The 57,671-nt window shown below is 40.9% G+C and carries 54 protein-coding genes and 1 pseudogene (1 of these 55 running past the window's edge); 20 read left to right on the top strand and 35 right to left on the bottom strand.

Annotated elements, in window-relative coordinates:
- Both clpB and KBF71_00270 read left to right on the top strand, forming a co-directional pair.
- Positions 1 to 1,540: the 3' portion of an ATP-dependent chaperone ClpB gene (gene clpB, locus KBF71_00275; GenBank protein ID MBP9876755.1), read on the top strand. It extends 1,037 nt beyond the left edge of the window; 1,540 of the gene's 2,577 nt are visible here — the last part of the coding sequence; its start codon lies beyond the left edge, outside the window; its stop codon occupies positions 1,538 to 1,540.
- Between the two features lie 361 nt (positions 1,541 to 1,901).
- On the top strand, positions 1,902 to 3,089 hold the full coding sequence (locus KBF71_00270) for a sel1 repeat family protein (GenBank protein MBP9876754.1): 1,188 nt from the start codon (positions 1,902 to 1,904) through the stop codon (positions 3,087 to 3,089).
- A 9-nt stretch (positions 3,090 to 3,098) separates the two neighbouring features.
- Here KBF71_00270 and secB read toward each other — a convergent pair whose 3' ends face one another.
- Entirely contained in the window at positions 3,099 to 3,650 is a 552-nt protein-coding gene (secB, locus tag KBF71_00265) for a protein-export chaperone SecB (GenBank protein ID MBP9876753.1), read from the bottom strand.
- Positions 3,651 to 3,863: 213 nt separating this feature from the next.
- Between secB and KBF71_00260 the strand changes: the two genes are divergently transcribed.
- From KBF71_00260 to KBF71_00250, 3 genes are all read left to right on the top strand, one after another.
- On the top strand, positions 3,864 to 4,334 hold the full coding sequence (locus KBF71_00260; protein ID MBP9876752.1) for an MGMT family protein: 471 nt from the start codon (positions 3,864 to 3,866) through the stop codon (positions 4,332 to 4,334).
- 42 nt (positions 4,335 to 4,376) lie between these two features.
- Entirely contained in the window at positions 4,377 to 5,672 is a 1,296-nt protein-coding gene (mtaB, locus tag KBF71_00255) for a tRNA (N(6)-L-threonylcarbamoyladenosine(37)-C(2))-methylthiotransferase MtaB (protein MBP9876751.1), read from the top strand.
- Positions 5,673 to 5,852: 180 nt separating this feature from the next.
- Positions 5,853 to 6,098, top strand: a complete 246-nt coding sequence (locus tag KBF71_00250; protein MBP9876750.1) for a hypothetical protein — start codon at positions 5,853 to 5,855, stop codon at positions 6,096 to 6,098.
- On the opposite strand, the gene nrdR is transcribed toward KBF71_00250, so the two are convergent.
- Genes nrdR through rpiB form a run of 3 tightly spaced genes read right to left on the bottom strand, consistent with a single transcriptional unit; the run spans position 6,082 to position 8,360 of the window.
- Positions 6,082 to 6,552: a transcriptional repressor NrdR gene (gene nrdR, locus KBF71_00245; protein MBP9876749.1), complete on the bottom strand. Its 471-nt coding sequence runs from the start codon at positions 6,550 to 6,552 to the stop codon at positions 6,082 to 6,084. The two genes, KBF71_00250 and nrdR, sit on opposite strands and share 17 nt — an antisense overlap.
- Positions 6,553 to 6,554: 2 nt before the next feature.
- Positions 6,555 to 7,850 (bottom strand): serine hydroxymethyltransferase, encoded by a 1,296-nt coding sequence (locus tag KBF71_00240; GenBank protein MBP9876748.1) that lies wholly within the window; start codon positions 7,848 to 7,850, stop codon positions 6,555 to 6,557.
- Between the two features lie 48 nt (positions 7,851 to 7,898).
- The gene (gene rpiB, locus KBF71_00235) at positions 7,899 to 8,360 is read right to left on the bottom strand and encodes a ribose 5-phosphate isomerase B (GenBank protein MBP9876747.1); all 462 of its coding nucleotides are present in this window, start codon (positions 8,358 to 8,360) and stop codon (positions 7,899 to 7,901) included.
- Positions 8,361 to 8,587: 227 nt separating this feature from the next.
- Here rpiB and KBF71_00230 point away from each other — a divergent pair, with 227 nt between their 5' ends.
- Positions 8,588 to 9,022: a MucR family transcriptional regulator gene (locus KBF71_00230; GenBank protein MBP9876746.1), complete on the top strand. Its 435-nt coding sequence runs from the start codon at positions 8,588 to 8,590 to the stop codon at positions 9,020 to 9,022.
- A gap of 289 nt (positions 9,023 to 9,311) precedes the next feature.
- Here KBF71_00230 and recO read toward each other — a convergent pair whose 3' ends face one another.
- The 5 genes from recO to KBF71_00205 all read right to left on the bottom strand — a co-directional run bounded on the left by recO (position 9,312) and on the right by KBF71_00205 (position 15,262).
- On the bottom strand, positions 9,312 to 10,037 hold the full coding sequence (gene recO / locus KBF71_00225; protein ID MBP9876745.1) for a DNA repair protein RecO: 726 nt from the start codon (positions 10,035 to 10,037) through the stop codon (positions 9,312 to 9,314).
- Positions 10,030 to 10,782: a TlyA family RNA methyltransferase gene (locus KBF71_00220; protein ID MBP9876744.1), complete on the bottom strand. Its 753-nt coding sequence runs from the start codon at positions 10,780 to 10,782 to the stop codon at positions 10,030 to 10,032. Before KBF71_00220 ends, recO begins: the two co-directional genes overlap by 8 nt.
- A 104-nt stretch (positions 10,783 to 10,886) precedes the next feature.
- Positions 10,887 to 12,239, bottom strand: a complete 1,353-nt coding sequence (locus KBF71_00215; GenBank protein ID MBP9876743.1) for a globin-coupled sensor protein — start codon at positions 12,237 to 12,239, stop codon at positions 10,887 to 10,889.
- A 138-nt stretch (positions 12,240 to 12,377) separates the two neighbouring features.
- Positions 12,378 to 13,397, bottom strand: coding sequence for a ribonucleotide-diphosphate reductase subunit beta (locus tag KBF71_00210; GenBank protein ID MBP9876742.1), 1,020 nt, complete (start codon positions 13,395 to 13,397; stop codon positions 12,378 to 12,380).
- A gap of 50 nt (positions 13,398 to 13,447) precedes the next feature.
- Complete coding sequence (locus KBF71_00205; GenBank protein MBP9876741.1) at positions 13,448 to 15,262, bottom strand: ribonucleoside-diphosphate reductase subunit alpha; 1,815 nt, start codon at positions 15,260 to 15,262, stop codon at positions 13,448 to 13,450.
- Positions 15,263 to 15,567: 305 nt separating this feature from the next.
- Here KBF71_00205 and KBF71_00200 point away from each other — a divergent pair, with 305 nt between their 5' ends.
- The 5 genes from KBF71_00200 to KBF71_00180 all read left to right on the top strand — a co-directional run bounded on the left by KBF71_00200 (position 15,568) and on the right by KBF71_00180 (position 21,217).
- Positions 15,568 to 16,302 (top strand): TerC family protein, encoded by a 735-nt coding sequence (locus KBF71_00200; GenBank protein ID MBP9876740.1) that lies wholly within the window; start codon positions 15,568 to 15,570, stop codon positions 16,300 to 16,302.
- A gap of 74 nt (positions 16,303 to 16,376) precedes the next feature.
- The gene (locus tag KBF71_00195; GenBank protein MBP9876739.1) at positions 16,377 to 17,102 is read left to right on the top strand and encodes a hypothetical protein; all 726 of its coding nucleotides are present in this window, start codon (positions 16,377 to 16,379) and stop codon (positions 17,100 to 17,102) included.
- A 41-nt stretch (positions 17,103 to 17,143) separates the two neighbouring features.
- The gene (locus KBF71_00190; protein ID MBP9876738.1) at positions 17,144 to 19,057 is read left to right on the top strand and encodes an SGNH/GDSL hydrolase family protein; all 1,914 of its coding nucleotides are present in this window, start codon (positions 17,144 to 17,146) and stop codon (positions 19,055 to 19,057) included.
- A 32-nt stretch (positions 19,058 to 19,089) separates the two neighbouring features.
- Positions 19,090 to 19,776 carry a prolyl oligopeptidase family serine peptidase gene (locus KBF71_00185; protein MBP9876737.1) on the top strand — a complete coding sequence of 229 codons (687 nt, stop codon included), beginning with the start codon at positions 19,090 to 19,092 and terminating at the stop codon, positions 19,774 to 19,776.
- Between the two features lie 142 nt (positions 19,777 to 19,918).
- Complete coding sequence (locus KBF71_00180) at positions 19,919 to 21,217, top strand: hypothetical protein (GenBank protein ID MBP9876736.1); 1,299 nt, start codon at positions 19,919 to 19,921, stop codon at positions 21,215 to 21,217.
- Positions 21,218 to 21,468: 251 nt separating this feature from the next.
- On the opposite strand, the gene KBF71_00175 is transcribed toward KBF71_00180, so the two are convergent.
- From KBF71_00175 to KBF71_00085, 19 genes are all read right to left on the bottom strand, one after another.
- Complete coding sequence (locus KBF71_00175) at positions 21,469 to 23,604, bottom strand: AMP-binding protein (GenBank protein ID MBP9876735.1); 2,136 nt, start codon at positions 23,602 to 23,604, stop codon at positions 21,469 to 21,471.
- Complete coding sequence (locus KBF71_00170) at positions 23,597 to 24,907, bottom strand: MFS transporter (GenBank protein MBP9876734.1); 1,311 nt, start codon at positions 24,905 to 24,907, stop codon at positions 23,597 to 23,599. The genes KBF71_00175 and KBF71_00170 overlap by 8 nt, the downstream gene beginning before the upstream one ends.
- A 120-nt stretch (positions 24,908 to 25,027) precedes the next feature.
- Complete coding sequence (locus KBF71_00165; protein ID MBP9876733.1) at positions 25,028 to 25,807, bottom strand: cytochrome c1; 780 nt, start codon at positions 25,805 to 25,807, stop codon at positions 25,028 to 25,030.
- 15 nt (positions 25,808 to 25,822) lie between these two features.
- Positions 25,823 to 27,103: a cytochrome b/b6 gene (locus KBF71_00160; GenBank protein ID MBP9876732.1), complete on the bottom strand. Its 1,281-nt coding sequence runs from the start codon at positions 27,101 to 27,103 to the stop codon at positions 25,823 to 25,825.
- A 58-nt stretch (positions 27,104 to 27,161) separates the two neighbouring features.
- Positions 27,162 to 27,734, bottom strand: a complete 573-nt coding sequence (petA, locus tag KBF71_00155; GenBank protein ID MBP9876731.1) for a ubiquinol-cytochrome c reductase iron-sulfur subunit — start codon at positions 27,732 to 27,734, stop codon at positions 27,162 to 27,164.
- A 140-nt stretch (positions 27,735 to 27,874) separates the two neighbouring features.
- A complete protein-coding gene (locus KBF71_00150) occupies positions 27,875 to 28,600 on the bottom strand; it encodes an amino acid ABC transporter ATP-binding protein (GenBank protein ID MBP9876730.1) in 726 nt (241 codons plus the stop codon).
- The gene (locus KBF71_00145) at positions 28,593 to 29,252 is read right to left on the bottom strand and encodes an amino acid ABC transporter permease (GenBank protein MBP9876729.1); all 660 of its coding nucleotides are present in this window, start codon (positions 29,250 to 29,252) and stop codon (positions 28,593 to 28,595) included. Before KBF71_00145 ends, KBF71_00150 begins: the two co-directional genes overlap by 8 nt.
- Before the next feature lie 152 nt (positions 29,253 to 29,404).
- Positions 29,405 to 30,196, bottom strand: coding sequence for a transporter substrate-binding domain-containing protein (locus tag KBF71_00140; protein ID MBP9876728.1), 792 nt, complete (start codon positions 30,194 to 30,196; stop codon positions 29,405 to 29,407).
- Between the two features lie 64 nt (positions 30,197 to 30,260).
- A complete protein-coding gene (gene tolB, locus KBF71_00135) occupies positions 30,261 to 31,634 on the bottom strand; it encodes a Tol-Pal system protein TolB (protein ID MBP9876727.1) in 1,374 nt (457 codons plus the stop codon).
- A gap of 117 nt (positions 31,635 to 31,751) precedes the next feature.
- Positions 31,752 to 32,723, bottom strand: coding sequence for a cell envelope integrity protein TolA (locus tag KBF71_00130; protein MBP9876726.1), 972 nt, complete (start codon positions 32,721 to 32,723; stop codon positions 31,752 to 31,754).
- Between the two features lie 18 nt (positions 32,724 to 32,741).
- A complete protein-coding gene (tolR, locus tag KBF71_00125; protein ID MBP9876725.1) occupies positions 32,742 to 33,188 on the bottom strand; it encodes a protein TolR in 447 nt (148 codons plus the stop codon).
- A complete protein-coding gene (gene tolQ, locus KBF71_00120; GenBank protein MBP9876724.1) occupies positions 33,188 to 33,934 on the bottom strand; it encodes a protein TolQ in 747 nt (248 codons plus the stop codon). Before tolQ ends, tolR begins: the two co-directional genes overlap by 1 nt.
- Before the next feature lie 40 nt (positions 33,935 to 33,974).
- Positions 33,975 to 34,385, bottom strand: coding sequence for a YbgC/FadM family acyl-CoA thioesterase (locus tag KBF71_00115; GenBank protein ID MBP9876723.1), 411 nt, complete (start codon positions 34,383 to 34,385; stop codon positions 33,975 to 33,977).
- On the bottom strand, positions 34,363 to 35,454 hold the full coding sequence (gene ruvB / locus KBF71_00110; GenBank protein ID MBP9876722.1) for a Holliday junction branch migration DNA helicase RuvB: 1,092 nt from the start codon (positions 35,452 to 35,454) through the stop codon (positions 34,363 to 34,365). Before ruvB ends, KBF71_00115 begins: the two co-directional genes overlap by 23 nt.
- Positions 35,454 to 36,113, bottom strand: a complete 660-nt coding sequence (gene ruvA / locus KBF71_00105; protein ID MBP9876721.1) for a Holliday junction branch migration protein RuvA — start codon at positions 36,111 to 36,113, stop codon at positions 35,454 to 35,456. Before ruvA ends, ruvB begins: the two co-directional genes overlap by 1 nt.
- Before the next feature lie 166 nt (positions 36,114 to 36,279).
- Positions 36,280 to 37,428: a leucine-rich repeat domain-containing protein gene (locus tag KBF71_00100; GenBank protein ID MBP9876720.1), complete on the bottom strand. Its 1,149-nt coding sequence runs from the start codon at positions 37,426 to 37,428 to the stop codon at positions 36,280 to 36,282.
- A 93-nt stretch (positions 37,429 to 37,521) separates the two neighbouring features.
- A complete protein-coding gene (locus KBF71_00095; GenBank protein ID MBP9876719.1) occupies positions 37,522 to 37,968 on the bottom strand; it encodes a GNAT family N-acetyltransferase in 447 nt (148 codons plus the stop codon).
- Between the two features lie 52 nt (positions 37,969 to 38,020).
- A complete protein-coding gene (locus KBF71_00090) occupies positions 38,021 to 39,118 on the bottom strand; it encodes a hypothetical protein (protein MBP9876718.1) in 1,098 nt (365 codons plus the stop codon).
- Positions 39,119 to 39,393: 275 nt separating this feature from the next.
- On the bottom strand, positions 39,394 to 41,079 hold the full coding sequence (locus KBF71_00085) for a hypothetical protein (protein MBP9876717.1): 1,686 nt from the start codon (positions 41,077 to 41,079) through the stop codon (positions 39,394 to 39,396).
- Positions 41,080 to 41,267: 188 nt separating this feature from the next.
- Here KBF71_00085 and KBF71_00080 point away from each other — a divergent pair, with 188 nt between their 5' ends.
- On the top strand, positions 41,268 to 41,780 hold the full coding sequence (locus KBF71_00080) for a hypothetical protein (GenBank protein MBP9876716.1): 513 nt from the start codon (positions 41,268 to 41,270) through the stop codon (positions 41,778 to 41,780).
- Here KBF71_00080 and KBF71_00075 read toward each other — a convergent pair whose 3' ends face one another.
- From KBF71_00075 to mutY, 3 genes are all read right to left on the bottom strand, one after another.
- Complete coding sequence (locus KBF71_00075) at positions 41,781 to 43,100, bottom strand: MFS transporter (GenBank protein MBP9876715.1); 1,320 nt, start codon at positions 43,098 to 43,100, stop codon at positions 41,781 to 41,783.
- A gap of 324 nt (positions 43,101 to 43,424) precedes the next feature.
- On the bottom strand, positions 43,425 to 44,249 hold the full coding sequence (locus KBF71_00070) for a hypothetical protein (GenBank protein ID MBP9876714.1): 825 nt from the start codon (positions 44,247 to 44,249) through the stop codon (positions 43,425 to 43,427).
- Positions 44,250 to 44,369: 120 nt separating this feature from the next.
- Positions 44,370 to 45,449: an A/G-specific adenine glycosylase gene (mutY, locus tag KBF71_00065; GenBank protein MBP9876713.1), complete on the bottom strand. Its 1,080-nt coding sequence runs from the start codon at positions 45,447 to 45,449 to the stop codon at positions 44,370 to 44,372.
- A 30-nt stretch (positions 45,450 to 45,479) separates the two neighbouring features.
- On the opposite strand from mutY, the gene KBF71_00060 reads away from it, so the two are divergent.
- Positions 45,480 to 45,950 carry a DUF721 domain-containing protein gene (locus tag KBF71_00060; protein MBP9876712.1) on the top strand — a complete coding sequence of 157 codons (471 nt, stop codon included), beginning with the start codon at positions 45,480 to 45,482 and terminating at the stop codon, positions 45,948 to 45,950.
- 294 nt (positions 45,951 to 46,244) lie between these two features.
- Complete coding sequence (locus KBF71_00055) at positions 46,245 to 46,667, top strand: hypothetical protein (GenBank protein ID MBP9876711.1); 423 nt, start codon at positions 46,245 to 46,247, stop codon at positions 46,665 to 46,667.
- A 439-nt stretch (positions 46,668 to 47,106) separates the two neighbouring features.
- Here KBF71_00055 and KBF71_00050 read toward each other — a convergent pair whose 3' ends face one another.
- Positions 47,107 to 48,099 carry a hypothetical protein gene (locus KBF71_00050; protein ID MBP9876710.1) on the bottom strand — a complete coding sequence of 331 codons (993 nt, stop codon included), beginning with the start codon at positions 48,097 to 48,099 and terminating at the stop codon, positions 47,107 to 47,109.
- 103 nt (positions 48,100 to 48,202) lie between these two features.
- Here KBF71_00050 and KBF71_00045 point away from each other — a divergent pair, with 103 nt between their 5' ends.
- The 4 genes and pseudogenes from KBF71_00045 to KBF71_00030 all read left to right on the top strand — a co-directional run bounded on the left by KBF71_00045 (position 48,203) and on the right by KBF71_00030 (position 51,819).
- Positions 48,203 to 49,066, top strand: coding sequence for a DUF1460 domain-containing protein (locus KBF71_00045; GenBank protein MBP9876709.1), 864 nt, complete (start codon positions 48,203 to 48,205; stop codon positions 49,064 to 49,066).
- Positions 49,063 to 49,368: pseudogene (locus tag KBF71_00040) on the top strand (nucleotidyltransferase domain-containing protein). The gene KBF71_00045 and the pseudogene KBF71_00040 overlap by 4 nt, the downstream one beginning before the upstream one ends.
- A gap of 401 nt (positions 49,369 to 49,769) precedes the next feature.
- A complete protein-coding gene (locus tag KBF71_00035; GenBank protein MBP9876708.1) occupies positions 49,770 to 50,465 on the top strand; it encodes a response regulator transcription factor in 696 nt (231 codons plus the stop codon).
- Positions 50,449 to 51,819, top strand: coding sequence for a HAMP domain-containing protein (locus KBF71_00030; GenBank protein ID MBP9876707.1), 1,371 nt, complete (start codon positions 50,449 to 50,451; stop codon positions 51,817 to 51,819). Before KBF71_00035 ends, KBF71_00030 begins: the two co-directional genes overlap by 17 nt.
- A 345-nt stretch (positions 51,820 to 52,164) precedes the next feature.
- Here the strand turns inward: KBF71_00030 and KBF71_00025 are convergent, their stop codons facing one another.
- From KBF71_00025 to KBF71_00015, 3 genes are all read right to left on the bottom strand, one after another.
- Positions 52,165 to 52,587 (bottom strand): L,D-transpeptidase family protein, encoded by a 423-nt coding sequence (locus KBF71_00025; protein MBP9876706.1) that lies wholly within the window; start codon positions 52,585 to 52,587, stop codon positions 52,165 to 52,167.
- Between the two features lie 240 nt (positions 52,588 to 52,827).
- A complete protein-coding gene (locus tag KBF71_00020; protein ID MBP9876705.1) occupies positions 52,828 to 53,835 on the bottom strand; it encodes a nitronate monooxygenase in 1,008 nt (335 codons plus the stop codon).
- Positions 53,816 to 55,105 (bottom strand): aspartate kinase, encoded by a 1,290-nt coding sequence (locus tag KBF71_00015; GenBank protein ID MBP9876704.1) that lies wholly within the window; start codon positions 55,103 to 55,105, stop codon positions 53,816 to 53,818. Before KBF71_00015 ends, KBF71_00020 begins: the two co-directional genes overlap by 20 nt.
- Positions 55,106 to 55,176: 71 nt before the next feature.
- On the opposite strand from KBF71_00015, the gene ubiG reads away from it, so the two are divergent.
- Positions 55,177 to 55,938 (top strand): bifunctional 2-polyprenyl-6-hydroxyphenol methylase/3-demethylubiquinol 3-O-methyltransferase UbiG, encoded by a 762-nt coding sequence (ubiG, locus tag KBF71_00010; GenBank protein MBP9876703.1) that lies wholly within the window; start codon positions 55,177 to 55,179, stop codon positions 55,936 to 55,938.
- Positions 55,935 to 57,449, top strand: coding sequence for a hypothetical protein (locus KBF71_00005; protein ID MBP9876702.1), 1,515 nt, complete (start codon positions 55,935 to 55,937; stop codon positions 57,447 to 57,449). The genes ubiG and KBF71_00005 overlap by 4 nt, the downstream gene beginning before the upstream one ends.
- Positions 57,450 to 57,671 lie beyond the last annotated feature (222 nt).

Genomic DNA, 57,671 nt, shown 5'->3' with positions numbered 1-57,671 from the left:
AATTTCAATCCTGCGCGGTCTGAAGGAAAAATATGAACTGCATCACGGTATCCGGATTACAGATGGCGCAATTGTCGCAGCAGCACAGCTTTCAAACCGCTATATTACAGATCGATTTTTACCTGATAAAGCGATCGATCTCATTGATGAGGCCGCTGCAAAAATCAGGATGGAAGCTGAAAGCAAGCCTGTTGAGCTTGATGAGCTTGATCGTCGGATCATGCAGCTCACCATGGAAAGTGAGGCGCTGAAAAAGGAAAAAGATGAAGGCGCAAAAAAACGCCTTGCTCACCTTGAAACAGAGCTTCAAGAGCTTCATACCAAATCAAAAGAGCTCACTCAAAAATGGCGCGCTGAAAAAGATCAGATGAGTTCTGCTCAAAAAATCAAAGAAGAGCTTGATATGCGCCGCTCTGAACTGGAGATTGCACAAAGACAAGGCAATCTCTCAAAAGCAGGTGAAATTGCCTATGGCCTCATCCCTGAACTTGAACGTAAATTAAAAGCTGCACAAGATCACTCCTCCCTTGAATTGCTCAAAGAAGAAGTCTCAGAAAATGACATTGCAACTGTTGTGAGCCGTTGGACAGGCATTCCTGTCCAGCGCATGCTCACGGGCGAGCGTGAAAAACTGCTCACCATGGAAGACCATCTCCGCCGACGTGTTGTCGGCCAAGATGAAGCCGTAACAGCCGTCTCAAATGCGATCCGCAGAGCAAGAGCCGGCCTTCAAGATCCAAACAGACCTATGGGATCATTCATGTTTTTAGGCCCCACAGGTGTTGGGAAAACAGAACTCACCAAAGCTTTGGCTGAATTTATGTTTGATGACGAAACAGCCATGGTACGTGTTGATATGTCTGAATATATGGAAAAACATTCGGTTGCAAGGCTCATTGGTGCCCCTCCCGGATATGTAGGCTATGAAGAAGGCGGCGCTCTCACTGAAGCTGTCCGCAGAAGACCTTATCAAGTGATCCTGTTTGATGAAATTGAAAAAGCGCACCGGGATGTTTTCAATGTTCTCTTGCAAGTTCTCGATGAAGGACATCTAACCGATGGACAAGGACGCAAGGTTGATTTTAAAAATACGCTCATCATCCTTACATCAAACCTTGGTTCAGAATATATGAGTCCCACAGAAGCGCTTGCTGATGTCAAAGACAAAGTCATGGAAGCTGTCAAAGCGCACTTTAGGCCTGAGTTTTTAAACAGGCTCGATGAAATCCTTCTGTTCCACCGCCTCAGCCGCGATGATATGGATATCATTGTTGATATCAATATTGCCAAATTACAAAAATTACTCACACAGCATGGGATCACAATCACGCTCACCTCTTCTGCAAAAGAATGGCTTGGCAATGAAGGATTCGATCAAGTCTATGGTGCTCGCCCCCTCAAACGCATCATTCAACACCATATTCAAAATCCCCTCGCCTCCATGATTCTGGAAGGAAAGATCACACAAAATGAAAATGTAGAGATCACAGGCAATGCTGACGGCCTGTCTTTAACGGTACAAAAAGCAAAAGCAGCTTAGAAGGCTCCAATGGAGCTCAATGTCTCTAACTCGTCATCCTGAGGCCCGCAAGGCGGGCCGCGAGGATCCAGCCCTGAAGGATCAACGAACGGCATCTATTGAAAGATTTCTGGATGGTCACGTCGCGACAAGTCGCTCCTCACCATGACGGTATTTATTGATAACTCTTACATACACTTTCATCAACAAATTATGTGACCTTGGCTTCACAACCATAACCCCACTTATTTCTTGCATATTTTTTTAATATAATATATTCTTATAGTTAGATAACTATTTTTACATACCGCAGAGATGAACATTCTTTAACGTTTCATCCATTTTTTTAAAGAAATCTATATTTGTAACTGAGAGTATTTTCATGTCAGGCATTCAATTTAATACCAACTCAAACACCCAAAATCTAACTCAAACTGATGAAAATATCAGTATTGAGAAGGCCACAAAAAGAAATATCGAATCCACTCAACCTTCAGTAAAGGTTGATATTAAAACCATCATGAGCCGAGACTCTGCAGCTAAACGCCTTAAGCATGAAAAAGACGGTGATTATTATTTTGACCTTTATGTCAATACAACAGACGATGCAAAAGCAAATGTGTATCTTCAAAAAGCAGCTAATCTAGAGCATCCCGAAGCTCTATACAATTTGGGGATTAAGCATTATGAAATTAATGATGATGCAAAACAGCTTACAAAAGCAATTCATTATCTTGAGATTTCTGCAGAGCTCAATTTTACCCCTGCAAAGGTCATCCTTGGCTTTATCTATAATACTGAACCAAGCATTAACTTAAACGCAGATATAAGAAATAGAATCATTGAGCTATGGACCGAGGCTGCAAAAGAAAATGACATGACTGCACAGCTTTATTTAGGTATTCATTACCGTAAAGGAGAGCTTGTCGGCAGGGATTTAGGCATAGCAAAAGACTACTTGGTTAAGGCTGCATCCCAAGGGAGTGCAGAGGCTCAATTTTATCTTGGAATGGTCCATATAGAGTTTCCTGAATTTGAAAATCCTAGAGAAACTGCATTTGAGTGTTTTCTAAATGCAGCACAGAAAGGCCACATCAAAGCAAATCATCAACTTGGTGTCATGTTTGAACTTGGCTTTGGTACAGAGATTAACATTCAAAAAGCAATAGCCTACTATCAAATTGCTGCTGATCATAATTTTAATCCATCCACACACAAATTGGGATGTATGTATCTCCATGGAATCAACACACCTGAAGATTATGATAAAGGAATGTTCTACTTAGAAAGAGCCTCTGACAATGGGCACGGTGAGTCTCAATTAGAGCTAGGCCTTGTTTATAAAGAAGAAAAAGAACTTGAAACAGCAATCGCTTATTTAACAAAAGCGACAGAACTATACGTAGAGGCTCAATTTGAGCTTGCTGAGATTTATGAAATGACAGGACCTCATCAAAACCTCACAAAAGCCTACTTTTGGTTTCAAGAAGCAGCAAAAAATGGCTACGAAGAAGCAGCGCAAAAGATGCTTCCCAAACGAATCGCTCCTCGGGCATCTAAATCGCTCTAACGCCCTGTATTAATTGATGGTTTTATTCTTAGGATTGTCTTCCGTTATCTTTTCAGCTGCCTGCATTTCTTGTTGCATTCTTTGTTGGTAAAGATGACCAAAATCTGGCGGTGCTAAGAAGAGAGGCGGAAAACCACCTTCTCTGGTTGTTTGTGCGATAATGGCTCTGCAGAATGGGAATAGAATATGTGGCCCTTCAATATGAACCAAGAAGTGCTTTTGTTGATCTGTAAGGCCTGTTGTTGTGAAAACACCAGCATAGGATAGCTCAATCACAAATGATGTTTTATTTTGCGTAACAGCTTCAGCCTTAAAAATCATTGTGATTTCTGTAAGCTTGTTTTTCGCCTCACCATCCGTTTTACCTTGAGATGCATCATCCGCAACGTCAAGATCATTAGCCGTTACATTAAATTCAATATTGATCTTTGGGGCTTCTTTGCTTGGCAATAGGCTGAAAGGCGCATTTGGATTTTCAAAAGAAAGATCCTTGATATATTGAGCATTGATAATAATTTGTGTTGGCGCCTGTTGTTTTGGAGCATCATTTGCTTTTGTCATTTTTGGATCCCTCGACTTGAATAAACATTGATGGTCCTATTAATACAATATTTAAACCACCCACGCCAGAATTTTATCACAAGCAAACAAAAAAAGTGTGAAGAGGCTAACAATGATGCTATTGTAAGTCACACCATATAAACGACGGAGACAATGATGACCTTTTTACACAGCCCTCTTGATACACTTTCAATTGATCTATCGCTCATTTCCATGCCTCACTTTAATATCTTAATTGGCGCTCAAGGTAAAAAGCTCTACTGGGCCAGTATCCATCGCAAAAATGAAATGCCTGATCCAAAATCAATCATCAAACTCAAAGCAAAATCTGTGACTTTCTCTGACATCAACAAAACGGATCCCTTTTGGACAGAGCAAATCAACACCTTTCTGACAGACAAGCCGATTGACTCTTCTATCCAATTTTGTGTGAATGGAACCGACTTTCAAGTGTCAATCTGGAAGGCTCTTCTTGATATCCCATACGGAAAAACCACAACTTATCAGCAAATAGCCACCCAAATTGGGCGCCCAAAAAGTGTGAGAGCGACAGGATCAGCCATTGGCAAAAATCCAATCTCACTTTTTATTCCATGCCACCGCGTGATTGGATCGAATAAAGGACTCTGTGGCTATGCCTGGGGACTTGATGTGAAACAACGCCTTCTTGACTGCGAAAAATAATCTCTTGCCTTTTACTTTTAATTTGTTTATTTTATGGATCTTATGTCAAAAGATGCTCTTCAAAAATCAGATGATTCTGTTCAACTTGTCACCTTCGGCTGTCGTCTCAACAGTTACGAATCTGAAGTGATGAAAAGTCATGCCACAACAGCTGGCCTTGAAAACACAATCATTATCAATACCTGCGCCGTGACTGCAGAGGCTGAAAGACAAGCAAGGCAATCGATCCGCAAAATGCGTCGCCAAAATCCTGATGCCAAAATCATTGTCACTGGCTGTGCCGTTCAGATTCGCCCAGAGCAATTTGCCGCTATGCCCGAGATTGACCTTTTGCTCGGCAATCATGAAAAAATGCTATTTGAATCCTATAAGCCACGTGTCGGCAATGATGTTGAACGCGTTCAAGTGACTGATATCATGACCATTCAAGAAACAGCTCATCAGCTGATTGAGGGTTTTGAAGAAAAATCTCGCGCCTTTTTACAGGTTCAAAATGGCTGCGATCATCGTTGCACCTTTTGTACAATCCCTTTTGGACGCGGCAATTCAAGATCAGTCCCGATCGGCGTTATTGCTGATCATGTCAAAAAACTCATCGACTCTGGGTATCAGGAAATTGTTTTCACCGGCGTTGACGTAACAGCTTACGGCGCTGATTTACCAGGCTCACCCACCTTTGGCCAGATGATCCGCCGTGTTCTAAACCAGAACCCTGGCCTTAAACGCCTGCGCCTTTCATCCCTTGATCCCGTTGAGATTGATGATGATCTTTGGGATTTGATTGCGCATGAAGAAAGACTCATGCCGCATCTCCATGTGAGCCTTCAGGCGGGTGACGACATGATTCTCAAGCGCATGAAACGTCGTCACTTAAGAGATGATGCCATCGAATTTTGCAAAAGAGCGAGAGCCGTTCGCCCAAATATTGTCTTTGGCGCTGATTTAATTGCTGGCTTTCCGACAGAAACAGATGAGATGTTTGAAAACACAATGCGCATCGTGGATGAATGTGATTTGACCTGGCTCCATGTTTTCCCTTATTCCCCGCGAGACGGAACGCCAGCTGCTCGCATGCCTCAAGTTGAATCAGTCATTCGCAAAGAAAGAGCTGCACGCCTCAGAGCCAAAGGTGAAGAGAAGGTCAAAGCTTATTTACAGAGCTGCGTTGGCCGTGAGACAGAGCTTTTGATTGAAAAAAACAGCATGGGCCGCAGCCCAGAGTTTGCTGAAGTTCATTTGGAGCCGCAAGAAGGCTCTGAATTGCAAATTGGTTCCGTTCAACGGGCAAAAATCACCCATTTTGATGGTGAAAAATTGTTTGGCGTGATACTAGGGTGAAAAATTAACTCCCTCCTCTTATACTAAGATTGTAAGCAATAGCACATTCGTCATTGCGAGGCGCTCCTTGTTGCGCCGTGGCAATCTCATCTCACTATACAAGATCGCCACGTCGCTATCGCTCCTCGCGATGACGTACTCAGAATAGGGAGACTTACACACCTAAAAAAGGAGAGAACCATGATACCGACAATTGAACTCAATCCACGTGAATATGGACTACCTCATTCAAGCGATTCAAGCTCTATTATTTTTGAAACAGCACAAGATAATGTTGATATGAATCACTCAGTTGAATTCAGATTATCTTTAGATGCGAGAACAATCGAGCGAGCCGTGAGCCCTCATATCAAATCCTTTCATCCGCTAGAAGATCCATCACAACAAATCTCAAGACGTAGGGCAAGCACTACAACAGCTGAGTAATCTCTTGTGGCTTTAGCTTCTGGACAAAACGGTTAAAGTCAGAAGGGTTTTGAAAGTCATGATAGACCGAGGCATAGCGCACATAACCAACTTGATCAAGTTCTGAGAGAGCATCCATGACCAATTGCCCAATCAGCTTTGTTGTGACATCTTGCTCAACATGCGTTTCAAGCTGTCTGATTAAACTATTCACCAAAAGCTCAATTTGATCCAACGAGACAGGTCTTTTGCGCAAGGCAATCTGGATAGAACGCGTAATTTTATCACGATCAAAAGCCTCTTTGACGCCATCATTCTTCATCACAGTCAGTTCGCGCAACTGCACCCGTTCAAAAGTCGTAAAACGACCAACGCATTTTGGACAGAAACGACGCCGGCGAATGGATGTTTGATCATCACTCGCCCGCGAATCTTTTACTTGCGTTTCTTCGTTGCCACAAAATGGACATCTCATGATTATACCATATCATAAATTGGAAAAGCATCGCACAAAGCTTGAACGCGCTGTTTGTAAGAGGTCAAATCAGACTCATTCACTGGCCCTTTTGACATTAAATCAATCACGCCGCAAATAATCTTGCCGATTTCTTCAAACTCAGCTTCTTTAAAGCCTCTGGTTGTGCCAGCTGGTGTCCCCAAACGAATGCCTGAGGTAATCATCGGCTTTTCTGTATCATACGGAATCCCATTTTTATTGCAAGCAATGCCGATTGACTCGAGCACTTTCTCTGCATCTTTACCGGTCACACCTTTGGGGCGCAAATCAACCAAAATCAAATGCGTGTCTGTACCGCCAGAGACAAGATTTAAACCACCCGCTTTAATCACATCGCTAAGCTTTTTCGCATTTTTCACAACTTGCTGTGCGTAGGTTTTGAAAGATGGCTGCAATGCCTCACCCAAAGCGACAGCTTTAGCTGCAATCACATGCATTAAAGGACCGCCTTGAAGACCAGGGAATACAGCAGAATTGATCTTTTTACCAAGCTCAACATCGCGGCTTAGAATCATCCCTCCGCGTGGGCCACGTAAGGTTTTATGCGTTGTTGTTGTGACGATATGCGCATAATCAAGGGGATTTGGATGTGCACCACCCGCAACAAGACCAGCAAAGTGAGCCATATCAACCCATAAGTAGGCTCCGATTTTATCCGCAATCTCGCGGAATTTTTTAAAGTCAATCGTACGTGGATAAGCTGAACCACCTGTAATAATAAGCTTAGGGCGATGCTCTAAAGCTAAAGCTTCAACTTCATCAAAATCGATCAGATGTGTATCAGGCTTTACCATGTAAGGAATTGGCTTGAACCATTTTCCTGATAGATTCACAGGAGATCCGTGCGTTAAGTGTCCCCCTGCATTCAAAGAAAGGCCCATGAAAGAATCTCCAGGCTCAAGCAAAGCGAGCATCACAGCTTGGTTTGCTTGCGCTCCTGAATGAGGCTGCACATTGGCAAAGTCGCAACCGAACAACTCGCATGCGCGCTCAATGGCGAGTGTTTCCGCCTCATCAACAACTTCACACCCACCATAATAACGACGGTTTGGATAACCTTCGGCATATTTATTGGTAAGGACAGATCCTTGCGCTGCCATCACTGCTGCTGAGGTGTAATTCTCAGAGGCAATCATTTCAATTTGATTTTGCTGTCTTGCATTTTCTTTTTTGATGATCGCTGCAATCGCTGGATCACTTGTTGCAAGCTGCTGCTGAAAAAAGGAGGAAGCCTCTGTGTGATTCTGTGTACTCATCTGATCTTTCCTTGCTAAATTATGTGTTGCACTCATAATAATCTCCCTCTATTTATTCGTTAAATGATTTAATTTATCAACGCGCCCCTGATGACGCCCACCTTCAAAAGACGCGGACATAAAAGCCAAGATCATGTCAATAGCTGTTTGAATCCCTGTTGTTCTGGCGCCCATCACAAGAACATTTGCATCATTATGCTGTCTTGCAAGCCTTGCTGTGGTCACGTCATGACACAAAGCAGCCCTCATATGTGAAAAACGATTCGCAGCCATTGAAACGCCAATGCCCGATCCGCAAATCAAAAGGCCTAATGCATTGGGTACATTTTTCATTTTTTCAGCTAAAGTGACAGCAACATCGGGATAATCAACAGAAGTGGTTTCAAAAACCCCAAGATCAACAAAGGTGACATCTTTTAATGAAGAAGAGCTGCGTAATTGAGCCTTAAACTCAACACCAGCATGGTCATTTGCAACTAAAATCTGACGTATTTCTGCTTGATCACCCATCAATAATAAACCTTTTTAAAACTTCAAGATAGCTTACATCAATTTGATCCATCCGCCAAGAGATTAAATCATTTTTGATCACTGATAGAACTGGTGAAAAGTTAATTATTTATTAAAAAAAATACTTGACATATATATAAAATGTTAATATATTTACGGCATGCAAAGTTATTTTACTCTGTATTGATTAAAACCATTCGTTTAAGGAATTTAAAAGGAGTTCGAGAATGACAGATAACCAAAATCGTGATTTTTCAGATATTTTATTAATTACATCTGATATTGTTAGCGCATATGTTGCAAACCACCAGGTTTCTCCTGAGAGCATTCCTGAGATCGTAAACATTGTTTTCCAAAGCTTGAAAGCAATTCGTTCAGGTTCGCACGTTGCACCTGAAGGCAAACAGCCTGCAGTTCCGATTGCAAAATCAGTAACACCAGACTACATCATTTGCCTTGAAGACGGCAAACAACTTAAAATGCTTAAGCGTCACCTGCGTTCAGCTTACAACATGAGCCCAGAAGAGTATCGTCGTCGTTGGAATCTTCCACCGAACTACCCAATGGTTGCACCAAACTACGCTGAAGTTCGTTCACGTTATGCACGCGACCTCGGTCTCGGCAAAAACGGTGGTCGTAAGAAAAAAGTTGTAACAGCGTAATAAACACTATTTAGGAAAACCCCAGATTTATGATCTGGGGTTTTTTTCATATCAAATTCATTCACTTTCTATAAAATTTTCTCGCATTAAAAGCATCGTAACATTAGAATCCGTCATTCAGAGCCACCTCCATAAGAGGTGGCGTGGAATCTCTGCAAAGTCTCAAAAAGATGCACCCATTTGTTAACGCCAAGAGACTCCACGCCCTCCTAAGGAGGGCTCTGAGTGACGACTTGTCAATACTGCAACTGATACTTCTAATCACCGCTTTAAATGTGCTATTTAATGCCTATTGCTTAGTATGACACATCTGCACAAATTGACTACGCGCAAATGGCTCGCCACTATAGAGATGCGTAAAGATATGCTCTCCTAAAAAATAACCCGTCAGCCTTAAACCATCTATCAAATCCTCTTCATGATAGGCCCCTCCTTTTTGCAAAAAGGGCGGCAGAAGCAATAGCTTTTCTTTATAAGGCTCACCATCAGCTCTACAAACAGCACGTGCTGTTTTGGGGCTCACATAAATCAAATCATCCTCACGCTGACAAACCGTGCACCTTTCTAAGTCCAAACCAAATCCAAGCGCATGGAGCAAACTCTTTTCAAAATGAACGTAAAGAGCTGGCCAAAAATCTTCTGTTTCCATCAAAAGCAAGAAGGCCTTAAGCCCTTCATAAATCTGCGGGAATGGAAAACGCTCTGACAGGCAAGAATGCGCAAGCGCGCAGACAGAATTAAGCGCCATCAATTTTAAAGGCTCATCGTAATATTTCACGCCGTAATTGGTAATCATCTCAACGCGGAAAAATCCCAATTGCTCCTCAAGTCTTCCCTGCCAGAAAACATCAACCAAATTCCCTGGCTGATAGAGACCCTTGTCTTTCTTGGATAAAGCGCCTTTGACATAACCAGGATGGCGCCCTTTTTCTTTTGTGAGAATCGATAAGATGGCTGATGATTCGCCGTGTGGCTTCACATTGAGTAATATGCCTTGATCTTCCCAATCACTCATGACGCATCTGCTCCTTTTTTTGTGCCCAAATCAAAAACTCCACATTTCCCTCAGGACCTGTTATTGGGCTCTCTTTTAAACCGAGCACTTCCCAACCAGACTCCGCGAGCCACGCTGCAATTCGATCACAGACCTCTTTGTGAACGAGCGGATCACGCACCACACCCTTTTTTCCAATCTGATCGCGCGCTGCCTCGAACTGGGGCTTAATGAGAGCGATCATATCACAATTAAGGGGCGCCATATCCATAATGGCAGGCAAAACCTTTGTCAAACTAATAAAACTTGCATCACACACAATCAGCGTAAAAAGCCCCGGGATCTGCTCAGCGCTTAAGTAGCGTGCATTTGTTTTTTCAAGAACAATCACGCGTGGATCTTGACGTAATTTAAAAGCAAGTTGATTATGGCCAACATCCACTACATAGACAGATTTCGCCCCATGATGTAACAAAACATCTGTAAAACCACCGGTTGAGGCGCCAATATCGACCGCAATTCGATGTGATGGGTCAATCTTGAAATGAGATAGCCCTGACTCAAGCTTCATACCGCCGCGTGAGACCCAGGGATGTTCTTTCCCTTTTACGATAAAGTCTGTTTCTTCAGGGAAAGTTTGACCAGACTTTAGAACAACCTGATCTCCAACAAATATTTTCTGAGCCATGATCAATGACTGAGCCATTTGTCTGCTTGGCACAAGGGCTTTTTCAACCAATAAAACATCAACTCTTTTTTTAGCCATCGTCACACTTTCTTTTCTGAGAAAACAGTCCACCATCATCCCACAGGCCAAACAAAAAAGTCAACACCCAGGTGCTGACTTTTAAGGTAGAACCGATGCTTACACTAAGCAGCTGTCCGAATTTTATTCAAGAAAGCATCAACATCCTGATTTAACTCATCAGCTTGTGAGAGGAGTTCTTTTGAGGAATTAACCAACTCACGTGCCCCTTGTTCTGTTTCATGTGTCGCACGATTCATGCTTTCAACACTTTGTGAAACCTCAGATGTACCCTGTGATGCTTGCTGAACATTGCGAGCAATCTCACCTGTTGCAGAACTTTGCTCTTCAACTGAAGCTGCAATACTGCCTGAAATTTCGCTAATCTGAGCAATCGTATCTGCAATATTCCGAATTTGAACAGCGGCTTCCTCAGACACTTTTTGGATGTTTAAAATCTGCTCATTAATTTCATCTGTTGATTTTGCCGTTTGATTGGCAAGTGACTTCACTTCATTCGCAACAACTGCGAATCCTTTACCTGCCTCACCTGCACGTGCAGCTTCAATCGTTGCATTCAGTGCAAGGAGATTTGTTTGATCTGCAATGTCATTAATAATCCCAACAACTTCACCAATTTTCTGAGCAGCTTCAACAAGACCAGACACTGTCTCATTTGTCTGACGCGCAACATCACTTGCATTCTTTGTCATTTGGTTCGATTGCTGCACTTGACGTGAGATTTCCTGAATTGATGCTGACAGTTCTTCTGCTGCCGCTGAGACGGTTTGAACATTTGAAGAAGCTTGTGTTGATGCAGCTGCCGCTGTTGATGATTGTTGATTTACAAGATCAGTGTTTCTCACCATCACCTCTGAATGATTCTGAACGGATGTTGCAGAACTAATGACATTATCAACAACTTTTTTGACCGATCCTTCAAATTCTGACCCAAGTTGATTCAATAAATTTTTTCGATCATCTGCCTGCGCTTCTAGGTAAACTGAAATTGCAAAATCCATATCAAGCATAAGCGCTTTATTAATCGCATCAGCGGTCCGAATAATGTTTTCTTGCGCTTTTTTATGGCTCCACCCCTTTTGATAATATTTCACAGCCTCAGCAATCAGACCTATGCCGATAAAATTATAGCCCCCAATATACCATCTTGGTTCAAGTCCCAAACGATTATGGGTCATCCCGATTTTTGTAACAGATTCAACGTATGAGTCATCAAAAGTCCCATTCAGAATATTCATCCAATGGTCAATCTGCTTTTGTTTTGCATAATTTATACGGTCTTGACTACCAAACATTTTTGCTAAATCAGACCATCCACTAATATGAGCATAAAAACCATCTAAAATCGGACCCAATGCCCTGGCTGCAATTGGCTTAAATTCTCTTAATGTACTCCGCACACCGTCATTAATGCCCAAAAAATCTAAACGTTTTTGAATATCATTATTTTGTGTCATTGGCTTTTCCCTTCATCACTCTAGGACAACGCATTATGAAACAAAAATAGCACAGAAATGATTGCAGAATAATTAAGTCAAAAAACAACCGCCATCCTGTAAGATGGCGGTGCCGTCATTTTAAAATGGTATTTGATATTACTGAACGAGAACAGCAAAAGCATCTTCCCAAGACCCTTGGGTTGCAGCTTTCGTATATTCTGTTGCTCTATTTTCAAAGAAGTTCGCATGCTCGATACCATTGAGCATTTCATCCATCCATGGCAAAGGATTTTTCTTAGCACCATAGATTGGCTCAAGACCCAACTGATCCAAGCGACGATCCGCAATGTAACGAATATAATCTTTTACTTCTTGTGCATTCAACCCTTGAACTTCACCAAATTCAAATGCCAAATCAATAAAGGCATCTTCATGTTCAATAATCGTACGGCAAGCTGTATACAAATCATCTTGTAATTTGGGCGTCCAAATATCTGGATTCTCATACACAAATGTCTTGAAAAGGCGAATGATAGAGTGGGTGTGTAATGTTTCATCACGCACAGACCATGTCACAATTTGCCCCATCCCCTTCATTTTATTAAAACGTGGGAAGTTCATCAAAATCGCAAATGATGCAAAAAGTTGAAGACCTTCTGTAAAAGCACCAAAAACAGCGAGTGTTTTTGCAATTTCGTGTGGATTTTCTACAGAAAATTCATGCATATAATCATACTTGTCTTTCATTTCCTTGTATTTCAAGAAAGAAGAATACTCAATTTCAGGCATTCCCACTGTATCAAGCAAATGAGAATAAGCAGCAACGTGGATTGTTTCCATATTTGAAAAAGCGGCGAGCATCATTTGAATCTCTGTTGGCATAAAGACTTTTGAATAATGCTTCATATAGCAGTTATTGACTTCAACGTCAGCTTGTGTAAAGAAACGGAAAATCTGAGTCAGAAGATTTTTCTCAATCGGTGTTAGATTTTTTTGCCAATCTTTTACATCGTCTGCCAAAGGCACTTCTTCAGGAAGCCAATGAATTCGTTGCTGCATCATCCAAGCCTCATAAGCCCATGGGTAATAAAATGGCTTATAAACAGGATTCGGGGTCATTAAGCGGCAAGCGCCTGATCCAACTTCAATCTGATCTTCATTTTTTGGGGCTGACATCAATATCTCCTCAGTTCATTTAATTGTATGTTAAAATAATCGCTTTCGCCTTATTGACAAGCAAGGCACTCTTCGTAATCTTTCAATTCCACTTTCGGCGCCTCTTGCTGAGCTTTCCCTAGATTACTAGAGCTTTTTGATTCAGCACGTTGAATGGATTGAGATCTCACATAATAGAGAGACTTTACACCTCTTTTCCAGGCCATCATATGAATCTGGTGCAAATCTCTTTTATGAATATTTGCAGGCATGAAAAGATTCAATGACTGTGCCTGACAAATATGCGGCGTCCGATCCGCAGCCAAATCAATCAGCCATCTTTGATCAAGCTCAAAGGCGGTCTTAAAGACAGACTTTTCATCATCAGACAGAAAATCTAAATGTTGAACAGATCCACCAGTTGTTGTGATTGAAGACCATGTGTCTTCATTATCCTCACCCTTCTCGGCCAGTAATTTTTTCAAATACTTATTACGGACAGGGAACGATCCTGACAAAGTTTTATGCGTAAAGGCATTTGCTGCATTTGGCTCGATTCCTGGTGATGTTCCGCCACAAATAATTGAGATTGATGCCGTTGGCGCAATCGCGATTTTATTTGAGAATCTTTCATCATATCCATATTGAGCAGCATCTGGACAAGCACCTTTTTCTTCTGCTAAAAGCTGCGATGCATCATTGGCTTGCTTACGAATGTGAGCAAAAATTCGGTTATTCCAAGCTTTTGCCATCGCAGATTCAAAAGGGATATTTTTGGATTGTAAAAATGAGTGGAAACCCATCACGCCCAATCCAACAGATCTCTCACGCTCAGCTGCATATTTCGCTGCAGACATGGCATCAGGTGCTTTTTTAATGAAGTCTGATAAAACATTATCTAAGAAACGCATTGTATCTTCAATGAAAGTTGGATGGTCTTTCCATTCTTCGAATGTTTCTAAATTGAGTGATGATAAACAGCAAACAGCTGTTCTCTTTTTCCCATAGGGATCAATACCCGTTGGCAATGTAATTTCACTGCACAAGTTTGACATTTTCACATTCAGACCAGCTATCTTGTGATGCTCTGGTATTGCACGATTCACATGATCAATAAAGAGCATGTAAGGCTCGCCTGTCTCAACACGCGCTGTTAATATACGAATCCACAAATCACGTGCACTGATTTTACGAATCACAGAATGATCTTTCGGACTCAAGAGCGCCCATTCTTCATCATTTTCAACAGCTCTCATAAAGGCATCTGAAAGAACAATACCATGGTGCAGATTCAATGCTTTTCGATTTGGATCGCCCCCTGTTGGACGCCTCATCTCAACAAATTCTTCAATTTCAGGATGCCACACTGGTAAATAGCAAGCAGCCGATCCACGGCGCAAACTCCCTTGGCTAATTGCCAAAGTCAAACTATCCATCACGCGAATGAAAGGAATAATACCAGATGTCTTTCCATTGCCTCTGACTGTTTCACCAATTGAGCGTAAATTCCCCCAATAGCTGCCGATACCGCCACCAAGTGAGGCAAGCCAAACATTCTCATTCCATAAATCAACAATGCCTTTCAAGCTATCGTCTGCTTCATTCAAAAAGCATGAGATTGGCAAACCACGCTCTGTTCCCCCATTACTGAGGACTGGCGTTGCCGGCATAAACCAAAAACGACTAATATAGTCATAAAGACGCTGAGCATGTTCACTATTGTCAGCATAAGCAAGCGCAACACGAGCAAACAAATCCTGAAAAGACTCACCCGGCATTAAATAACGATCAATCAGCGTTGCTTTTCCGAATTCTGTTAAAAGTGCATCACGTGACGGATCTTTCCTTAGTCTTGCGCCTTTTTTTGTTTGTGCAATATCAAACATCCCTGTCATTGTCTCGTCTGCCATCATTCCCTCAATTTCTTCTTTTCATCTCTATAGACACTATATATTGTGATCATTCTTAAAATGATATACTACATATCGTGGTATCGTCATCTCTTTTTTTTCGTAAGCGTGCAATTTTTTTCATTGACAGATGCATTATTTTCTCAACCAAAAATCGAATCAAAAAGTAAAGTTTTGTTAAATATTCTTCTCTTCCCCACCTAATAAAAATAGGGCAAACTAAATCTGCCAGAAAAATGGGACTGAGGCAAGGGTTGATTTAACAAAACGAGGAATGACAGATGGATTTTTTATTTGACGCCAATATATGGGCAAGTTTTTTAACCCTCAGCTTCCTTGAAATTGTTTTAGGGATTGATAATATTATTTTTATTGCCCTTGTCATTCAGCATTTGCCCGCAGAAGATCGCCGAAAAGCCCGCCTTATTGGTCTGTCTCTTGCTTTGATTATGCGTATCATCATGCTCATGGGCATTGGGTGGGTGATGGAACATCAAGCGCCTCTTTTTTCAGTTTTGGATATGCATTTCTCAGCCCGCGATTTGTTAATGTTAGCTGGTGGTCTTTTCCTCATTAGCAAAGCAACGACAAGCCTTCATGAAGAAATCACAAAACAGCACGATCAAGACCTCAGAAAATTCAAGGGTGGTATGATGAGCACAATATTTCAAATCATTATCATTGATCTTGTCTTTTCATTTGATTCTGTCGCAACGGCGATTGGTCTTACCAATAATATCGGCATCATTATTGTTGCAATGACGGTTGCCATGTTTTTCATGGTTTTTGCATCAAGCTCAATTGCTCACTTTATTGATAAGTACCCGACCTTAAAAATTCTAGCCATTGCCTTTGTTTTGATGATTGGATTCTTACTTGTGATTGATGCCTTCAGCCTTAAGATTCCAAAAGCCTATCTCTATTTTGCGATGGGCTTCTCGCTTGCGGTCGAGACAATCAATATTCTCACAGGTCGCCGAACAAAAAAACCCACCCCCGCAAAACGAAAAAAATAAAATTGCATTCAGGGTGAACATTTCGTAAAAAGAGAATACCAAATAACAAATAAAATCAATAAAGGAGTTCTTCTATGTCTTTTTCTAAATCTCTTCTTCTCAGTGTTTCACTCATTGCCTTTAGCCCTTTAGCAAGCTATGCAGGCCCTGCTCAATTTATGGGCGATGCTGAGCTTAAAAATCAAACATTTCAAGAGGCTGTCACTTCTATGGGTCGCTTGAAAATTGACAAAAGCAAACTGGCACAATCACTCACATCTATGGGTGATGCAGATATTAAAGACTCAGAATTACAAGATGGAACCTTTAACGGTAAAACAGAAGTTGAAAAGTCAAGTTTTACTGGCTCTTTTACAAGCAATGGCGACACTGAACTTGAATCAGTCTCAATTACAAAACAAACGACCATAAACGGCAACACAAAGATTAAAAAATCAACTTTTGGTGACACCGTGACAGCTTCAGGTGAATTTGACGCTGAAGATTCAACCTTCAAAGCAATCATTGCTGAAGTTGAAAAAATGGAACTGAGCAATTGTAAAGCAGAATCGATTCTGATCAAAAAAAGTACTGATGCCACAAAACAGCAAATTGTTGAGCTAAAAGGCAAAACAGATATCACAGGTTCAATCACTTTTGAAAGCGGCAATGGTAAAGTTGTGATTAAAGATAAAACCGTAAAGACAGGCGAAATCAAAGGCGTTGCAACAAGTTCTCCAGCGGCAGCAAAGACAACACCAGCTGACACAAAACCTGCTTCTGCTGAAAACACAACAGCAAATCCTGCAAAAGGACAATAGCCTTAGAGTTGATTCCTGATTCTACGATTAAGGAGAGAAAGATGGTCTATGTAAGATTCTATCTGGTGTTTTTTTTCGCCCTTATCATCGCCATGACATCACACAATGCAATGGCTGGTTTTGACAGAATGATCGTCTTTGGAGACTCCCTCTCCGATACAGGAAATGTGAAGCCCGTTGATCAAGACAAAAGATGGAGCGGGCGCTTTACCAATGGACCTATCTATATTGATCATTTGAAAAGCTCCCTCAATATGTCAAATGAACAAGTTCTCAATTATGCTTTTGGTGGCGCTCTCACAGGACCTCATGCAAGTTTTGGTGCCCTTTTAAAATCTCCAGTACCAATGCTGACTCAACAAATTGGACTCTTTACCAATGAGCATGATCCTAAATCAACAGATCTCATCCTTTTATATGCAGGCGCAAATGATTATCTAAGCCTCTTCCAAAATCCTCGATTTTATCAACTCATGGCAACATCAAAAAGTCCTGAGGCGATTCAAGACTTCGCCTCTAAATTTCGCTCTCACGTAACAGAATCTGTTCAAAACATATCACAAGGTATGGAAACACTTTTAAATGCGGGCGCAGATTCTCTCTTAATTGCCAACTTACCTGATTTTTCAAAAACACCCATTATCAAAAGAATCTCAGAACTCTTCCCAAACTTAACACAAAAAGAAGTCGATAATCTCAAGCGAATCATGAGACAATTTTCTGTCAGCCATAATCAGGCGCTCTCGGCTTCCGTTGCAACACTCAGAGAAAATTTAGGCCCCGAACAAGGCATTGAAATTGTGGATATTTTTTCAAGCATTGAGGCGATGCTCGCTGATCCTGAGCACTATGGCTTTTCAAACACAACGGATGCTCTCAATCGTCAAGATGGCAAAATTGATGGCGCTTGGTTTTATGCAGATGATGTCCATCCATCAGCGGCCGTTCATTATTATCTTTCTCAAAAAGCTTTTGAAGAAGCTAAAAAATTGAGTAAAAACGATACGTTTCTTCCTCTGATGGATCAACTTGAAGCGCAAACAAAAAGCCTTGTTCTATCACCCATTCAGCAAAAGCGGCTCTCTCGAAGTCTTGATGGAAAAGGACTGCGCAGGCAATCTCCTTCGGTGACTCAAAAATCAATTTATGCACAGTTAAATCAGAATGATTCAACGCAAAATACTCTCTTGATCAGCGCGCAATCAACAGCCCTTGAAAAACCCCTCTCCTTTCAAGAGCGTGAAAAACACAAAGGATCCAAATCGCTTGATGCGCACCGGGTTCATCTGAACTATCAATTGAATAATACATTTTCCATCGGTGCCTTTACGCATATTGCGGATTCAAATCTCTCATCTTCAACCTCTCTGTCCCATCAAGAAGTCGGCATCTCGGGATCTATCGATTATCTATCAAAGGCCAAAACCACACATTATCTTGATTGGGGACTCAGCCTCGGCAGGCAATCTTACGGCAAGGATTCAAGCTCGCATCGGGGACAGAGTCAAAATATCTTTATTGAAATGGGATCACTGATGACAAATGGACATTTTCTTTATGGCCCTCTTGTTGAGTTTTCATCTCATCATCATGATCGCTTGAATAGTGGATCCTGTTCATCTCTTACTGAAAAAAATCAAAGCTACAAGAAAGAAGCATACAGTCTTGGCGGACAGTTTTTCTTACCATCTCAAAAAACACACCTTGGTTTTTTGAGCCATCATCTAAAATTAGGCCTCACGCACAGCACTGCAGAAAGTCAACATGCCTATCAGTTTGATCGCAGCCGTGCCTCCTTTAAAAATCAATCTCAGAATCAATTTGTGAACATGCATTATGAAGCTGATCTCGCCTTTGAAAAAATAGGAGGTTTGTTTTTCAATCTTGATTTTTCTGACAATAAAGCGCATTCTCGTGAGAAGCAAATTCAAGTCCATTACGCACTTGAATTCTAGACAATCAGAGGTGTTTTATGTCTCCTATCCAAATGCAAAATGTAAAAGCACTGCCAACATTAGATGGCCCTATCCTTGAACCTCAATCAAGTGATATCCGGCATATGGTCATTTTCCTGCACGGTTACGGCGCTGATGGTCAGGATCTCATTTCCCTTTCAGAATCTTTCAAAGAGCATGCGTTCTGGAAAGATTGTCTTTTTGCTTCACCAGATGCGCCTTTTCCTTTTGAACTCGCTCCTTTTGGCCGCCAGTGGTTTTCACTCCAAAAAAGAGACTTTGAGAATATGTTTCAAGGGGCTCAGATTGCAGCGCCTGTCCTCGATAAGTACATTGATGAAATGCTTGAAACCTACGATCTCAAAAGCAACGATCTTATTCTTGTTGGCTTTTCTCAGGGCACCATGATGGCCTTGCACACAGCACTTCGTCGCAAAGAGCCGCTTGGCGGCATCGTTGGATTTTCCGGTTCATTCCTCCATAGGCCTGAATTCGGCTCAGAAATCATCTCTAAAACACCAACGCTCCTGATTCATGGGCAAGATGATTCCGTTGTGCCTTTCAGTGAACTCTCAAAAGCCAAGGATAGCTTAACTGGCCTTGGCATTCCAACTGAAACACTCAGCTGCCCTCAATTAGACCACGGCATTTCATATGAAGGCATCGTCAAGGCCTCACAATTTCTGGATAAGAGATTTAAACCTGCTGTGAAGAAGTAACTGATCTGGCGAATTCTATTCACAGCAGGTTTATGAATCTATTCTGCAAAATTGTTTCAATATTGATTGCAAATACAATTGAGTTGGTGCATTCTTTGCAAAATATATTTTATAGACCTCTTATAACTTGAAAGATACAGACATGACACATTTAAATCCACTAAAAGAACTCAGTTCAACCGCTGGACTCCAAGAGCAAAGGACACACTCAATTCAAGCAGTCGTAGGAAAGCAAATCCCTAAATTATCTGACATTGCTTTTACATATCAATTGGGTGAGTTCAATAAGTTACCACTTGCTGAAAGAGTGGGAACCATTCAAAACACTCTATTGACATTGGATATCAAGATGAGGCTCCTTCAACCAACAATAGAGCAAAAACTGAGAGAAGCTCAGACATTTGATGCTTTTCTCCCTCTTTTTCAAGAAATCAAAATGCTCTGTTCGACAGAGGCTGTCTTTGATGCTGACATCTTCAATTCTTACATGAAACCAATCATTCAAAAAGTGGCAGAAAATAGAATGCCATTCATGAAATTGGAAGATTTTCTTTCAAAAACAGTGGCTCATTCTAAAGATATCACCCTCTACGAAATGTTCGGGCTCTGGTATCTCTTCGAGATCCAAAATCAAGAAGAGCTTTCTGTCATGTTCCAAAAGCAGACTTTTATCACGCAGATCAAAATCTTTTATAAAATGAATACTACGGGCACAGAAGTACTTGCAGGTTTTCTTAAAGTGAATAAAACGCTCACAAATCTTGAGCTTGAAGACAATTCAGTTGGAGATGAAGGCGCACAGGTGCTTGCTGATGCCCTCAAAGAGAACCGAACGCTGACAAGCCTTTATCTTGGACTTAACGAAGTTAAAGCTGAAGGGGCACGAACCCTAGCTGAGGCTCTGAAAGAAAACGAGACCCTGAAAAGATTTGAACTTGTAATGAATAATATTGGGCACGAAGGCGCAATATTGTTTGCTGACGCTCTTAAAATAAACAAGACACTGACAAGCTTTGAAATTGTATCTGCTCAAATGAGAGACGAAGATGCAAGAGTATTTGCTGATGCCCTCAAAGAGAACGAAACATTAACAAGCTTTCATCTTAATGCTAACGAAATTGGAGATAAAGGTGCAAAAGCTCTTGCAAAGGCTCTTGATATGAACGAGACGCTTACAAGTCTTCATCTTGGGTTTAACCAAATTGGAGATAAAGGCGCAAAAGCCCTTGCTTATGCCCTTACCATGAACACGACGCTGACAAGTCTTGATCTTGGGTGCAACAAAATTGGAGATAAAGGCGCAAAAGCTTTTGCTGAGGCTCTCAAAGTGAACAGGACGCTGACAAGCCTTAATCTTGGGTTTAACCAAATTGGAGTTGACATAAAACAGCTTTGGCAAGAAATGAGAGCCTTGTATCCAACAAGAGACTTTCAGTTTTAGTTTTTTGATTATTTCATAAGGTGGCCTTGAGGATGCTTAAGGACGGCACATAAAAATTTTGAGAGAATAAACTTGGAAGTGATAATAAACGTTAGAAGATATTGAGAAGCCGTCATTGCGAGGAAGCCGGAGGCTGACGTGGCAATCTTCTTTCTTAATTACAATGAGATTGCCACGCCCTAAAGGGCTCGCAATGACGAATATTAACCGTCTCTCATTCATTTTCAAGCAGAAGCCGTAGCCAAAAAAGCCTAGAGAGACACCAATTTCTGCAAGGCGACATAATCAACTTTACCAGTCGCCAGAATCGGCATCTTCTCAAGATATTTAACAACTCTTGGCACAGAAAGCTCTGTAATCCCATTTTGTTTTGCAAAAAGACTGATCTCTTCGCGATTCACGCCAACATAATTTGTCAAAAGAACCAAAGCCTCACCCTTTTTCTCATCAGGGACCGCGACCACAGCATGTTGATATTGGGGCCATAGGTCTGCAATAAATTTTTCAACAGCTGTCAGTGAAATCATCTCACCAGCAATTTTTGAAAAACGCTTTGCTCTGCCTTTAATGGATATAAATCCCTCTTCATCAAAATCAACAATATCACCTGTGTCATACCATCCATCTTTCGGCGGCACAATCACACCAGGCTCATCATGCAATAAATATCCCTTCATCACATTTGGGCCTTTTACAAAGAGACGCCCTCCTGCCTCAACGCCTGGTACTTTTTCAATCCGATAGTCAATTGATGGCAAAAGCCGGCCCACTGTTGTTGGCTTATTATGCATTGGTGTATTTGTTGACAAAGCAGGTGCCGTTTCCGTTGCGCCATAGCCTTCAAAAATACGCACGCCATATTTTTCAGACCAAACTTTACGTGTCTCCTCCTTCAGCTTTTCAGCGCCGGCAAAAACATAGCGAATGGAATAAAAATCATAAGGGTGCGCATATTTGGCATAGCCTGACAAAAATGTATCGGTCCCAAACATGATCGTTGCATTGCGATCATAAACCAATTCCGGAATAATTCGATAATGCAAAGGGGATGGATAAAAAAATGTTTTAATGCCCGCAAGAAGCGGCAGAAGAGTTCCGCCCGTAAGGCCAAATGAATGGAAGATCGGCAAAGCATTAAAAACAATATCCGTTGGACCAAAATCAACGCGCGATGCGAGCTGAAAGCGATTGGCTTGGATATTCTCGTGCGAGAGAACAACCCCTTTAGGCACGCCCTCCGAGCCTGAGGTAAAAAGAACAACGGCTGCATCTTTTGAATCAAGACGTCTCTGCTTTTTGTAAAAGAAAAGAGGCACATATGACTTCACAAAGCCTGTCATCCGCGCCAATAAAGAAATTGAATCGCGCAGATCTTCTAAATACTGAATAATAATGCCTTTTGCCTCTAAAGCCTCAACCAACGGCTCTAACTCACCTGTTGCAATAAAACGCCTTGATGTAACCACTGTTTTGATTTTTGCGACTTCAACCGCCAGGGTCAGATTGTGGGCACCTACTGAGAAATTCAACATGGAAGGAACGCGTCCATAGGCATGAAGTCCAAAAAAAGCAATCACTGAACTGATCATATTTGGTAACAATAGACCAACTATTTCATCTTTCTGAGTAAATCGAACAAAGGCCTTTCCCAGAATAAAACTACGCGCAACAAATTGACCGTAAGTGATAGGATGACGCAAGATATCTTCCATAATATAATGGTCTCGACCATGAATAGACATCATGTCAATGATCGAATGAAAAAGTGTCTTTTGGTAATCAGAGCTCTCAAAATACATCTCGCTCATCACATCATAAAGTTTCACGCCTGAAGCATGGCGTCTTTCTCGACCCATCATATCCTTTTCCACATTCAAAACACGGGGCGGTAAAATATGAATCGTAATCTTCGGGAAAAGACGAATGCGTACCTTTCCCTTTAATCGTGAAAAAGGACTATATTGCGCTCCTTCAATCCGAATCGGCAATATTTGAGCGCCGGATTTATCAGCAATCATCGCAGGTCCTTCATAGATCTTCATGAGTGATCCCGTCACTGTGATTCTACCCTCTGGAAAAATCACACAGATTTCATCTTGCTGCAGCGCATGAATCACATCTTTGGTAGCCATAGGATTGGTCGGATCAAGGGCAAAATATCTCACAAAAGAAAGAGCGCGTTTAAAGAGCCAATGATCCGCAATAAAGCTATTCACAACAAACATGGGCTTGCCAGGTAAATACAAAGCAATGGCAATCGCGTCGATAAAAGATAGGTGATTCACAACAACCAAGACACGCTTACCTGCTTTGACATAATTTTCAATGCCTATCACTTTGATACGAAAAAAAACAGTAAAGAACAATTTCAAAACAGATTTAAGCATGCTTTCTCTCCCGCCTTACAATATGCTGAACAACAAAAAAGACGCCAACATTGAACAGACCGACAAGAAACAAAATTTCAACAGCTGATAAATTGAGTGCATAGAGTCCCACCGTTCCAACGCTTCCTATAACCATAAAGAGAGCATTGAAAACATTATTTGCACCAACAACACGCGCCATATGAGCCTGATTTGAGCGATGCTGCATGATTGCATAAAGAGGAACAATATAAATCCCTCCACAGATCGCAAGGCCAATCAGACCCAATAAAATCAGATAGGCCGGAAAGCCAAATCTTAGAAAATCAAAAAGCATCAAGATTGGCTGCTCTACGTAAGTATGCTTATAGAAGTGACTCCCGAGCGTAAACAAAAAGATGAACAAAGTCATCCCAAGCGCGCCATAGGGGACCATCTTTCCATCAATTTTACCATCGAGCAAACGATTACAAAGCAATGAACCAATGCCAATCCCTAAAGAAAAAATGGTCAGCAACAGAGTCACAATCACTTCATCCGCATGCAACACATCTTTCACATAAATCGGAAACTGACTTAAAAAAACAATGCCAACAAGCCAAAACCATGAAATGCCTATGATCGAATAAAAAACCGTTTTTGTCTCACGAGAATAAGCAATTATCTGCATTGTTCCAGTGACAATATTCCACGAAAATGGAGTCGATTTTACGACTTGCCGTTTTTTTGCAAGGGGCATTGAATAGCTTGTGATCAAACCAATTGTAGCAAACAAAATCAACGTAATGGCAATCGCCTCACGCCCAAAACTGCCCATCACCAGAAGGCCGCCAAAGATTGTCCCCAACAGAATCGCTAAAAAAGTACCGCCTTCAATAAAGGCATTACCTGCAATAAGCTCGTTATCTTTAAGCTGCTCTGGTAAAAGACTATATTTGATTGGACCAAAAAGAGTGGCCTGCACACCCAAAAAGAATAAGACAATTAAAAGCCCTGTCACCGTCTTAAAATAAAAACAGGCTGCTGCTAAAATCATCAAGATTATTTCTGCGTATTTCAAATAGCGCGTTAAAATAGCCTTATCAAATCGATCCGCCAGTTGTCCCGCAATAGATGAAAATAAAAAGAATGGTACAATAAAAAGAGCCGCTGCGATATTCACCATCACAGGCGCACTGATTGTAGAATATTGAACAAGGTCATACGTAAACCAGATCAAAAAAGCGTTCTTAAATGCATTGTCATTGAAAGCCGTCAAAAACTGAACAATAAAAAGAGGTAAAAACCTTCTTGTTTTTAACAGGCTAAACTGGCTAACAGACATGAACGACTCTTTCTCTAATACCAGATAAAAACACTATAAGAGAAAAGCGCAGTGTCCTTTATCTACACAAAAGACTGAACAAGACCTCCGAGATATTTGGAATGACCAAATCCTCAAAATCTATTCAACATCTTTCCAGATTTTCTTTTTCACAAAATACATCATGATAGCAAAAATAGCCAAGAATATAATTGTCTTGATTCCCATCTGTTTACGCGCTTCCATGTTTGGATCAGATGCCCAAGCAAGAAAAGCGACAACGTCACTTGATTCTTGTTCTAAAGTTGCTGGCGTCCCATCTGCATAACTCACGCTATTATCCATAAGCATTTGTGGCATTGCAATCTGATGGCCTGGGAAATAAACATTATAATGCATACCATCAGCAACAGTGACACCTTCTGGTGGTTCTGCATAACCAACCAAAATACCATGTAGGTAGTCAGCACCACCTTCTCTGGCTTTCACCATAAGTGACAAATCTGGTGGCAAAGCACCATTGTTTGCAGCTCTGGCTTGCTTCTCATTTTTAAAAGGAGCAACAAATTTATCGGCAGGAATTGCAGGGCGCTCAAACATTTCGCCTTCATCATTTGGGCCATCCGTCACTTGGTACTGTGCAGCAATGGCTTTCACTTGTGCTTCTGTATACCCCAAATCGGTCAAATTACGGTAATGCACGTGATTCATTGAATGGCAAGTGGCACAAACCTCTTTATAGACCTGAAAACCTCGCTGAAGCGCACCACGGTCATAGGTGCCAAAAATGCCATCTTGTTTCCAATAATGTTTTGGAGGCTCTAAAGTCCCTTCAGTTGACCCAAAAGACACACTTGAGACAAAGGTTAACATCAAAGCTGTTGTCAGTGTTTTAGCAAAAGGTAAAATCAATTGTTTCATTCTAATCTCCTCAGCTTAAGCTGAAGCCCCCGCAGATGGTTTTTTGTTTTTTAAAACAGCTTCATGAATACTGTTCGGCAAGGGCAAAGGCTTTTCATACTTGACAAGCAGCGGCAATATCACCAAGAAATGTAGGAAATAATAAGCCGTTGCAAGCTGACCAATTTGAACATATGGCGCCTCTGGGGGTTTACCACCAACATAACCAAGGGTCACACAAGCCACAACCAAAATCCAGAAGAAGATCCGGTAGAGCGGTCTAAAACGCGCACTCTTCACTGGTGATCTATCAAGCCAAGGTAAAAAGAACAATAGAATGATCGAACCAAACATTAAAATCACCCCACCTAATTTTGCATCAATAATAGTAATACCAAAAATAGACACATCCATGGTGACCGCACGTAAGATTGCATAGAAAGGCAAGAAATACCATTCCGGCACAATATGAGCAGGCGTCACGAGTGGATTCGCTGGAATATAGTTATCAGGGTGTCCTAATTTGTCAGGCATAAAGAAAATAAATGCTGACCACAAGATGAGGAAAAGCAACAGACCAAAACTATCTTTCATTGTGTAATAAGGGTGGAAAGGAATCGTATCTTTCTCTGTTTTTGGCTCAATCCCCGTTGGATTGTTCGATCCTGTAATATGCAAAGCCCAAACATGCAAAAAGACAACAGCAACAATCAAGAATGGGAAAAGATAGTGCAAAGAAAAGAATCGATTCAATGTTGGATTATCAACAGAGAAGCCACCCCAAAGCCAAGTCACAATGCTATCACCAACAAGTGGTATAGATGAGAAAAGATTTGTAATCACTGTTGCGCCCCAGAAACTCATTTGCCCCCAAGGCAGAACATAGCCCATAAATGCAGTTGCCATCATCATCAAGAAAATCACAACACCCAAAATCCAAAGCAATTCACGGGGTCCTTTGTATGATCCGTAATAAAGCCCACGGAACATATGGACATAGACAGCAATGAAAAACATCGAGGCTCCATTCATGTGAATGTTTCGCATGAGCCAACCATAATTCACATCACGTGTTATACGCTCAACAGAATCAAAAGCAAGTAAAGTACTTGCTGCATAATGCATGGCTAAAAACACGCCTGTGAGAATCATCACAATCAGGACAACCATGGCAATGGCACCAAAATTCCAGAAATAATTGAAATTTTTTGGTGTTGGGAATTGACCATATTCTTTCTCCATCAGCGAGAAAACTGGTAAACGCTCATCAACCCATTTTATAACTGGATTTTTGAATTTATTTCGGGCTCTTGCCATTGATTAACCTCATTCTTGCATTTTTCTTATTATTAAATTCTTTATCTTCTAGCGCCTATTATCCAATACGAACCATCGTATCACTCGTATATTGATAAGGCGGCAAATATAAATTATGTGGTGCTGGTCCTTTACGAATACGACCCGCTGTATCATAGTGAGATCCATGGCATGGACAGAACCATCCGCCAAAATCACCTTTTGGATCGGTTGGTTTTTGACCTAAAGGCACACAACCAAGGTGCGTACAAATCCCAATCATAATTAAATATTTTGGCTTCTGTGCTCTTTGCGCATCTGTTTGTGGATCACGCAGCGTTTTGATATCTGTATCATTTGCAGCTGTTATCTCTGCCGGCGTTCTATGACGTAGAAACAAAGGCTTTCCGCGCCAAGTAACAGTAATAGATTGCCCTTCAGCAAGGGGGCCCAAATCGACATCAATAGATGAAACGGCAAGCGTGTCTTTTGCAGGATTCATGCTATTGATAAATGGCCACGCAACACTACAAGCCCCAATCGCCGCCATTGCTCCAGTTGCTAAGTATAAAAAATCACGCCTATCCTCATTTTCATGCGAATGAGCACTTGTTTTATGAGATTCTTTAACTGGTACCGTTGCACTCGACATCTTATTATTCCCCTGCTTTTTGAGCTAATTATATTTTCTTTTTATTTCTCATGCTAGTTTTTTTCAAGGTATTTTTCAATATTAATTACAGGATTCACCTTTTTCATTGAATATATATCGAATTTCTTAAAAAAGCACTCTTAGAGTATTTTTTCTAAAAATGATTGCGCCCTTTTTGTTTGAGGATTATCAAAAAATGCCTTGGGAGCTGCATCTTCAACAATTTTACCATGATCCATAAATAAAATTCTATCCGCTACTTCTTTTGCAAAAGCCATTTCATGAGTCACAATCACCATTGTAATACCCGTATGGGCAAGTCCTTTAATCACATCTAAAACCTCTTTGACCATTTCCGGATCTAAGGCCGATGTTGGCTCATCAAAAAGCATCAAAGTTGGGCTCATGGCAAGTGAGCGTGCAATTGCAGCCCTTTGCTTTTGCCCGCCTGATAAATGGTTCGGAAAAGCCTTCGCCTTATCTGATAGACCGACTTTAGCGAGCAACTCCTTTGCTGTCGCATCTGCTTCTTTTTGATTCATTCCCATCACCTTGCATGGCGCATAAGTAATATTGTCTTTCAAATTCATATGAGGAAACAGATGAAAATGCTGAAAAACAAAACCGGTCTTTGATCTTATTTTCTCCAGCTGACGATCCTTCGTATCTGACAAAGACTGCTTGTCAATGAGCACATCTCCTTGATCCGGTTTTTCAAGGAAATTGAGGCATCTTAAAAAAGTTGATTTCCCTGATCCAGATGGGCCAATCACAGCCACCACCTGACCTTGTGGAATGTCAATAGATACACCCTTTAATACATGTAATGCACCAAAAGATTTATGAATGTTTTTTACTTTAATCACTGCGTTTCAACCTGTCTTCTAAAATTTTTGCAAAGAGCGTTAAGACCATCACCAAAACATAATATATCAATGCCACAGCCAAATAGGGCTCGAAATAGATATATTTTTCTGCTGCAATCACTTGTGCACGCCTCAATAAATCAGCTTCTCCAATCACAGATATAATCGCCGATTCTTTCAGCAAATTGACCATCTCATTCACCAAAGCAGGCAAAATATTTTTCACCGCTTGGGGTAAAATAATTTGCCTCATCGCAACAGAACGAGGCACACCCAAACTCAAAGCTGCTTCCATCTGTCCTTTATCAATTGATTGAATCCCAGACCTGATGATTTCACAAACATAAGCAGCTGAATTCAATGAAAAAGCAGCAATACCAGCCTCAAAAGGGGTGATCTGGATATGGAGCAAATGCGGCAAACCAAAATAGATAAGCAATAATTGCACAAGCAAAGGCGTTCCCCTAAACAGAGACACATAGGCTTTCGCAAAGGCTCTAAAGGGTATAAAGGAGGAAATCTTTGCGATCGCAAGGAACGTACCGCCAATAAAACCAAGACAAATTGACAGGCCCGCATATTGCAAAGTTACGAGAACACCGCCCAACAAAAAGGGTAAGGACGGTACGAGTTGTTCAAAATCTAACACCATTTTATATTTCTCAATTCATTTTCATGCATCATCACAAAGACGAATAAGACAGAGGCATAGGTGACAATCACTCTTATAGAATCAGATTGTCACAATATACCCAAATTGTCGCGACCCTTTTTGCAATGATGATATTTAGTCTTTCATTGACCTTACTTCTGAAACCATTTCTTTTTTAAAGCAGCGACAGTTCCATCTGCTTTTAATTTATCCAAAGCTTCATTAAGAGGAACAGCCAGTTTAGAACCTTTTGGCAAAACAATCGCATAGTGAGATCCAGGCAAGTCAGCCTTTTCTAATTTCCAATGATGTCCTGCATAGTTCTTCAGAAAAGCATTCCCTGTTGTCTCTTCAATCAAGATGGCTTGAATACGACCATTTTGAAGCTCTTGAAACAAATCAGGATAGCGATTCATTGATTGAACTGTAAGCCCTGCTTTCTGCGTTGCCAATTCTTTGGCCTGAGCTTCCTGATAAGAGCCGAGCAACACGCCAATCTTTTGACCCTGAAAATCAGACTGGGCCATAAAGTTTGACTCTTCAGGCGTTATCAGAACGGTTGAAACCTCATAATAAGGATGAGAGAAATCAACATTCTTCAAACGCTCTTCTGTCACAGAAAAAGCAGCAATACCCAAATCTGCTCTTTTGGCTTGAATGGCTGGGATGATACTTGAAAAATCGATATCTTGAACTTCAAGCTTTTTCCCCATGGCCTTTGCTAATTCCTGCACAAGATCCATCTCAAAACCAACAATTTCTTTATTTTGACCTGTTGTTGAAAAATAGACAAAAGGCGGGTTATCTGCGGAGGTTGCAACCACTAGTACATTTGACCTATCTTCTTTTTCATCGCAAGCTGCTATACACATTGATAGAAGTGCAACTGAGAACAGGACACCCATCTTGATGAGAGCCTGACTCCATTTTTGAATCGTTAACATTTTAAAACCTTATTCCTAACTGAATTTTATCATTTATCTGTGATACCGCAGATGATAAAACATCCTACGGTAATATTGTGGACCAAGCCGGATCAGACGCACCTGTTGGTGTTTTCACTTCACGCTCAAAATAACCTGTTAGATCAATTTGATATAATCTTCCGTTCGTGATTGTCCGTCTGCCTTCTTTCTCTCTCTCTTGTTTAAAGTAGAGAAGAGTCCGGCCATTTGGTGCCCAAGTTGGACCTTCTACGTGGAAGTCCTGCACTAATATTCTCTCACCCGACCCGTCGGGTCGGATCACGCCCACATGGAATTTCTTCTGAGCAAGCTTTGTGAAAGCGATCAAATCACCACGCGGAGACCAAACTGGATTCGCATAGCGCCCCTCACCAAAGGAAATACGCTTTGGATCACTCCCATCACGATTCGCAACATAGAGCTGCTGTGTGCCGCCTCTATCTGATTCAAACACAATTCTTTTCCCATCAGGTGAATAGGATGGACTTGTACTAATCCCAACACTATTTGTCAGCTGCGTGATTTTTTTTGTTTTCAAATTCATCTCATAGACTTCAGCTTCACCATTTTTTGAAAGACTCATAATGACATCTTGTCCATCTGGTGAGAATCTCGGGGCGAAAGTCATATTCGGAAAATCACCCAAAACTTCTCTAAAGCCAGTTTGTAAATCGAGAATATAGACGCGCGGCTTTTTATTATAATAGCCCATATAAGCCACCTTCAGTGAATTTGGCGAAAAGCGAGGCGTTAATACAAGGTTTTGGTCATCTGTGATAAATTTATTATTGGCCCCATCTTGATCCATAATCGCAAGACGCTTTTTCTTGGTCTTTCCAGAAAGTGTTTCAGCAACATAAACGATACGCGTATCAAAGTAGCCTTCTTCACCAATCAATCTTTTATAAACAACGTCAGCAATTTTATGAGCCACACGACGCCAGTCTTTCTCACTCATTTCATATGAAAAGGCTGACATTTGTTGATTGGCAAAAATATCCCATAGTTTAAACGTAACAACATAAGTTGTTGGGGCCCCCGCAACAGCTGCAGGATCGGCTTTAGCAACCACTTCACCTGTCAAAAGAGCTTGCGCATGAATCATACGCCAGTCATCAAAACGTGGCTGATTGCGTAAATCTGCTGGAGATTGTAAAAATGAACTTTGATCAATAAGCTTGAAAAGACCAGAGCCATGCAAGTCATCTGTAATAACACCTGCGATGCGCTCACCCATGGACTTTTCTTCACTCTTTTCACCATAAAGATCACTGACTGCAATTGGCATTGCTTCCATCATTCCTTTGGTCACTTCAACTTGCATTTCTGCTTTTGAGGTCGCTGGTGCCACAAAAAGAGCAATCATTAATAGTCCAAAATAGCCTAAGGACTTTTTGGAAAAAATAGAGAAGTTCATGGTCATCGTTTAGGTCCTTTTCACATCTATCATATTAGTCTTAGCGATTTAAGCGGTTAATTTCAAGTAATTTCCGCAAGACATTTCATTTTGTTGACTTATTTTAAATTGATTGTCTTAATTTGGTTTTAACATATCGCGCGGGTTAAATGAGATTGTAAAAACTTTCCACTGCTCATATTTATTTTCCGGCAATTGCAAAGGTGAGCATCGCGGATTTAAAACAGCACGCCTTGCACTTTCAGCTGCAGCTCTGTAGAATGGATCCACAGCCATTTTGAGCCCGTTTAAAATCTCAGCCTTTTTCACCGTTCTATCCGGATTGATCTCAATACGAATATCAACAATCAAGTTCTCAGCATCGCGCGCACCGGCTGGCACAGACCAACAACCTTCAATCTGGCGTCTTAAAGCATCTTCCTCGCTAATGCTCAATTTTTCAGAAATCGATGGCGCATTCACAACAGCTTCAGCAACCTCTTCAGTCTCCGCTTCTTTCTTTTCTGGATCAACCTTCACAACTTGCTCAATAATCTCTTTCGATTGAATATTCTTAAGCAAGGCATCAAATTGATTATCTTCATCAGCTGATGCAACTTGCTTCTGAGGCTCAGGATCTTTCTTCGGCGGAACAGGACGTTTGATTGGCTTTGGCTTTTTGACTTTTGTCAAATCCGGTGCTGGTGGTTTTGGCTTTTCTTCTTCAGCCTTTTTGATTGGTTCAGCAAATGGATCAGGGATATTTTCAACCTTTGGATCTGCTGGCGCCTCTTCTTTTGCTTCTGCCACAACATCTTCTTTTACAGGCTCAGGCTTTGGGGCCTCTTCAGCCTTTTTTTCAGCTGGCGGTTTTGGCAATTCTTTTGCTGGTTTTGGCATTGCTTGCGCAATTTGCGGCACGTCCTTTTTCATTTTTGATCTTTGTTTGATATTTGTAAATTGATCAATATCAACAATCTCAATCGGAACCGCATTATATTCTTTCATATCTCTTTTAGAAAGAGAAGGAAGACCAAAAATCATAAAGGCAAGCAAAAATACATGGAAAATGCCCGACATAATCAAAGATGAGCGTTGCATATTTTCCATACTTTAAATTCCCTAAACCTACTTCTTCTCTGGTAAATCCGCGATAAGAGCAACCTTTTCGAATCCAGCCGCACTCATTCTACCCATCACTTGCATCACATCTTGATAGGCTAATGTTTTATCACCTTTGATAAAAATTTTCATATCATGATTATTCTTACTCACAGCTTCTAGAAGCGGAATAAATTTATCAAGCTCAACTTCTTTTTCTTGCACAAAAATTTTGCCTTTTGCATTCAATGTTACAACAAGCGGCTCTGAATCATCTCTAATCGCAGAAGCTTGTGTTTTCGGCAAATTCACATTCACGCCAACCGTTAACAAAGGCGCTGTTACCATAAAAATAATCAAGAGAACCAACATAACATCCACAAATGGTGTTACATTGATCTCACTCATTGGACGATAAGAAGAGCTAAAGCGCTTTTTCCCTTTAGAGACGCCTGCGGATGATGACATGCCCATTAGACCTGATCCTCCATATGACGTGACACGATAGATAAAAACTCATCTGAAAAATTATCAAGCCGTTCAACATAGCGCGCAATATCTTGGCTGAATTTATTATAAGCCAAAACAGCAGGGATCGCTGCAACAAGACCAAGAGCTGTTGCAAGCAATGCTTCTGCCATGCTTGGCGCTACAACTGCAAGGCTGGTTTGTTTCGCTGCTGCAATGCCACCCAAAGAGTTCATAATTCCCCAAACGGTTCCGAATAGACCAACAAACGGAGCAACAGACCCAATTGACGCTAAAAAACCCATAGAATTTTCAATACGTGTAATTTCTCTTGAGATTGTGAGACGCATCACGCGCTCTAATCTCTCACGCAAACTAAAGCGCACTTCTTCACTTTCGCTCACTTTTTTATCTGATGATCTGCGCCATTCTCTCATCCCTGAACTGAAAATAGCCGCCAGAGGATCAACAGCCTTATGACCAATTGAATCATACAAGCGATCCAATGACATGCCTGACCAAAAATTATGTTCAAATTCATCAGCTTGTCTTTTGAGTTTACGCACCAAACGCCATTTGTCAAAAATAATTGCCCAGCACCAAATTGACGCAATCAACAATAAAAACATCACAACTTGAACCACAAAGTCTGCACCTGAGATCAGCCCCCAGATTGACAAATCACGCGTGGCAACAGATCCAGCCAAAGCTGTTCCTTCAATTGCACTGACTGCTGTATCGACAGTTTCCATTTTTATCTCCTCCTTGCTCTTTGAGCACTATCATCTTGATCTATTTGTTTAATAAATTAAACACATTTTCAGATAATCTAACAGCTTTTCCAATTGAATTCAAGCAAGCAAGTTTGACATCTGCCTCAAATAAAACACTATTTTCATTTTTCTTGATAATCTTTTGATGAAAAACAAATGATGCTTTCTGCACAAGCTTCACGTAAGTTTCAATTAAAAGCAGATCACCCAACTTTGCTGGCTTCAAAAAATCGATAACCATATGACGCACAACAAAGAACTCGCCTGTCTTTTGATGATGATTCACCAGATCCATCCCAGCTTCATGCAATGATTCCATCCTAGCTCTTTCACAAATCTCAAGATAGGCAGCATGATAAACGAGCCCGCCCGCATCCGTATCTGCATAATGAATGCGGAAGTGATAATCAGGCAGCTTCTTCATCAGCATCTTCTCCCAAGAGATCCAATTGAGACTTTGCATAACTCTGAGGCGGGGTTTTACCCAGATATTCAAACCCAATGCGCGTCAAAACCCGGCCACGGGGCGTCCGGTTCAAAAGACCTTGCTGAATCAAATAGGGTTCAATCACTTCTTCTAAAACGTCTTTCTGCTCTGCCATTGCAGCTGCGAGCGTCTCAAGACCAACTGGGCCTCCTTCAAAATGATCTGCAATAAAACCTAAATAGCGATGATCCATCGCATCAAAGCCACGCGGATCCACTTCAAGTCTCAGCAAAGCCTCATCTGCCTCTTGAGCGCCAATCGTCTTTTGACCCATCACTGAGGCAATATCACGGACGCGTCTCAGCAAACGTCCAGAAACGCGGGGCGTTCCACGCGATCTTTTAGCGATCTCTAAAGCGCCATCAGCAGTGAGCGGCATTGACAACAGTTGTGCTGCTCTTTGCACAATCTTTTGAAGCTCTTCAGGCGTGTAGAATTGCATACGAAGCGGAATGCCGAATCTTTCCCGCAAGGGCCTTGTGATGAGCCCAGAACGCGTCGTTGCTCCAATCAAAGTGAATCTTGGCAAGTCGATGCGCACAGAACGCGCTGCTGGCCCTTCGCCGATGATCAAATCAAGTTGAAAATCTTCCATTGCTGGATAGAGAATTTCCTCAACTGCGGGACTCAAACGATGAATTTCATCAATAAACAGAACATCCCCTGGTTGAAGATTCGTGAGCAAAGCCGCTAGATCCCCTGCTCTTGCAATCACAGGACCTGAGGTTGAGCGAAACCCAACGTTCATTTCTTTACTGATAATATTTGCAAGTGTTGTTTTTCCAAGACCCGGAGGACCGAAAAGAAGAACGTGATCAAGACTCTCACCTCTGCTTTTTGCGGCCTCAATGAAAATTTTTAGATTTTCCTTCGCATGACTTTGTCCTGTAAAATCATTTAAGGACTGAGGCCTCAGGGCGCCTTCTGCAAAATCCTCACTCAGCACGTTGGGATTAGAGAGGCGCTCCCCATCAGATTCAAGATCCGCAAATGGATTTAAACCAGCAACCATTAGGCAGCTCCTCCTCTTACTTTATCAGACGATAGCTTTTGAAGCGCTCTTGTGATCAAAGATTGTAGATCTTTCTTCTCATCTGCTGAGCTTTCAACCGCAAATTGCCTCAAGATTTGCTCCACATCAAAACGGCGATAGCCCAAATTCACAAGCGCAGAAAGAGCATCTTGATAAGCACTTGAGAAAAATCCTTCAGTCACAGCACTTGGCGCAAAAGACTGAACATCTGCCTCACTAATACCGCTGATTGCAAATTGCTGAACTTTGTCTTTCAACTCATTGGTCACGCGCGCAGCAAGTTTCGGCCCAACACCATCAGCTCGGCTGATCATCGCCTTATCTTGCGTTAAAATACTTTTATAAATTTCAGCTGGCGTCAGAGCACTCAAAATAGAAAGACCAACCTTTGCACCCACACCTTGAACGGAGGTCAGCAATTTAAACCAGCGCTTTTCTTCTTTATCATGAAAACCATAGAGATGAATATGATCTTCGCGCACATGCGTTTCAACATAGACAGTTGCTTCTTGACCAAGCTGGCCAAGCTTTTCTTGTGTTTTAGCGGAACAAAAGAGAGAATAACCAACGCCATTCACATCCAGAATAACGCCATTGTCATCGCGGTCTAAAAACTTTCCTCTTAAATAGGCAAACATGAACACCCCCTCTTGTTTTTATAAGATGAGATGAGCATAAAACAGAACCGTCAAAATGGCAAGGTCAGAGTCGGAAGGATTCAAAACATTAAAGCTTTTATAATTTACAAACACAGTCATGGTTAGGAGCGCAGTTCTCGGCGCCAATGATGTTTCTTCACTCTGCCTAGATATCATCCAAATCTCGAGGATAACGAGGCGAGAATCTAACAACAGGAGTGTAGCCTTTGAAATCTGCAATCCCTTTAATCCACAGGCACATTTGGTTTGAGAGATTTAAAAATTGAATGCCCGACGCCGTAATATCAAGCACCTTAAGTTTCAATTGAATGATTGAGTCAGGTAATGTGGCTAGACTTTTATTATCCATTAAGTACAATTCTCTCAAACTCGAAAGCTCGCCTATTTCAGAGGGCAATGATTCCAATTTATCTCTAACATCAAGCACTTCGAGTTGTTTTAGATTTTTGATGTCAGGCAACAGCTCGTAAATCTCCCCTTCTAAATTCAATTCTTTCAGATGCACAAAAGTAAAAAGAAGGCTTTGAAATAGATATGGTCCATTGGCTATGAGAAACCAAAGTTTTGGCAAGCTCTGAAGTTTCGCAAATTCAAGCGGAACAACGATCCCACTAAAGCTCATCTGATCGACATAGTCAGCCCCTTTCTCGACAGTTTCCAAAATCGATTGTCTGTCTTTAGCATAGTGGTCAAACATCCCCTTAAGCGTCAGCTTCTTATTCTGTGGCGCTGTTCGGTTATAATCCTCAAATGCCTTTATCATTGAAAGCAAATGAAGAGAAAAGCGATAGAAACTCCCCTCAAAAACGCCATAAGAGAGACCCTGCCTAATCCCACCTCTGGACATTTCTACAGCAGCCATAATATCATTCGTAAAAATTCGAGCCTGATCAAATATTTGGAGCCTCTCTTCTAGCTCCTTTTGACTTCGCTCCAGACTTTCCAAGATAAATCTCTTACCAATACTCAGTGGTGTCAAGTTATTAATCCATTGATCTTTCGGCATGAAAATTGCCTTCAATTTCTGACAGCTCTCCTTTGATGTTTCAGAAAGATTTCTAAAACTTGGCACGATCAAATAAGCCATCAAATGAATCAAGCAAACCTCTGGCAAGTTCAGAAAAAATCCACGCTCATCGTATGGCTGCGCGGCTCTTTCAGATAAATCCAGTGCATCAATTGCAACTTGATCTCCTGCCTCAGTGCGTCTTTGCTGAGACAGCTCATACAGATCCATGGGGTCATCTGGCAGCACCACATCTGATAGGCCTGAAATGCCCTGTACATTCATCATTACTTCTCTCCATTAAAAATCAAATCTATAACTAAGAACCGTCACTCAGAGGGCTCCTAGGAGCCCTCTGAGTGACGATTTCCTGTATGTCACTCACACACCGCGTAGCATGTCAATATGAGGAATCCCCTCAAAAATATAAGGCTCTGCAATTGTCTTGAACCCATGCGTCTGATAAAAATTTTCAAGCTGAGCTTGGGCTTGAATTTTGATAGAAACCTTTCCAAACAAAGACTCCATCGATTTTAAAACTTCTGCCACCAACAGATGCCCAAGTTTTTTCCCGCGATGATCCGGATGAATGGCAACTCTGCCAAAATAACTTGCTGTATCTTTAATGCCTGGTGCAAAAAACCGAACATAGCCAATTAAGACATCTTGGTCGAACAAGCAAAAGTGATGGGCTTTTTTGTCATATCCATCCACATCTAGAAATAGACATTGTTGTTCAACTGCAAAAACGCGATTCCGGAGTGCTAAAATATCATACAAAGTGTCTCTTGGTAAGTCATCGTAAAAATAGGCTTGATGTGTCATCATAAAAATATTCCTTTCAATGAAAGGTATAATTTACTATAAAGACATCAAAAAATCAATGCTTAGATACATAATCCGTAATATAAGCAGCAGGATCTTCAACCGGATCAAGCTTCTTCTTAAAAGCCTCACGCTTTTTTAGCTTATCTTTTTTATACGGAAGGTAATCAGATTTGCGAATTGTTTCAAGATGCCGCAAGATATGCTCTGCCTTGTGAGCAAAATAGAGATAGTCCTTAAACTCACGTCCTAAATCATTACTGTTAAATTCAGTGTCCCAGCCATTGCTTAAATAAATAATAGGCCGATCTGCCACAACAACTTCTGCTAAAGCCGAAGTTCCGTCACTCACCACAATATCTGACTCAATGATATCATCAATCAAAGACGACGTCTCATGCTCTGACCACCGAACATTTGGAAGAGATTTAAACCTATTCAAGATCCAGTCCAAATCTTCCTGGCTCATAAATTGCCCCTCAACTGCATAAGATTTCAAAAGCATATGTGGACGAATAATAAAATTGATCTCAGGATGGGTCTTTGCATAGTTATAAAAGAAGAAATGATAGTTCAGAAAAGTTGATCCCCCTTCAAACTTTTCTTTATGATACGTAAACAAAGCCCAACGTGGCATCCACAAAATTGTTTCTTTATGTCCACTTGGCTTTTGTCCTTTTACGGCTTCTTTTGTGTCTTTATAAGATTGATATCCTGAAACAATGACGCGCTCTGCATCAAAACCATATTCCTCAATATAGATTTTTTTTGTACTCTCTGAGTCAACAAATACGAGATCAACATCTTTAGATAATCGTTTATGGTTCGATGCCACTTGATGAAAAAGATGAGGACCATAAACAATGTAAGACAGATGTGGCGTCATTGTCTTAAGATGCGTACGCAATAAAAATGGATCAAGAACCGAATTTACCCAACCATCAATATTAAAAGGATTCTGACTGAAAATATAGTCCGGCTTATAAGAATCTAAGCTCTCACATTTTTTGTAAGGCTCTTCTTTTCCGCAAGGATAAATGACGTCTGCCTGATCAAACTGAGCAAAAAAGGGTAAATCTATGTTCTCGACTAACTTTCCGTAACCATAATTAGGAATAGCCACAATTTTTACATCATGCCCTTGTTCTTTCATTTTTTGATATATTGGAAAAATACCTTTACCACCTACAGACAGGCTATGCGCTATAAACATAACGCGCTTTGCAGCAAAAGTATCACTTGTAGAAAGACGTGCATTTGTCGATTTAAAAAAATGGTTATATCCCCAAAAACCAACAGCAAGAATCAGACAAACGAATCCTGATAAAAAAAATCTTTTTTTCATAACCTTACAACCCCTTGAAGAAACATAACCATTGACAGATAACAAATAAATCTAATCAAATAACGTCTTTTTGTCTATGTTTTTTACTCAAAGATAGATTGAAGGGCTGCAATGCGAATCAAATAATAAAGCACTGAATGAGGCTTGTCTCTCTCCGCAACCACATTTGGTAGATTCTTAACGTGGGCAAATGAAAGGACGTTAAACAATTCTGCAATCACATTGGCCAAATCTTCATCCCTTGCATAAACGATATACCCATCTATAGAATGCAAAATCTCCCTTAAGAAATCAGGTAATTTTTCATCTCCCTGATTCCATTCCGCAAAAAGCTTTCTCATTTTATACTCTGCAGACCGATTTGATTCGCTTAAACGAAAGATTGTCATGACTTGTGCTTTTGTTAAATGTCCTAAAATTTCAGGTACAAAAGCTGCTGCTGAATAATAAGATTTTAACTGCAACAATGAAGCCTCATATCCTTTTATATTCAGAACATCGCCCTCCTGATCTTCAAGATAAGACTTATCTGACAAAACAAAATCTATGAATGCGCTCAGTTTCTCACCACTGTAAGTCTTCAACAATGAAACATCCTCAGGCTCTTTGAAAAAAACTGTTTTAATAACATTGATTAAGGGCCTGAACAACCTCATATTATCAATTGGGGGCTCCTGATCAAATTCTTGCTGCAGAGCTCTTGCAACCTCTTCATCTTTTCGAAGTTGTTCCAGGGTGTCAGCTTCTTTTTGATGCTCTTCATCAGAGAGCTTCATTGCGAGCTGTTTATCCAAAAGCTCTTGACTCACCGGCAGCCCAAAACTCATCGTCAAAGTTAAATCATCACTTGATTCAAGAGCGGCTCTTGGCTGATGCTGTTCAACAAGTCTTGCAGGACAAAAAGGTGTTGATAATTCTGCGACAACCTCTAAATAGGCAGCAGAAGCAACTTCTTTCTGTGATTCAAACGGAACATAATATCGAGGCACCAAATCCTTCTCCATGCTTTTAGCTGCAGCATAAGACTCTTTCAAAGTTTCAAAAATATTCAATGGATCTGATAGGTGCAAAGCCCTTAATTGAAACAATCGCTCACACTTCAAAAGATCGCTATCTGACATATTTTTATCTGAGCTCATGGCCACAGCCCGAAGTTCTTCTAATATTTTCGTATATTCCAAGACATCAAGATGATAAGACTCTCTCCCTTCAGGTTCAGGCGTGACTTGTGGAAAAAAGCACAGAAATGTGAGCAAATTAAATGACACTACTCCCATCGCATGATTATAATCTTGATCATATCGTTGCTTTACTTCTATCTGCCGCTCATTAAAAATTGTAAGCTCTCTTTCTTTGAAGCTCTGAAAAAATGGGCATTGCATGAAAATAAAGTCAAATGATTTGTGTTCAGGCGGAAGTGATTGTATGAACTGACAAATCGTTATAAAATCATGAGGATATATTTTTTGATCCCTCTCTTCGCTCCAAAAACCCTTTGCAATTGCATAGGCTAACAATATATCTTGATTCATCAAAGGCAAATCAATCCGCCAAACAACAGAAGATGAAGCTGTTAGACTCGCCTCATTAAAATCAAAAAACCCATTAATCAAATACACCTCGTCCTCTAGTGTCGCCCTAATAACAGATTTATATTTTTCATCACTCAAAAAGGCGCAGCTGCTTTGAATGTTTGGCTGAGTTGAAACTTGCGGGATCTGAAAAGGGAATCCAGGATGGGTGATCTGTAATGATGGCGTTCTAAACATAAGGCTCTCCTCCTCGTATCTTCGATGAACAAGCACCGCACTTATTAAAAAGACTTTCTCTTTTTCATTTTAATAGAAATAAATAAAGAAAGATTGACAATGCAGAAGGTTTATATTTATGAGAGGTAATGGTTTATATACGATTCATCTGTATAATATGCCTAACATCTTTCCAGAAGAGCAATCCCATGAAAAAATCCCTATTCCTTTTCCTGACTGCAACAACCTTTTTTAGCACGGCTCAAAATCTTTTTGCGAATGAAACAGCAGATGATCAAAAGCCAAAACAAGAAAATCCAAGTGGTCTTGAAAAACCAGCGCCAAAAACAACAGAAGAGAAAAACCCAAGTGGATTAGAGATACCTACCCAAAAAGCACCTGAGGAAAATCCAAGCGGTCTTGAAGACCTTGACCCTGAAGCAGAGCAAGAAATCCAAGATAACAATGTGGCTGATCCGTTTGAGAAACAAAACCCTTATGAAGCTTATGACCCATTCGCGCCCAAAGAAAAACCAAAGACACCAGCTGAGCTTCAAAAAGAAGAAGATCAAAAACAACGACGCCGCGACAAAAGTCGTTACCTCAGCGATGAAAATACAAAAATACAGAATGAGAAACGGAATGAAGACAAAAATCGCTATCACAAGCGCGTTCCTGAAAAACCAGATCGCTACCAAAAATATGACCGCGATAAGGATTAATTATTTAAATCTTGTGATAGGCCCTTTGGTCTCAGCACTAGGCATCACAACCGGCAAAAACCGCATCTGGTGATTTCTAACCATCAGCCACCCCAACAAACAAAGACCTGGAAGACAAGCAAAGGTTGTGATCAAGAAATAAGTTGTCCAAGCCATGTGATCAGCTAAATAGCCACTAAAGGCTCCAAAATATTTATGACTAATACCCGTGAAAGATGAAAACAGGGCATATTGCGAGGCTGCAATCCCCTTTGTGCAAAGACGTGACATCAAAGCCACAAGGCAAGCCGTTGCCATCCCCGCTGTTAGATTATCAAGCGTCACTGCAATCATCAGCATTTTCAGATCATAACCAATGTATGCAAGCAATACATATAAAAGGTTCGTCAACATCTGAGGAATACCACAAATCATCATTGATCGCAAAATACCAAAGCGACTTGCAATCGCCCCTCCAATCAACCCACCAATAATCGTGGCAAAGAGGCCATAAAATTTTGACACGCTCGCAATTTCTGTCTTACTAAAACCAATCTCTGTATAGAAAGGCATAGCCATCTTAGCAAGCAAAACTTCGCCTACCTTATACAAAACAATAAGGAGTAAAAGCCATACCCAACAAGGTTTTTTCATAAAATCCGCAAAAGGAAGAATCACAGCTTTTTTCAAAAAACCACCCATAGAATCAGATTCTTCTCGAATCATCTTATCAGGTGAAACCTCCGGTTCTTTAGAATAAAAAATGGTGATCATCCCAACAAAACTAACACAGGCAACAAGTGAATAAACAGCCTGCCAAGATAGAAACTCAGCCATATAGAGCGCTCCAGCACCTGATATCAACATACCAATTCTGTAACCTAAAACAATATTCGCAGCACCAGCAGCTTGCTGGCGATCGCTTAAAGATTCAACACGAAAGGCTTCAATCACAATATCTTGACTCGCATTAAAGAAGGCAACCAGTAGGGCAAAAAAAGCTGTTTGGAATATATGATTTGCAGGATCTGAGGTGCCGAGTAAAACAACCGAGAAAAACAATCCAATCTGTGAGAGCACGCACCAGCTTCGCCTTTGGCCAAATCTTTTGGCAAAATAAGGCAAGTGAATGTGATCCATTAAAGGCGCCCATAAAAATTTGAGCATGTAAGGCAAAGCAACAAAAGAAAAAAGACCAATCCCTGTTTTTGACAACCCTTCTTCAACAAGCCAACGATCAAGCGTTGCCCCAACAAGAATCAAAGGAAATCCGCTTGAAATACCCAAGAAAGCAATAGCGAGCAATCGAGGATCTTTATAGACCTTTAAGTAATTGAACATAAAGCTTTTATTCCTATATTAGCTGAAGAATGGTATCCATAGGCAGTCTAGCAGATTGCGCCTAAGGCTACAATCTTAAAAAGGCAAGAACTGTTAACAACGCACACTTTGTCATTGCATATGCCTTCATCGTTCAGTAACAACAATTTAGAAAATCGTCATTCAGAGCCACCCCTTAAGGGTGGCGTGGAATCTTATCAAGACCTAACTCGTCATGCTGAATTTATTTTAGCATCTCCAGATCCTGAAACAAGTTCAGGATGACTAAATGGTGAGATTGCTGAGACTCCACGGGCCCTCTGAGTGAGGGAAAATTAACAGATCCTACTCTTCTTTAAACATTGTGCCAAACATCTCAGACTCTTCGAGCAGCTGATGGTTTTCATCTTGACCAGCGGCAGGAGCTTGGGCAGCTGCCGGAGGCGCTTGCTGCTGTTGCTGACGAGCTGCATGTTCACGTGCAATGCGCTCTAATTCTACTCTTTGTCTTTCAATAGCACTTTGCTCTCTTTGAGCTCTTTCTGCTGCTTCACGTTGCTGCTGGACTTGTTGTTGCTGTTGCTGTTGACGTTGTGCATTTTCTCGAGCAATGCGATCAAATTCTTTCTGCTGAAGCTCAATTGTGCGACGCTCATCTTGTGCCCTTTGAGCTGCCGCTGCTTCATTTTGTTGCTGTTGTTCTCTTTGAACGCGACGCTGATTTTCTCTTTGTTGCTCTTCAAATCTTTGTTGATCTTGCAGTCTCATCAACTCACGTCTTTGATGCTCATTCGCTCTCGTTTGTCTTTGACTGTCTCTTCTTGCATCTTCAAGCTCTCTTCTTTGACGTTCAAGTGCATCTTTTTCAAACTTTACACGTCTTGCTTCAGCATTTCTGTGATCTTCCTTTTCTCTTCTAAGACGATCATTTTCAAGTTTCAAATTAAAAAGGCGATCTTGTTCTCTTTGACGCTCAAGCGCTCTTTGCTTACGCTTTTGCTCAGCTAAGTAATTATTCATCACACGGTTCTGTTGATCTGGCGTCATCTGATACCAAACTGATTCCTCAACACCGTAAATTTCTCTTGATGCAGAATAAGTGCCTAAATCTGTACAAGCGCTCATCAAAATGGTTGAGCTTAACAATAAAATTGGTAATGTCTTTTTCATCTTCGATGTCCTTCAAATTAATATCAATATTGCCGTCTAAAATACATGGCTATCTAGGGTCAATACCTGTTCAATAGCCACTCATTTTAATAAGATATTAACCTAATTGTCAAGGAAATCTTAAGAACCAATCTTTCCGTATGAATTTCTTGCAAATTTTAATGCCTTTTGAATCATCGTCGGCAGAGCATATTGATCAAGATTTTGCAAATGCACCCACTCATGTTCTTGAGATCGTTTGTTCAGTGTTGTTTTCAAAATTGTCATCTCTAATTGAAAGTGCGTAAATTGATGTGTCACAAACCCATCGAGAGCAATCCATTTAATTGCCTCATCTTGAACGGGCATAAATGGAGCCATATCTGGATTGTCAGCATAAGCTTTATATGTCTTTGTATCCCACGGTGTTGAAGGCAACTCCCACAGCCCACCCAGCAGGCCCTTTAAAGGTCTTTTTCTCAAAATGATATGCCCTGCCGACTCAACCCAAAATAGTGTTGCTTTTCGCACAGGTCTTTCTGATTTTGGTAGACGCCTTGGATAATCCTCTGGTCTACCAACTTTTGTTGCCTTACAAAATGACTGTAGAGGGCATAAGATACACATGGGCTTTTGAGGTTTGCAAACAGTTGCTCCCAAATCCATGATCGCTTCAGCATAATTGCCAGGCCGCACTTTGGGCGTTAAAGTCATTGCTTTTTCACGAATCAAAGGCTTCGCGGTTGGCAAAGGCTCTTCAATCAAAAACAATCTTGAAATCACTCTTTCAACATTTCCATCAACAATTGTATTTGGCTGATCATAGGCAATTGCAGAGATGGCTGCTGCTGTGTAAGGACCAACACCTGGCAGCTCAAGAAGTTCTTTTTCAAGACTCGGCACGATACCATCAAATTTTTGGACAATGACCTTTGCACATTTATGTAAATTATGAGCGCGGGAATAATAACCAAGACCTGCCCACTCCCTCAAAACATCATCAATATCAGCTTTTGCCAAATCAAAAACCGTTGGCCATTTTTGAGTAAACTTATTAAAATAGGCATAAACAGTTGCAACAGTTGTTTGCTGAAGCATAATTTCAGATAACCAAATGAAATACGGATTTTTTGTCTGCTCTTTTTGAGCGCGCCATGGTAAACTTCTCCCAGATTGATCAAACCAATCTAAGAGTGCTGAGGCAACGGTCTGGTGATTCATGATAACAACACTATAAAATGATGAAAGAAGATGAAAGCTCTATCGACTATCATGCCAAAATTGGCCAAAAATGCAATGGGAAAGATCGGTGTTGATTTTGGTAACTTAATTATCGCTTGGCCAAATGTCATGGGCACTGACTTTGCAAGCAAATGTTCGATTGAAAAAATAGATTTCAAGAAAGACGAAAGAGGCAATGCAACAGTCACTTTGGCTGTCCAAACTTACTTTGCAACAGAATGCCAATATCAAATCCCTTACCTAATTGATAAAATCAATTCTTACATGGGGTATCAGGCTGTCGGATCTATCAAACTCAAACAAATCATGACAAATCCCAAAAGCCTCAAAAATAATCCTCTAAAACAAAATGTAATCAAGACCAACCCTCTCTCAGAAGCCGATAAATCCACTATCAACTCATCTATAAATACATTTGAAAATCAAGAACTTAAAGAAATTCTACAATCTTATGGCGAAGCCATTTACAAAAAACGATAATCCATAAAACATACAAAAAAATCAAAGATATACCCATGATACAAAAAGGGGTATATTTGTTATTTTATGAAAAATGATATATAATATAACTAAGAGGGGGAGATGGTAGCATCGAATCCCTCCAGAAAACGGGAAAGACGCGTGCATAATAGATTATTTTCGAGAGAGTTTTAGGAAAGGCGCAGATAAGCACCGCAGAATATATGGACATATTTGAGGAGCGTAGACAAGCCTTAAAGCTAAAATCACCGAAAAGAGGCATTATGCAATGGTCTTGGAGAGGGGGTGAGTTCTATGTCCAACTATCCAGTAGGTAAAATGGTTCTTTCCAGCCTTGGCTTTGGCCTCGTGTTCTACGTTGTGTGGTGGGTCTTCTTTGACCACTTCTTCGCACATATGCTAACAGATTATGCAAGCTTTATGCGTCCCGCAGGTGATACCATGGTAATGTATGGCATGCCTTTTGCGGCATTCGTCATGGGTTATGTCTATACATATCTTTATCATCACTTTCATCATGCTGTTGATCATCATGGTATAATGAAGGGTGTCATGTTTGGCTTCTATGTCTGGTTGTTATTTGCGGCTTATGGTCTTTTTGACTATACAATGTCTGTCCACGCCTTTGGCTTAACAGTTGTTTGGCTTCTTGCAATGGCTGTTGTGTTTATGGTGGGCGGTATTGTTGTGCACATGTTCATGGGAGTTAAAGATTAGGAAACGAAAGATATCACCAAAATCACAAGATTTTGGTTTAAAAAATTAAATGGGTGTATAGCGTGTCTTACACCCATTTAATTTTTTAGATAGAGATCCGATACATAATGAGATTAACTCATAATTTGAGAACCGTCATTCAGAGTCACCCCCAAAAGGGGTGACGTGGAATCTCATCTAATTAACAACTGAGTGCAATTTCTTTTGAGAGACTACAGAGACTCCACGGGCTCCCGCAGGAGCCCTCTGAGTGACGGAATTTAATCTTTTCATCAACGAATTACGTGACCTTTACAGCGATGACGATGATGTATATTGCCCAATATAACTGCTCTCAAATGAATGAATCAGCGTCAGGTAAGCAACGAGTGACCTGTCCACCGAAGCACGCAGTGCGTAGGAGGAAGCAGTAGAATTTCAAAATGGCGTCTGGTATTGCTTACACCCATTTAATTTTGCGCAATATCCATAGCTCAACGAGGCCTAATGCAACAAGAATCAGGGTATAGAATATAAAGGAGCTATCTGAGCCTGCTCCTGGGATACCTGCCAAGTTCATCCCTAATAGGCCTGTAAAGAAGGTGAGTGGCAAGAAGAAAACCGTAATCACTGACAGCACATAAATGTTGTAGTTCACTTTTTGTGTTAGTTTATTTGCGCGCTCGTCTTGGATATAGTGCAAACGCTCGCGGCAAGTATTTAGAGTCTCTAACAGCTTAGTGAAATATTCTGTATGTTCTTTTAGAACCAAACGCTGCTGCTTTGATAAAAAAGTCAACTCACTATTCGCAAGACCATGCAGCACAGACATTTCAGGCACCAAGTTCTTACGCAAGTTAATACTCAATAAGCGGTACGAGATAAAATCGCCAGGCTCATAATCAGCCTCATCATCAAGAAGCTTTTGCTCAATCTTATAAATCTTGTCATCAAGACCATGAATGGTTTCTTCCATTTCATCATAAATCTTCTGGACGATCATAATGATGATCTCCCCGATTGACTTGGGCGATTTATTATGGCGAATCTTATCTTCTATGTATTCAAAGGTCCCTGTTCTGTGAACGCGGGATGAAATCAGCTTATTATCATCAATCCAAAGACGAATCGATGCCATTTCATCGATATCATGGCCCGGATCATAATTGAGAGCTTTTAAAACAATAAAGATCCCTTCAGGAAATATCGTTAAACGTGCCCGGCTGTCCTCAGTAATAAAGCTTTCCAGAATATCTTTCGGAATGTTAGATTCTGCTTCAAGCCATGCAATATTTTCTTCATCCAGAGATTCCAGATGAATCCACTCGTAACTTTTTTGATGATGATGATTTTTCCCACTCACTTTGCGTGTCTGAGGAAGCGGCCCCGGCACACATTCACCTTTATCATCCAGGTGTCTAATTTTAATCATTGAAGGTGTATTTACTTTCATGACCCCGATCATCTATACTTAAGTGAGAAGATTATTTAAAATGAGAACCAAGCCTCCTACTGAAATATACAACGATTACAAAACAATTCAAGGATTATTTTCAATGCCAACACAAAAAACATCAGATTCAATACGCAGTGATATTGAATTACTTAGCTCTCAGTATCTTGGAAAACCTTATGTTGAGAATCCATTAAATGATTCTGACCGCAGAATCCGTTACGATGGGTTTGATTGTGTCACTTATGTTGAGACAGTCCTTGCTTTCTCACGCAAGGCTTCTGAGAAAAATATTCGGAGTGTAATGGACCAAATTCGATATAAAGATGCGCAAGTTGGTTTCGTACGTCGTCATCATATTGTTGAACAAAGCTGGATTCCTGAAAATATCAAAAAAGGCCTTGTCAAAGACGTAACCGAACGCTATGCAGAGCAAATGCAAATTCAAGTTCACCATGCTGAATCCTTTGCTGACCCAAAGGGCTTTTTTGAAAAGTCCCATTTTGATGAGCTCAAAAAAGAATACAAAGTTAACTCACGCGAAGAATGGGATGCCCTCCTTCAAAAAATGATAGATGATAATCAAATGCCCGATTGTTTAAAAGGTGAAAACGTTTCCTGCCCTTACTTATCGATTCAAGATCTTCTCCAAAATCCTGAAAAACTGAAACTCCTCGAAACAGGAACAATCCTCTGGATTGTCAGACCCAATTGGAACATGAAAGAGTCCACAGGAACTGATCTTGTGATTTCTCATCTTGGTTTTACAATCAGAGCCTATGATGGACAAGTTCGTTTCCGTCATGCAACCTCAAATGAGCCTAAACAAGTTGTAGATGTTTTATTAGAAGATTATCTGGCACAATACAAAGATCCAGATCAAACAACTGTCAGAGGCATCCGACTCCTTGACGTCTGCCCTGATCAAGAAATGACAGAGTCACCAACTCTAAAAAGGAAAAAATAATGCATTCTATCAAACAATATGAATTCTATTATCGTCTCCGAAGCCTTCCCTATGTAAATGAAATATGGTTATTTGGCTCAAGATCCAAAAACACATCTCTTGAACGATCTGATATCGATTTGGCTATTCTCTGTCCAAAGGCCACAAGCGAAGAATGGCAAAATATTCGAAATATTATTGATTCTGCTGATACTCTCTTAAAAATTGACTGCCTCAGGTTTGATCAACTGAAAGATTCTGCCCTAAAAGCTGACATTGAAAAAACAAAGTCTGTTCTCTTTAAAAGAGTTGAGAATAATTATGACTGGTACGAACTCTTTTTAGACCTAGGCGAAGCTCTTGAGAAATTTCAAGATGTCTCACAAATGGATAAAGATAAACACCCTTATCTAACAGAAGCAACAATTCAAATTTTTGAATATAGCTTTAAACTTTATTGGAAAATGCTCAAAAAAATCTGCTATCAAGAAGGGATCGAGGTTCAATCTCCTCGAGCAACTTTTCAACAATCCTTTGCTCTCAAATTGATCGACGATGAAACAGTATGGTTAAAAATGATGGAAAATCGCAATCTCACCTCACATACTTACAAGCAACCTACAGCAAATATGATATATAACGAGTGCAAAACTTACCTTCCTATCATGATGAAAAGCTACGCATCATTACAGCAGAAGTATCATATTTAGCAAGGAAAGACAACATGTCAGACTTTTCGATTTTAATTATTGATGATGATGAAAGATTGAGAGATCTGCTGCACACTTATATCTCTGATCACGATTACTTAGTCACAACGGCAGAAAATGCAAATGCCGCTAAAAAAATTCTGAAAGACCAAAGATTTGATCTCATCATTATGGATATCACCATGCCTGGACAAGATGGTCTTTCACTCACAGATGAAATCCGGAACAAATTCCACAATGATGTTCCGATCCTTCTATTGACCGCTAGAGGCAATACGGAAGACAGAATCACTGGCCTTGAGAAAGGCGCTGATGACTATCTGGCAAAGCCATTTGACCCGAAAGAACTATTGCTCCGCATTAAATCGATTCTGAAAAGGCAGAATCAAACAAAAGCACCGCACACAAATCTTTTCTTGAAAAAAGGCCTCTGGCAATTCTCCCCAGGGCAACAAAAGCTGCTCATTGATCAGATTGAAATTCCCCTCACCCAAACGGAATCAAAGTTTCTGCATATTCTTTGGGAGAAAAATGGAGAACCGGTCTCGCGTGATCTCTTGTCAAATGCTTTTCAAACAGATTATTTCTCACGCTCCTTTGACATTCTAGTCACGCGTTTGCGTAAAAAAATTGGCGATGACCCAAAGCACCCTAACTACCTCAAAACAATTCGCAACAAAGGATACCTTCTGCTTGTCCCAACCTTATGATCCATTCTCAAAATTAAAGGCCTTTATACCTCGCACTCTTTTTAAAAGAGCGCTACTCATCATTATTGTTCCACTTATTTTACTGCAGCTCATTTCAACTTATGTTTTCTATGTTCGTCATGTGGAAACACTCACTCAAAAATTAGCAGGACATCTTATTACAGAAATTGAATATACAATCTCTGAATTTGAAAAACTGCCAAATCCTCAATCCTCAAAACCACTGTTCGATCAAATTGAAAAATTTTTCAAAATCAAAGTGCAATATGAAAAAAAATTAAAGCTCAAAAATAAAATCAGAACCTACCCATCGCTCACAACCCAAATCCTCAGCAATGCACTCGAATCTTCTCTCGATGCAAACTACGCAATTGATGCAAAATCAAAGCAAGATCACATGCTCATTAGCGTTCAGGTCAAAGATGGTATTTTGATTTTTGACATCCATAAAAGACGTCTTTCAACCTCAACAACCTATATTTTCATTGTCTGGATGATTGGTTCATCCATCATTCTTTTCACCATCGCAATCATCTTCTTGCGCAATCAAATCAGGCCTATTATTCGCCTTGCCAATGCGGCTGACAATTTTGGTAAAGGCCGCGATGATAAAAATTTCAGGCCCAAAGGCGCCCTTGAGGTTCGGCAGGCTGCCAATGCATTCATTAAAATGAAACAAAGAATCACACAGCAAATTCAGCAACGAACTGAAATGCTCGCTGGTGTTTCACACGATTTAAGAACCCCCCTCACGCGCATGAATCTTGCCCTTGAGATGATCAAATCAAGCCAAGCCTCTAAAAAGAATATCGACAAATATGTCTCTGAAATCGATCATGACATTATCGATATGGAAGAGATGATCAATGCCTATCTCACCTTTGCAAAAGGAGAAGGCACAGAGGAAAATCAATCCGTCAAAATCTCAAACTTTCTAACAGATTTGACCTCGCAAGTGAAACGTCAACATCGCAAGTTCATTTTTTCATCAGATGAGAGTCCGGATCTTGATTTTAAAATGCCAATCAAACCGAATGCGCTCAAACGCGCCCTCATTAACCTCATCAACAACGGTTTTGACTATGGCGATACCGTCTGGCTCCGCACAAAGAAGCTCACTCAATTTCTCATCATTTACATTGATGACAATGGTCCAGGCATCCCTAAACAAGATAGAGAGAGTGTCTTTAAACCCTTCGTTCGCCTTGCAAGCACTGATTCTATAAAAAGAAATAGCAACATCGGCCTTGGCCTTCCGATCACACGCGATATTATTCTCTCACACGGCGGCGATATCAAACTCTCTGATAGTCCTAAAGGCGGCCTTAGAGTCAAGATTACTTTACCTTTATAGGTCACATAGCCGATTCACTCACCCGTCATATATGGACGCCAATAATAAGGCAAGGAAAAAGAACGTCATTGCGAGGAAGCCTCGTCGTAGCGGAGCGAAGACGGAGCTGACGTGGCAATCTCATCAAACTAAATAAGTAGATTGCCACGCCCTAAAGGGCTCGCAATGACGAGCACGTACCATCCATACCGTCATTCAGAGCCACCTCCCCAAGAGGTGGTGTGGAATCTCATCAATATAATGACTAAGAATAATTATTCTTGATATATCGCAAAGACTCCACGGGCTCCTGTGGGAGCCCTCTGAGTGACGCATAATGACAACGTTCAAAAGTCTTGATAATGACTAAGGCCGAATCTCAATCACAGTCCCGACTCTTGTCGAATCATAGATCTCTCTCATTTCTTCATTAGTGAGAGCCATACAGCCATGGGTCCAGTCCCACTGGAGATGTTTCTTACCAACTCTCCCATGCTTGAGGCCATGAATCATGATATCGCCACCAGGTGAAACACCTTTGCTGCGTGCTTTTGCTCGATCTTGATCATTCGGATAAGAAATCTTCAGTGTCCGATAAAAAGCACTTTTGGGATTCTTTTTGGCAATCGTATAGATTCCCTCAGGCGTTTTCCCATCACCCTTTTTCTGCTTATGCCCAACAGGATTAAATCCCAAGGCAATCTGATATTCTCTCAATTTTTCATTCTGCGAAAAGAGTGTCATACGACGCTTCTTTTTTTCAACCAGAATATAGTCAACCATCTTCATTGGTTTCTTTTCTAGGATCGCCAGACTTGATGGAGCAAATAAAACACAAATACCCAGTAACAGCCCTAACAGACTCACAACTCTCCGAAACATACTCACCTCTAAAAATAAAAAAGGCATATTACTGCCCTTAAGGTCAGTATATAACAAAAACTATTTAAATGTAAACATTTTTTTAATAAATCGAATCTTGAATATCAAAAAGCACTTTTTAATGATCATTTAAAATGGCGATTGGTATTACGCAGCTCTTTGCATCAAAGCGCTATGGATTTGCGCGCGCAGGTCATTGATGATTATTTCAACAGGCTGCTCTTCTGTCACAAAAACAACAGATTGCCCTGCCATTACAGAACCATTTTCAATATCACCCTCGACAACGGCGCGGCGTAGAGATCCTGCCCAAAAATGTTCAACAGCAAGCTGTGCTTCTTTTAACTCAAGCAATCCATCATCAAGCTGTTTGACAATTTCACGCTGCCTATCCAAAAAGGCTTGCGATGCCTTGTTTTTAATAGCTCTCACAGGGATTACAGGCAATCTTGGGTCTAATTGAACTGAAGTCTGCGCATCACGGGCATGAGACTTGATAAATGCATTTTTGAACTGTGGATGTGCAATTGATTCAGAGGCACAAACAAAACGGGTTCCCAGCTGAACACCTGCAGCACCTTGATCAAGATAAGATAAAATTGCCTCTCCGCGACCAATACCACCAGCAACAAAAACCGGCACATCACGAATTTCTGGCAGAATTTCTTGTGCAAGAACAGATGTTGACACAGATCCAATATGACCACCCGCTTCCATCCCTTCAATGATAAAAGCATCTGTTCCCATTTTAAGGAGCTTTTTTGCAATTACCAGAGCTGGGGCAAAGCAAATCAACTTTGCACCTGAGGCTTTTACAGCTTCAATTTGACGCGCAGAAGGCAAGCCGCCTGCCAAAATAATGTGACCAACTTGATGCGATGCTGCAACCTCGATTAATTTCTCAATGTCTGGATGCATTGTGATTAAGTTCACACCAAATGGCTTTTTTGTGAGCGCTTTTGTGGCTGCAATTTCTTGACTCAGCAAATCTGGAGTCATCGCACCACAGGCTAGAATCCCGAAACCACCCGCATTGGAAATCGCTGAGACCAAATGACGCTCAGAAACCCACGTCATGGCCCCACCTAAAATTGCATACTCACACCCTAGGAAATCAGTACCACGTTTCCAGAGCCTATCTAATTTTTGTTGCATATCCACTTTGTTCATCCTGTAATAACAACGACGTTTCATTTATACTTTTATCAAGTTCGAACCCTTGATGCAAGCTTCTTACAACAAGCTCGACATAATCTTCAGGGATAAGAGCTGTTAAATTCTGGTCAGAAAATGAAAAATGAAGATAAGAAATCTTTTTTTCATGAAATAAATTAATAAATCGCTCAATATACTCAGCTTTTCTGGCCAAATGCATCCCTATAATAGACACTTTTGCATAAGAAAGCAAGATTTCATATGATTTTGAGCCAAGATCTCTCTTTGAATTCTGTAATATCTTTTCAACTTTAGGCAAATCTTTTGATAAGAAGCCAATTGTCACAGTGAGTTTATCATGTAAAACCCTTTCATTCAGGGACAATATCGTGACATGATTTTGTCTCAAACGGTCAAGAAACCCTTCTAAAAATGCATTATCACCGGCTGTCAAATTGAAGCGCACAACATGAAGAGCACGCAATTGAGCAACGCCTGAAATACGTGAAAGGGAAGCCGATTGGTCATCTGGAATCACCAAGGTACCTGGCATTTCACTCCCAATCCTGTCTGAGAATGTTGAAAGAACCTGAACTGAAACAGAATGCCGATCTGCAAGATCAACTGATCGCGGGTGTAAAACCTTCGCGCCCATATAGGCAAGCATGCGCATTTCGGACAAGGAGATTTGATTGATCTTTTGAGCTTGGGGCACAATCCGTGGATCGGCTGTATAAACACCATCAACATCAGTGTAGATATCACATCTGCTAGCACCCAAAGCTGCAGCGAGTGCAACAGCTGAAACATCTGAGCCGCCGCGTCCAAGCGTTGTGATTCTTCCTTTTTGAGTCACGCCTTGAAAACCTGAGACAATAGCGATTTCCTGCTCTTGAAAGGCCTCTTCTAAATGAGCCGTTTCAATTCTCTGAATATGTGCAGAGCCATGATGATCATTCGTGATGATCGGTATTTGCCACCCAAGCCATGATCGTGACATGAGTCCAAGCTGTTGTAAACACATGGAAAGAAGGGCAGCTGAGACTTGCTCCCCTGTTGAGACAACTGAGTCATACTCTTTTGTATCATGCAAAAGACTAGCCTCAGAACAAAGCTGAACCAATTCATCTGTAACGCCTGCCATAGCAGAGACAACAACGCATATCTCTTTATGTGTTTGATATTCGTGAGCGATTTTTTGGGCAACTCTTTTGATTTGAGGCATTGATGCCATCGATGTGCCGCCGAATTTTAAAACAAGTCTTTTCATGTACGATACTTTGCAGTAAACTGTGAACTAACTTCAAGGATTAACAAATTAAGATGACTCCTCAAGATTATATGGCAAAACAAAAAAAAACAACAGCGAATGAGAATGAAATTTCATTTTTCAATTCTTTAGCTGAAAGTTGGTGGGATCCTAAAGGAAAATTTGCTCCTCTGCACAAATTTAACCCTGTGCGTCTTGATTACATGACAAAAGTCATTGCAACAGAATTCAATCGCGATCTTACAAAAGATAAACCATTTCAAGGCCTTACCATCTTAGATGTTGGCTCAGGTGGCGGCCTTTTATCAGAACCATTTGCAAGATTAGGCGCTGAGGTTATTGGCATTGATGCCGCAGAAAGAAACATCAAAATAGCAAAGCTCCATGCTGAACAAATGGGGCTTGATATCACCTCTCATCACAAAACGGCTGAAGACATGCTCAAAGGCAAAAAACGATTCGACATTGTGCTTGCTATGGAGATTGTGGAGCACGTGGATGATGTTTCCTTCTTTATCACTTCCATCAGCCAATTGGTTGCTAAGGATGGATTGCTTTTCATGTCAACCTTAAATAGAACAGCGAAATCATATCTCTTTGGCATTATCGGCGCTGAATATGTTTTAAGATGGCTTGCAAAAGGAACACATAGCTGGCAAAAGTTTTTGAAACCCTCAGAACTCATCGCTGAAATTCAAGGCAATGGCTTAAAAGTTCAAAACCTCATGGGCATTACTTACTCGCCTTTAAGCGACCGTTTTTCATTAAACCCCAAAGATCTTTCCATCAATTACATGCTTTATGCCAAAAAAGAAAATGAGCCTTCCACATGATCAAAAAACATTTTTTTGCTATCACGCTCAGCATTCTCATTCTTTTTTCTGTCAAAGGCCTGGCCTATGACCTTGATGATTTCAAAAAGGAAGTGGTTGATCTCCCCTCCTTTTTAAAAGCAGTCACGCCCATTCTGCCGTCTGAGTACGCTCCTCAAACCGAAGGCACAATTGACGTCAGAGAGATTGGGAAAGATCAATATACGCTCGATATTGCAAACCTCTATCTGATCCCAGCCAACCAAGTTACCTCCGGCAAAGTCACCCATAAGATTCGACTTGGGCAATTTTCAATCAATTGCCAAAAGCATGCAGATCAAAAAGGATTTCACTTTAAAGCACTGCTGCCTGGTACAATCAAAATTTTGGGTGAGAGTGATGTTCCGACTGGAGAGATTCACATTCATCAAGGCACCCTTGAAGGCGACTGGGATTACAGCCAAAAGGCTGTCTCATCTTTGACTCTAGGATCAAAAGCCTTTGATATAACAGATGCACTCAAACAGCCTCTTTTAGAGATTGAGGGCCTCACAATCTCAGAAAAAATTGAATCTCTCAGGCCTCAGTCTCTTAAAAGTTCTCTCGTCTACGACATCACAAAACTCTGGCATCATGAGAGTAAAACGCTCCCCTCCATCAAAGTGGATCAATTCAAAATTATCTCGAGATCAGAAGGCATGTCGAAAGATCACTACCAAAATATCTTCGAGCTCATTACTTACTTGAGCCTCTTAAAGCCAATGGGCCTTGCTGAATGGAACCAGGACGAAGCGCAAGTACAGCATCAAAATCTAGAGAGGCTCGAGCCTTCTATCAACGGATTACACGTCCAGTTTTCGTTAAAAAACGTGACTGTGAATCATCAGATTGAAAAATACGATTTAACTTTTGAAAATCTTGAACAACATATCGATCTCCAGAACCTCGATCAAAATCAGTTTGGCTTACTTGTCGGATTCCGCCTTGATAACCCGCATCTTCTCAACCCCTCATTACCCAAAAATATTCTCCCTGAAGTTGTGATGTTCAATATAACAGGAGAGAAAATTCCCCAAACCGCTTTCTGGACAGCTGTTCGGCAATTTCTTGTTGACTCCCATTTGCCTGGCAATAAAATCAATCTCGATTGGAGCCTGCCTCCATTCATCAAAGCTATGAAGCAAGCAGGCACCCAATTTAGAATCAATAGAGCTCTTTATGAAAATGACGTCTTTAAGCTAATTGGCCAAGGCAATTTCAATTTCAAACCCCTGGCCGAGCGGGACATGACAGCTCAAGCGAACTTTACCGTAAAAGATATCGATAGCTTTATTCATCAACTCACAGCAGCGCAAATTCAAAATCCTGATTTTGGCCTCTTCTCGACGCTGATCACATTGAAACTCATGAGAGAAATTGGTATTCCGCAAGAAGGCGTGCGCAAGCCATCAGAAAGAGAATATGATTTTACACTGGATGAGGCAGGCAATATGAAACTGAATCATTTCGCATTTCCAAAATCAAAGAAGTAATTGATATTTATCAATTACTTCTTATTCCCGTCTTCTTCTTTGTCATTCCCGCTCCTCACTTTATCACCCCTGCTCCTCATTTTGTCACCCCCGCGGTGTATAGTAACGGATGATTGCCAAGACTCTTGTAATGTGCTATTAGGTATAAATTATTTAGTCATCAGAGGATACGCAAATGCAAATAAAATTACACGCTAACGCACGAACAACACCTAAAATCAG

The organism is Alphaproteobacteria bacterium, from assembly GCA_018063245.1.
Taxonomy (GTDB): domain Bacteria; phylum Pseudomonadota; class Alphaproteobacteria; order JAGPBS01; family JAGPBS01; genus JAGPBS01.
Note: the sequence above shows the minus strand (reverse complement) of the source record. Positions and strands in the feature narration are given on the sequence as shown.

Coding starts and splice junctions, on each gene's coding strand:
- KBF71_00270 (MBP9876754.1), top strand. CDS start 1,902: ATGTCAGGCATTCAATTTAATACCAACTCAAACACCCAAAATCTAACT.
- secB (MBP9876753.1), bottom strand. CDS start 3,650: ATGACAAAAGCAAATGATGCTCCAAAACAACAGGCGCCAACACAAATT.
- KBF71_00260 (MBP9876752.1), top strand. CDS start 3,864: ATGCCTCACTTTAATATCTTAATTGGCGCTCAAGGTAAAAAGCTCTAC.
- mtaB (MBP9876751.1), top strand. CDS start 4,377: ATGTCAAAAGATGCTCTTCAAAAATCAGATGATTCTGTTCAACTTGTC.
- KBF71_00250 (MBP9876750.1), top strand. CDS start 5,853: ATGATACCGACAATTGAACTCAATCCACGTGAATATGGACTACCTCAT.
- nrdR (MBP9876749.1), bottom strand. CDS start 6,552: ATGAGATGTCCATTTTGTGGCAACGAAGAAACGCAAGTAAAAGATTCG.
- KBF71_00240 (MBP9876748.1), bottom strand. CDS start 7,850: ATGAGTACACAGAATCACACAGAGGCTTCCTCCTTTTTTCAGCAGCAG.
- rpiB (MBP9876747.1), bottom strand. CDS start 8,360: ATGGGTGATCAAGCAGAAATACGTCAGATTTTAGTTGCAAATGACCAT.
- KBF71_00230 (MBP9876746.1), top strand. CDS start 8,588: ATGACAGATAACCAAAATCGTGATTTTTCAGATATTTTATTAATTACA.
- recO (MBP9876745.1), bottom strand. CDS start 10,037: ATGAGTGATTGGGAAGATCAAGGCATATTACTCAATGTGAAGCCACAC.
- KBF71_00220 (MBP9876744.1), bottom strand. CDS start 10,782: ATGGCTAAAAAAAGAGTTGATGTTTTATTGGTTGAAAAAGCCCTTGTG.
- KBF71_00215 (MBP9876743.1), bottom strand. CDS start 12,239: ATGACACAAAATAATGATATTCAAAAACGTTTAGATTTTTTGGGCATT.
- KBF71_00210 (MBP9876742.1), bottom strand. CDS start 13,397: ATGTCAGCCCCAAAAAATGAAGATCAGATTGAAGTTGGATCAGGCGCT.
- KBF71_00205 (MBP9876741.1), bottom strand. CDS start 15,262: ATGTTTGATATTGCACAAACAAAAAAAGGCGCAAGACTAAGGAAAGAT.
- KBF71_00200 (MBP9876740.1), top strand. CDS start 15,568: ATGGATTTTTTATTTGACGCCAATATATGGGCAAGTTTTTTAACCCTC.
- KBF71_00195 (MBP9876739.1), top strand. CDS start 16,377: ATGTCTTTTTCTAAATCTCTTCTTCTCAGTGTTTCACTCATTGCCTTT.
- KBF71_00190 (MBP9876738.1), top strand. CDS start 17,144: ATGGTCTATGTAAGATTCTATCTGGTGTTTTTTTTCGCCCTTATCATC.
- KBF71_00185 (MBP9876737.1), top strand. CDS start 19,090: ATGCAAAATGTAAAAGCACTGCCAACATTAGATGGCCCTATCCTTGAA.
- KBF71_00180 (MBP9876736.1), top strand. CDS start 19,919: ATGACACATTTAAATCCACTAAAAGAACTCAGTTCAACCGCTGGACTC.
- KBF71_00175 (MBP9876735.1), bottom strand. CDS start 23,604: ATGCTTAAATCTGTTTTGAAATTGTTCTTTACTGTTTTTTTTCGTATC.
- KBF71_00170 (MBP9876734.1), bottom strand. CDS start 24,907: ATGTCTGTTAGCCAGTTTAGCCTGTTAAAAACAAGAAGGTTTTTACCT.
- KBF71_00165 (MBP9876733.1), bottom strand. CDS start 25,807: ATGAAACAATTGATTTTACCTTTTGCTAAAACACTGACAACAGCTTTG.
- KBF71_00160 (MBP9876732.1), bottom strand. CDS start 27,103: ATGGCAAGAGCCCGAAATAAATTCAAAAATCCAGTTATAAAATGGGTT.
- petA (MBP9876731.1), bottom strand. CDS start 27,734: ATGTCGAGTGCAACGGTACCAGTTAAAGAATCTCATAAAACAAGTGCT.
- KBF71_00145 (MBP9876729.1), bottom strand. CDS start 29,252: ATGGTGTTAGATTTTGAACAACTCGTACCGTCCTTACCCTTTTTGTTG.
- KBF71_00140 (MBP9876728.1), bottom strand. CDS start 30,196: ATGTTAACGATTCAAAAATGGAGTCAGGCTCTCATCAAGATGGGTGTC.
- tolB (MBP9876727.1), bottom strand. CDS start 31,634: ATGAACTTCTCTATTTTTTCCAAAAAGTCCTTAGGCTATTTTGGACTA.
- KBF71_00130 (MBP9876726.1), bottom strand. CDS start 32,723: ATGGAAAATATGCAACGCTCATCTTTGATTATGTCGGGCATTTTCCAT.
- tolR (MBP9876725.1), bottom strand. CDS start 33,188: ATGGGCATGTCATCATCCGCAGGCGTCTCTAAAGGGAAAAAGCGCTTT.
- tolQ (MBP9876724.1), bottom strand. CDS start 33,934: ATGGAAACTGTCGATACAGCAGTCAGTGCAATTGAAGGAACAGCTTTG.
- KBF71_00115 (MBP9876723.1), bottom strand. CDS start 34,385: ATGCTGATGAAGAAGCTGCCTGATTATCACTTCCGCATTCATTATGCA.
- ruvB (MBP9876722.1), bottom strand. CDS start 35,454: ATGGTTGCTGGTTTAAATCCATTTGCGGATCTTGAATCTGATGGGGAG.
- ruvA (MBP9876721.1), bottom strand. CDS start 36,113: ATGTTTGCCTATTTAAGAGGAAAGTTTTTAGACCGCGATGACAATGGC.
- KBF71_00100 (MBP9876720.1), bottom strand. CDS start 37,428: ATGATGAATGTACAGGGCATTTCAGGCCTATCAGATGTGGTGCTGCCA.
- KBF71_00095 (MBP9876719.1), bottom strand. CDS start 37,968: ATGATGACACATCAAGCCTATTTTTACGATGACTTACCAAGAGACACT.
- KBF71_00090 (MBP9876718.1), bottom strand. CDS start 39,118: ATGAAAGAACAAGGGCATGATGTAAAAATTGTGGCTATTCCTAATTAT.
- KBF71_00085 (MBP9876717.1), bottom strand. CDS start 41,079: ATGTTTAGAACGCCATCATTACAGATCACCCATCCTGGATTCCCTTTT.
- KBF71_00080 (MBP9876716.1), top strand. CDS start 41,268: ATGAAAAAATCCCTATTCCTTTTCCTGACTGCAACAACCTTTTTTAGC.
- KBF71_00075 (MBP9876715.1), bottom strand. CDS start 43,100: ATGTTCAATTACTTAAAGGTCTATAAAGATCCTCGATTGCTCGCTATT.
- KBF71_00070 (MBP9876714.1), bottom strand. CDS start 44,249: ATGAAAAAGACATTACCAATTTTATTGTTAAGCTCAACCATTTTGATG.
- mutY (MBP9876713.1), bottom strand. CDS start 45,449: ATGAATCACCAGACCGTTGCCTCAGCACTCTTAGATTGGTTTGATCAA.
- KBF71_00060 (MBP9876712.1), top strand. CDS start 45,480: ATGAAAGCTCTATCGACTATCATGCCAAAATTGGCCAAAAATGCAATG.
- KBF71_00055 (MBP9876711.1), top strand. CDS start 46,245: ATGTCCAACTATCCAGTAGGTAAAATGGTTCTTTCCAGCCTTGGCTTT.
- KBF71_00050 (MBP9876710.1), bottom strand. CDS start 48,099: ATGAAAGTAAATACACCTTCAATGATTAAAATTAGACACCTGGATGAT.
- KBF71_00045 (MBP9876709.1), top strand. CDS start 48,203: ATGCCAACACAAAAAACATCAGATTCAATACGCAGTGATATTGAATTA.
- KBF71_00035 (MBP9876708.1), top strand. CDS start 49,770: ATGTCAGACTTTTCGATTTTAATTATTGATGATGATGAAAGATTGAGA.
- KBF71_00025 (MBP9876706.1), bottom strand. CDS start 52,587: ATGAAGATGGTTGACTATATTCTGGTTGAAAAAAAGAAGCGTCGTATG.
- KBF71_00020 (MBP9876705.1), bottom strand. CDS start 53,835: ATGCAACAAAAATTAGATAGGCTCTGGAAACGTGGTACTGATTTCCTA.
- KBF71_00015 (MBP9876704.1), bottom strand. CDS start 55,105: ATGAAAAGACTTGTTTTAAAATTCGGCGGCACATCGATGGCATCAATG.
- ubiG (MBP9876703.1), top strand. CDS start 55,177: ATGGCAAAACAAAAAAAAACAACAGCGAATGAGAATGAAATTTCATTT.
- KBF71_00005 (MBP9876702.1), top strand. CDS start 55,935: ATGATCAAAAAACATTTTTTTGCTATCACGCTCAGCATTCTCATTCTT.